This window comes from Acetonema longum DSM 6540 (assembly GCF_000219125.1).
Lineage (GTDB): Bacteria > Bacillota > Negativicutes > Sporomusales > Acetonemataceae > Acetonema > Acetonema longum.
In genome coordinates this window covers 57,672-105,611 of record NZ_AFGF01000056.1, presented here as the reverse complement: position 1 = coordinate 105,611, position 47,940 = coordinate 57,672, and the positions used below count along the sequence as shown (strand labels likewise).

Here is a 47,940-nt window from a genome sequence, read left to right as displayed (position 1 = left end):
GCCCGAAGCCTACATCGGCAATGCGGCGAATCTGTTTGACGCTGACGGTGCCGTTGCGAATGCAGACACCAAGGAGTTTTTGCGCAAGTTTATGCAGGCATTCGCAGAATGGGTCAATAAAGTGGGATGACAGTAAAAATTCAAATGTACTCACGATATGCACTGGCCAGCGGGCAAGGACACAGAAGCTGACACCTGCCGAACGCAGACAAAATAGGGGGACAGGGATATAAAACAATATCCCTGTCCCCCTATTATTGCCGGACTTCTGGAATAGCTACAGAAACAATAGCGTTGATGTACGAAGCCCGCTCTTCCTTCCGGGAGATAGGGTGCCAAGAGGACAGAGCTGCGACACGCTACGCCACCACAGGTAAGCAAGGCAATGTGTTTTTGCTCACAACTCTTCTCCCCTACTGAAAATCTTTTACTCGCCTTGCAATATTTTGGCCACTTTTGGCGCCCTCAACAGTGCAGACGACTGCAGTCCGGATCCCAATAAAGGCCGCACGTAATACTTGAAAGCGTCGGTAACGTGATTGCCATCCTCATTGATATACTCGTCAGGCATAAGTTTTGTTTTACCCGCTATCTCTTCAAGCCTGACCAATCGATAATCGACTGAATAAAATCCAGTACGGTTGATAGTAACAGACCCATCTATGTCTTGCCACATCGCCATTTGAACTGCTCGTTCCCCAACTTCCCGGGCTTCTTGCTGATCGACATCGGAAACACAGCCTAAAAACGACCTCTGCAGGTAACCAAACGTATCACTGCGAACTCTGGGTATCCCTAATTTTCCCTTAACTTCTTGGGTCAGCAAATCCCCAAGGGCTCCCGTTCCAGAAAGAGTTAAATTACCGTGAGAATCTACGTCGATATCCTTGCGTAAAGACGCTAGAATAGGTATGCCGGAATCATCCTTTATTCCTTCTGATACAGCTACAACACACCTCCCCAGCCGATCATAGATCCTCTTAATGTCGCCAAGGAATTTGTCAATATTAAATCTTCGTTCCGGAAGATATATCAGGTGCGGACCATCGTCCGGATATTTCTGAGCAATTGCGGAAGCTGCAGTAAGAAAGCCTGCATTACGTCCCATGACGATTCCCAGGTAAACTCCAGAGAGAGCCCGTGTGTCAAGATTAATACCTGTAAACGCCTGAGCGACAAATCTTGCTGCTGATCCATAACCCGGAGTATGGTCATTAAGCACCAAATCATTGTCAATCGTCTTCGGGACATGAATAGCACGAAGATCATATTTTGCCATTTTTGCCTCTTCATTTACAATACGTACGGTATCTGCCGAATCATTTCCCCCGATATAAAAGAAATACCGTACATCATGAGCCTTGAGCACTCTAAATATTTCATGGCAATATTTGCTGTCAGGCTTTACCCGTGTTGACAATAGCGCAGAAGAAGGCGTCAGTGCGACTTGCTCCAAATTATGCGTCGTCTCCTGAGTAAGGTCAAGAAAATCCTCATTAAGCAGACCCTCCACCCCTTTAATCGCTCCATATACTTTTGTAACCTGAGGAAATTTTCTCGCTTCCAGGACAAGCCCGGCCAGTGTCTGATTGATAACCGCAGTAGGTCCTCCCCCCTGAGCAATAAGGACTTTACCTGCCAATGACATATTTGCTACCTCCCACAACTATAAAATGGATTTTCCCTGAATGCTTCATGGATATAATAATATTATTACCATCTGCTGATCATCCAGAACCAGAGTTTACAGAAATTGTAAGGACGTTCTCCAAACTAAACTTTTGTTAGACTTCATATAAATAGAAATACCCTACAAATACAAAAGCTCCTGCAATTTCAGGACATTTGCAGAGCTTCGGCATCCACCAATTTGTTGCACCCAATCCAGCTTCGTCATTACCAATAAAGCGTATATAGAACATCTATTTCTTCACCTTTGGCAAATTCAACAGGTAATTAAAAGGCCCCTTTCAGTTTGGGATATCTAACTGAAAAGGGCCTCATTATATTTTATACTTGCCGCTGATTACAAAAGCTCCTGCAATATCAGAACATCTTGCAGGAGCTTCAACATCACCGATCAGTATTTGTTTCTCCACTGCAATAGAATCGATGAATGGATAATGACTGCTACAGAACCTATATTATGCACCAAAGCGCCTAAAACAGGATTCAGGATGCCCATGACTGCCAACCCGATTGCGGCGAAATTTAAAATCATAGAGGCCGCCAGGTTTATATGAATCGTCCGCATCACTTGTCTTGAGAGAAGGAGTAAATGAGGAATTTCCTTGATATCATCGCCAACAAGGACAATATCGGCAGCCTCAACGGCAATATCACTGCCCACGCCGCCCATGGCAATGCCGACCTGCGCCGCTTTAAGGGCCGGTGCATCATTAATTCCATCGCCTACCATGCAAACCGGCTCGTCTTGTTCCTGGTATTGCCGGATTACAGTTAGTTTATCTTCAGGAAGGCAGTTGGCCTTTACATACTGAATGCCTGCAGTTCCGGCAATGTGATTTGCCGCCTGCGTAATATCTCCCGTTAACAGCAGTGTATTGATTCCCGTGCTTTGAATCGCTTGGACCGTATTGGCGGCGTCAGGTCGAATGGCATCGGCTAACGCAACGAAACCGATCACTTGTCTGTCATCTTCCATTACATAGATGACAGTGCACCCCTCCGCCTTAGCCAGTTCAACCTCTTTAACGAGCTGATCCGGCAAATTCAGCGAGTGATCAACCAGCAGCGCCTCGTTTCCTGCGAGTATGCTCCGGCTTTTTACCTTGGCCGAGACGCCCCGTCCGGGTATAAGCAAGAAAGTTTCCGGTTCAACCGGCGATTGGCGATAGGTTTGTTTGTAGTGCGCGACAATAGCCTTGCCCAGCGGATGCTCCGAACGCATCTCCGCACTGGCTATCATCTCAAAAAATTCTGTATGACTGATATCAAAACTGCAATTTACTATTTTCACAACAGACGGCTTGCCATATGTAAGTGTACCTGTCTTATCAAAAGCAATACGTTTAACTTTTGCCAGCCGTTCCAATGCATCGCCCCGACTCACTAAAATGCCATATTTCGTTGCGTTGCCGATCCCAGCCATAATGGCAGTAGGTGTCGCCAAGACCAGAGCACAGGGGCAAAACACAACAAGCACTGTAACAGCGCGAATCATCTCACCTGTTACCAGCCATGTGACAGCGGCGGAAACAAGGGCAGCAATAACAATCCATGTAGCCCATTGGTCAGCTGTAGCAACAATTTGGGCCTTGCTAGCATCTGCGGATTCCACAAGACGAACCATTCGCTGTAATGAACTGTCCTCGCCGACTTTTTGCGCCACCATATCAAAAGTTCCAAACTGGTTGACTGTCCCGCTTTGTACTGCATCACCCTCGCTTTTATCGACAGGCAAGGCTTCCCCTGTCATTACAGACTGATCAATAGAGGTTTGTCCTTTGGTAATAATACCGTCAACAGCAATGGTTTCGCCGGCAAGTACTCTCAGAGTATCGCCAATTTTCACTTGTTCAGCCGGGATTATCAGGTCCTCGCCGTCTCGCACGACTCGTGCCTCAGCAGGTGTTAGACGGATCAATTTTTCGATTCCGGCGCGGGCTTTTGCCACTGTCCGCTCTTCCAAATAAGCGCCGACCGTCATGATGAACGCCACTTCGCCGGCGGCAAAAATCTCACCAATAGTAACCGCTGCCGCCAAAGCAATCGAGACAAGAACGTCGGCTTTGATATCAAAATCTTTGATAAGTGCAGCCGCAGCCTCTTTGACAATGGGAATGCCACAAAACAGGATAGCCACCCACGCTGCGTCCATAGGCAATTTACCAATATCAAAAAAACTGATAATGAGAGAGACAAAAGAAATTCCCAAGAAAAGCAAAGTACGCTTATCATCGTTTTCCAGATACGATATCAAAACATCACTCCTTATACGTATAGGGGTATATGTATACCAAGGCGATTATACCCCTATGGGTATGCAATGTCAAATAAAAAAAGCAACCGTTGCGGGTTGCTCTGAATTGTCACAATCTGGGGTTTGTGTTACAAACGCGAAAAATGTTCTACTGCTTTTGCAAAGTTGGAAATCGTCTTCTCGGCATCTCCCTGTTCTATGCCTTCACGAACACAATGATGAAGATGGCCTTCTAAAACAACCTGTCCCACCTTATGAAGCGCCTTTTTCGCCGCATTAACTTGTATCAGCAGTTCCTCACAAGGGATATCTTCATCCACTGCTTTATCAATGGCTCTGAGTTGTCCTATAATTTTATTAATTCGTCTATGCAGATTATCGGCATCCATACATTGGCGCATTTCATTACCTCCTAGATACCCACAGGGGTATATTAACAGAATATCATGCTTTCCATCTTATGTCAATGTCGCTGCGATAACCCGTGTCAGTCAGCGACTAGCCAGTTGATTTAATTTCGCTGCAAGATACATGCCGAGGCCGATAATACTTTCAACATGCAGAATATCCGCAATGGAAGGGTCGTAAAGCACCGTGGCATTGGCCCGGACTTCTTCGTCACCTTCCCACATAACTATACACAGAGGTATTTCAGGAAATGCATGAAAAACAACGGATGCACTGCCCAATGAAGCGGATTGGCCTCCCAGAGCAGCCGCACAGGTCAACAGCTCTTTGGGCTGTTTTCCAAAGGTTTTGAGAAGAACTTCAATTGTATTCTTACGAAATGCAGGATAAAAAAGTGCTCCACCCTTAGGTATTTCTTTTAGCGATACCCATTTTTTATCTGGCGTAGGGGATATGTCTGAAAACGATAGGTAGTTAAGAATTATGATGGATGCCGTAATGTCAGGAATCTGCCCGGCAGTTTTTCCGGTAATGGTTTCATTGCGGCAGTCCAGGATATACTCTGAATTAAAAAACGGCACGGTGAATTGGTTTTTGCTGCTGCAGTAGGATACCGAGCGTCGGGAGACAATCTCTTCAGGCAGCTTTTTCTTTACATCCTGCCACCCTTTATCATAGGCTATGCGATAATTCGTTTCCATTGGCATTCTCCTTTCTTACGTTTGATTCACTAATTCCACGTTGCTTTCCTTTGTTTGCACTATATAGCGCTAAGAGGTCAAGAGGGGCAGCAGATTTTAATAAATAATCCGGTTCTATTTCCGTGCATCGGTTAGCCGCTGCCTGTAAATCGTAAAAGGTTTCCCATTTTGCTTTGACTAATTCCTTCCCTGTTAGTCTAAGCAAGAAAGCGGGATGATAGGTCGCGATAGCCGGTATCCCATATTTGGTTTGAAACCATTTTCCACGGTCCTTTGTTATGCGAGCGTTGGCGTTAAGAAGGTACTTTAAAGCAACACTTCCCAAAGCGATGATAATTCTAGGTTTTACAGCGGCTAATTCGTTATCTAACCATCGCGTTGCACAAAAGCTGCCTTCATCGACGGTAGGCGTTCGGTTTCCCTTGGGGCGGCATTTTATTATGTTTGTCGTATAGACTCTGTCTCTTGTAATCCCAACACTCCATAGTGCTTTATCAAGCAACTTCCCCGAGTTGCCGATTAAAGGCACCCCAAACTGATCTTCTGTCTCGCCGGGGCCTTCTCCGACGATAGCGATGGGACTGGCCATACTGCCATTAAACGCTGTGGGACCCAGGTTCCCTTCATTGCACAAATGACAGAGATTGCATTGATAGAGTTTTTCTATCAATTCGGTGTGCAGATTCACTGTAATCACCTCAAGTGTTTTTTCTTCCGGTTCGCAGTATATATACAACTTTGATTATATCTCTTTTTATGTCCTTTATAATACATTTATGTTAAGATAATTATAAGTTTCTTAAATTTTCATGTGAGATTGGAGGAGCTATTTTTATGATCGCATCTGCAATTGTCCGGAATATCCGTGACATTGTCGGCGCCGAATATGTTCTCGATTCAGATCTGGACCGTTTCGGCTATTCCTACGATGCGTCCTTTGTGCCTCTGTTTCCGGCTAATTTGCCGGATCTGGTGGTACGGCCGCTCACTACCGGGCAGGTATCCCAGGTGATGAAACTGGCGAATGAACACAACATACCCGTTACTCCCCGGGGAGCGGCCAGCGGACGTACCGGCGGCTCTATCCCGCTGCAAGGAGGCATCTCCCTGTCCCTGGAGCGGATGAACAAAGTGATTGAGCTGGACGAAAAAAATATGATGATCACGGTGGAAGCCGGAGTACTGACCGGTGACATATACAACCTGTGTGCCCGGAAAGGGCTCTTCTACCCGCCGGACCCGGCCAGTTACAAGTTCTCGACCATTGGCGGCAATATCGCCGAAGATGCCGGCGGCATGAGAGCCGTAAAATATGGTGTTACCCACAACTTTGTCATGGGTTTGGAGGTCGTGCTGGCCGACGGCACTGTCATCCACACCGGCGGCAAATCGATCAAAAATGTCACCGGCTATAATCTAACGCAGCTTTTCACCGGTTCGGAAGGAACTCTGGGCGTCGTGACCAAGGCAATTCTGCGGCTTATACCCATGCCGAAGTATCGCAATACGCTGCAGTTAATATTCTCTTCCCTGGACGGAGCCTGCGCCACCATCCATCAAATGCTGCAATCCGGCGTCGTACCTGCTTCCGCCGAACTGATGGACCGCACCTGCCTGAACGCCATTTCCCGCAACCGCAAAATGGAATTTCCTGAAAAGGCGGAGGCTTGTATTGTGACCGAGGTGGACGGCGCCGAAGAATATGAAATCAAAAAACAGGCCGAGCAAATTGAAGCCATCGCCCGCAAAAATGATGTCATTGAGCTGCGCGTCGCCAAGACAGCCCAGGAGGCTGATGAAATTTGGGCGATTCGTCGCGCCCTGAGCCCTGCAGTAGGCGCTCTGGCGCCTGATCGGGTCAGTGAAGATATCTCGGTCCCCCGCAACGAGTTTCCGGAGATCGTACGACAAATCCGCCAGATCGCCGGCAAATACAATCTTGCTTTTGCCGTATACGGACACGCGGGAGACGGTAACCTGCACCCTTCCATTCTCTGCGATATGTCCGATCCGGAACAGGCGCCCCGCGTACATGCCGCGGTGGAAGAAATATTTGCCGCCACTTTGGCGCTGGGCGGCACTCTATCCGGTGAACACGGCATCGGCATCACCAAACAGCATTATATAAAAGATGCCCTGAGCGAAGCAGGTGTCAACACTCTGAAAGCGGTTAAACAATCGCTGGACCCTAAAGGGATACTCAACCCAGGGAAAATGTGGTAAGGGAGGAAACCACCTATGACTAAAGATAAAACAGCTTTGCTGAAAGAAATTAACGCCATCGTGAGTCAATGCGACCGCTGCGGTTCCTGTCATCTGGTCTGCCCCCTGTTTGCCGTAAAAGACCGGGAGGTTTGCGGCTCACGCGGCAAAATAAACGCAGCCCGCGCGCTGATTAAAGGCGGTATAGCACCGGAAGCCGCTATTCTGGAGGCAGTCGAATTCTGCCTGCTCTGCGGCGCCTGCACCGACGTATGCGCCAGCAAAGTAAAAACCCCGGACGCCATGATGAAGGTCCGACAGTATCTCGCCGCCTCCTCGCAAAAAAGCCAAGGCTACTCTGACACAGAGAAGCAGGATATGGAGCGGGGTTATCAAACCCTGGTCGAATGCTGTAAAAACCTGCCGTCTGCTAAAGGCGCGCAGGATACTAAAGTTTCCTATTTCTTCGGCTGCACTGCGCGGCTGACCAGTCCTGACAGCGCGATTCAGACCGTAAAACTGTTAGCCTCAACTGCCAACGTCGCTTTGAAAAATAGCGCCTGCTGCGGCCTGCCGGCTCTTATTCGCGGCCGTATCGACGAATATCTGGAGAATACCAAAAAAAACATTGAGCTCTACAAAGAGGCCAACACGATCGTCTGCGACTGCGCCGGCTGCAGCGATGTCCTCAAAAAGGCCGCCTCATATCTGGCTGACGATGCCGAATGGGCGGAACGGGGCAAGGTTTTCAGCCAAAAGGTCGTTTCACTGAGCGAGTATTTGGCGAAAATAGGCTACACGCCTCCGAAGAAGGTCGCGGAAAAGATAACCTATCAGGACCCTTGCCGCTTAGGCAGAAACCAGGGCATCAAAAAAGCGCCCCGGGATCTTCTGAAAGCCGCCGGCGACTATGTGGAGATGCCTGGCTCTGACACTTGCTGCGGCGGTTCCTGCTTCTTCCCGTCAGATTATCCGGAAGCCGCCGATGCCTTGGCCGCTAAAAAGCAAGCCAGCATCGAAAAAACCGGAGCTTCCATTGTGGCCACCGAATGTCATCGCTGTCTCGGCCGGCTCAAAAAAGTCGCAGCCAAAAGCGGCGGCAAATTCCGGGCCGTGCATATCAGTGAATTATTGTAACTGTCGTTATCTAAGGTAAAACCCAGCGCCTGTTATCTGAACCGCACGATGAAAACATACAATGAAAGAGAAAACCTCCAGTTGCAGGATAGAATTACGGCTGGAGGTTTTCTTTTATTTAAAAATAGTGGAAATACTTCATCTTAATGTTATAATGTAGTAAAAACTTTAAAATGGAGGGGATTCTGTGACGGACCATGTTTTTTACCGCAATCTAAAAAAGCAGTACAAAGAGGTTTCCCATGGTGAAGGAATCTATCTGTACGACACCGATGGCAACCGTTATATTGATGCGGCATCGGGAGCAGCCGTATCCAATCTCGGGCACGCCCACCCCAAAGTCATCCGGGCCATGGAAGAACAAGCCCGCAAAGTAGCCTTCAGTCATCTCTCCCGCTGGACTTCGCCGGCTATCCGGGAGCTGGCGTCTCTGACCGCCACCCTGGCTCCGGGTACCCTCAATAAGCTGTATCTGGTTTCCGGCGGTTCGGAAGCCACTGAATCGGCGCTGAAAATGGCGCGGCAATACTACCTGGAGCGGGATGGCGCCGCTTCTCCGAAGCACCGGATCATCTCCCGCTGGAAAAGCTTTCACGGCAATACTATCGGCGCTCTGTCCATGACCGGTGACAAACGCCGCCAGAAATATATGCCGCTGCTCCTGGATTTCCCTCATATTCCCCAGTGTTACTGTTACCGTTGTCCCTTCAGCTGTCAGCCGGAAACCTGCGGCGTCGAATGTGCCCATGCCCTGGAGACGGCCATCAAAGAAGCCGGCCCCGAGAACGTCGCCGCCTTTATCGCTGAGACAGTGGTAGGCGCCGCCTGCGGTGCTTTGGTTCCTCACCGGGATTATTTCAAAATCATCCGACAAATTTGCGATCGCTATGATATTCTGTATATTGACGATGAGGTCATGGCCGGATTTGGCCGGACCGGCCGCATATTCGCTATTGATGAATGGGATGTCATTCCCGATCTCATCTGCGCAGCCAAAGGCATGAGCGCCGGTTACTCGCCTCTGGGCGGCGTTATTGCCAAAGACAAAATTTACGATACTTTTAAAAATGGTTCCGGCAGCTTTGTCCATGGCCATACCTATGGCGGCAATCCCTTGTCAGCCGCTGTCGCCGCCGCCGTGGTAAAGGTTCTCATTGAAGAAGACCTGGCAGCCAATGCCCGCACGGTTGGTGCCTATCTTTTGCAGAATCTCCGGGAAAAGCTGCTGCCCTTCGCCTATGTAGGCGATGTGCGTGGTATCGGGCTCATGCAGGGGGTGGAACTGATTAAGAATAAAGCCACCAAAGAACCATTCCCGGCCGGCGCCGGCATCGCCGAAAAACTGACTATCACTCTGATGAAGCATGGCGTGATCGTTTACCCCGGCACGGGTAATGCCGACGGTGAAAACGGCGATCAGTTCCTGCTGGCGCCGCCGCTCATTCTGACCCACAGTCAGGCTGATGAACTGGCCGACCGGATGGTGGCTGCTTTTGCCGAATTTGAGGCTGTAGCCAAAACCTATCAATAAATAGGAAAAGAGGGGACAGATATGGAAAAGCTGATCATCACCATTGCTCCCACCGGCAATGTGCCAACCAAGGCTATGACGCCCCATGTTCCGGTCACTGCTGCCGAAATCGCCGCCGATATCGTCACCTGCCACCAGGCCGGCGCCGCCGTCGCCCACATTCATGCCCGGGACCATGCCGGCCTTCCTACCGCCGGACTCGAATGTTTCCGGGAGATCTGGCAGGCCCTGGATCAAACCGGCTGTCCGGTCATCCGGCAAATCTCCACCGGCGCCAGGGCCGGCAACTCGGCTGAAGCCAGGGCCGAAGCCCTCTCCCTCGACCCCGAATCCGCCAGCCTTACCACCGGGTCCACTAATTTCCCCAATAAAGCCAATCTTAACGATCCGGATCTGATTCATTTCTTGGCCCAAACCATGCACGAACGCAACATCAAACCTGAAATCGAGATTTTCGACCTGGCCATGATCAACAATGCCGTGGAACTCCAGAAAAAAGGATTACTGGCTTCTCCCCTGCAGTTCAATCTGGTCATGGGAGTCAAGGGCGCTATTCCCGCCACTGCTAAAAATCTGTTCTTCCTGGTTGACAGCCTGCCGCCGGGTTCGGTCTGGACTCTCTCGGCCATTGGTCCTCAGCATCTGCCTCTGTCCATGATCGCCATGGCCCTTGGCGGCCATATCCGGGTGGGGGTGGAAGACAACATCTATTATAGTAAAGGGGTTCTGGCCACCAACATTATGCTGGTCGAGCGAATCGTCGCTTTGGCTAAAGCCATGGGACGGGAACTCGCCTCCCCGGCGGAAGCCCGCCGGATACTTGGCTTAGCCGGCTGAAAACAGGATCATAGACCTGAAAAGGAGATGGCGCACCGGGTTTTATGAAGCCCAATGCGCCATCTCCTTTCAGTGTCCGGCTATTCCTTATAATACACCCCGAACTTATTGCATCCCTCTTCAAAATCAGCCAACGTCTGTGTGGTTTGTTCCAGATCATAGGTCCCGGCGGATATAACCAGCGCATTGACCAGACTCAAAGGAGCCACAAACGAATCAATAAAGGAAGGCGTGGAGCTCTGGGCCAGCAGCAGCACTTCACTGTATTGAGCTAAGGGGGAGGTCAGAGTATCCGTTATGCCAATGGTCGACGCTCCCTTTTCCCGGGCGTACTGCATGCTCTCCACGGTCTGACGGGTATAGCGGGCAAAGGAGAAACCGATCACCAAGTCTTCCGGTCCAACTCCGGCAAGCCCTTCCACAAAAAGATTGCCGCTGACCATCTGACAGTTTTTAAACAGAAGCTGAAGGTAAAAATGCAGAAACTGCCCTAACACCACAGCGCTGCGCAAGCTGACGATATAAATCCGCCGGGCGCCGATAATCTTGTCTACAGCCAGTGCAAAGTCCTTTGTGTTGAGGCTTTCCAGCGTTTGCCGCATATTGTCGCTGTCCATATTAAATACACTCCGGACAATATCGGTCCGGCTGTCTTTTGGGGAAAGTTTCAGGCGATCCACCGTAGTGATGCGGTTACGCACCATATCCTGCAGTGCTTTCTGCAGCTCCGGATAACCGTCATAGTCCAACAGCACGGCAAACCGGATCACGGTGGCTTCACTGACTGACAGCAGCTGACCTAATTTAGACGCGGTCAGAAATACGGCTTGATCATAATGCTGCAGCATATATTCGGAAATTTTTTTATGACTCTTAGACATCTGAGGATACTGTTCCTGAATTCGCTTGGCCAAAGGTTTACGCACGATGACACCCCATCATCTTATCTTTTGTAACAGTATACCATTTTTTCCTGCTTTGCACATGCTTATTAAGCGGCTTACACCTTATAATAGTATCGTCTCCTGAAGGGAAATGATTAAACAAACCGGCCCCATCATAAAACGATGCGGGCCGGTTTGTTGCAAGCCGATATTTGATTTATTGGATCAAGCCCTGAGACTTTAACCACTGTCTCGCGACTTCTTTGGCGTCTTTCTTTTCCAAATCCACCTGCGCATTTAAAGCGGCCATTTCCTCATTGCTAATTTTCCCGGCTAGCAGATTCAGAGCATCGGCGATTTGGGGGTGTCTTTTGAGCAGGTCCTCCCGGACGATCGGCGCGGCATAGTAAGGCGGGAAAAAGTTTTTGTCGTCTTGCAGAACCTTGAGTTTAAACGCCGGAATACGTCCGTCCGTAGCGAAGCCGTCAATTACATCCACTTTTCCGTCCCGGGCGGCGGCATAAGTCAACCCTGGGTCCATGCCGTTCACATTCTTGAAATTCAGGCCATATGCCTCCCGCAATCCTTTATAGCCATCCGGGCGCTCCAGGAATTCGGGGGTGCAGCCCATCACCAGATTGGGAGCTTTGACAATAAGGTCGCTAAACTTTTCAATGCCCATCTCCGCCGCTTTATCCTCACGCATGGTGAGAGTGTACGTATTGTTGAAGCCGAAAGGCTTAAGCCAAGTGATCTGTTTTTGATCCCGGTAGATTTGCGCGACTTTTTCGTAAGCCTTTTGCGGATCATTAATCAGCGGCTGCTGCAGCAGGTTGATCAGGGCTGTTCCTGTGTATTCCGCATAAATCTGGATGTCGCCCCGATCCAGGGCTTGCGCAACAATGCTGGTTCCTCCCAGGAAGGGTTTAGTCTCCACCGCGAGACCGGTCTTGTCCTCGATGATGTATTTCATCATATATACCAGGATATCTTGCTCGGTAAAATTTTTGCCGCCGATGACAATGCGGTCGCTTTTATCACTGCCCAGGGAGCATCCTGCGACAGCAGCAGCCAGAAAGATCACCAGCAATAACCATGAAATTTTTTTCATGAGGTCCCTCCTTTAAACGGTTCTGAGTTATTTTTGCAGACCTTTCGGCTGCACAGACCCTTCGAGTCGTTTCAGCACATAGTCAAAGACCATTGCCAGTAATGCGGCAGGCAGGGCGCCGGCCATAATCAGTTCGGAATTCGCCATGGAAATGCCCCGGAAAATAAGATCTCCCAGTCCGCCGGCGCCGATCAGGGCCGCTAAGGTTGCCACGCCTACCAGCAGGACGCTGGCAGTTCGTATCCCGGCCATGATGACCGGCAAAGCCATCGGGAGTTCAACCATGAACAAAACCTGTTTCGATGTCATCCCCATGCCAATTCCGGCTTCAATCACCGCCGGAGCGACTCCCGCAATACCGGTATAGGTATTGCGCAATACCGGCAGCAGTCCGTATATCGTCAAAGCCACAATGGCCGGGAGTTCTCCGATTCCCATGAGCGGTATCATAAAACCAAGCAGCGCCAAACTGGGTATGGTCTGAAATACCGCTGTTACGCCAATAATCGGTTCGGCCCATCGCCGGTAACGCGTCAGAAGAATCCCCAGCGGTACCGCTATTAAATTCGCTAAAAGCAGCGAAATCATTGTCAATTCAATATGTTGCAACGTTGCAAACACAATATCTTCCCAGCGATTTTGCATGATGACCAGCAAATCTACGATGCTCTCCACCCCCATTTTAATGCTCTCCTAAATGCGCCGACATAACGTTTACCAGGCTGGCGCGGGTAATTGCGCCAAGCAGCCGGCGGTCTTGATCAACAACCGGCAAAAATGCGATGCCGTTTTTGCTGATGAGATGAACAGCTTCAGCCAGGGATTGAGTCGCTTCGAGAACTAAGGGCACCTCTTGCAGCACATCCTGCAAAGTCATGGTTTCGTTCTGGTAATGGCTATGAATATCCCAGATCGAAGCCTTCCCCATCAGTTTGTTGTCTTTATCCACCACCAGCAATGTATCGACTTTGTGCCGATGCATCAACAAGATGGCCTCCGCCAGCCCCCGGGAAGGACGGGAAGCGATCGGCTTGACCATCACCTCGGTAATGGGAGGGTATACTGCCTGCCGGTTTAATCGGTTTTCCCCGATAAAATTTTTCACAAATTCATCCGCCGGATGACGCAGGATTTGTTCCGGCGTGTCAAATTGGACAATGCGCCCTTTGTTCATGATGCAGATACGGTTGGCGATTTTAAGGGCTTCATCAATATCATGGGTAACGAATATAACCGTCTTATGAATTTTTTCCTGCAGTTGCACGAGCTCATCCTGCAACTGTTCCCGGCTGATCGGATCCAGCGCGCTAAAAGGCTCATCCATCAGAATGATCGGCGGGTCGGCCGCCATGGCCCGGATAACCCCAATCCGCTGCTGCTGGCCGCCGCTCAGTTCGGCCGGATATCGGCTGCCGTAAATGTCAGGATCCAAATTGACCATCCGCATGAGCTCGGAAACCCGGTTATAGTATTGGTCAACCGGCCACTTCTTCAATTTCGGCACCAGCGCCACATTGTCGCGGATCGTCATATGCGGGATCAAACCTATATGCTGGATGACATAGCCGATGTCCCGCCGGAGATTGACTGGGTTTTCTTGGCTGATATCCCGCCCTTGAATGTATATTTTGCCACGGGAAGGCTCGATCAGGCGGTTGATCATTTTCAAAGTTGTAGTTTTGCCGCAACCGCTGGGGCCGATGAGAACAACGATTTCCCCTTCGCTAATCTGCAGGTTTATTTCCTGCAAGACCTCTTGTCCGTTATGATATGTTTTGGATATTCCTTTGAATTGAATCATCCCATCCCCCCTAGTTTTTTTATTTTCGTCCCTAATGAGAAGGACGCTGTCAGCAATCACCCAGCCAGAAACCGACAACTTCATTATATGTTTAAAGTTGTTACTTTGTCAATTTTTTTATTGTTTTAATACCCCTGATTTATCCTTTAGTATTTGTTTATAGACGCAAAAAAACCGCTTTAGGCGGTTTTGAGAATATCATCTTTCACTTGTACCTCTTCCGGCTCTCTTATCAGTCTGTTCCGGGGTTGCATATCAAAGTCCCAGGCCATAAATTCTGTTGGCATTATCAAAAAACACTTTGCCGTGCTGTTCTTCCGGAATAATATGGGCGACAAATTCAATATAATTGGAAATATTGGCCAGAGGCCAATCTGTTCCGTAGAGCAGGCGGTCATAATTATCGAGATATTCCAGCCAGAGTTTTAAAAAGTCAATGTACCCGCGCTTTCTGGCGAAAAAATCCGGCATATTTGCGATCCGGCCTTCCAAAAGTCCCGAAAGATCAGCCGCTACATTTTCATTCTTATCCATGATCGCCACAGCATCCACCAACCAGGGATTGCCAATATGGCACATGACAAATTGAACCTGCGGATAGCGTACGGCTGCCTCATCCAGAACCATGGGGTGACTGTATTTTAAAAGGGCCTGACTGGTGGCCGTCAGGCCGGTATGAACAGCTACCGGCTTTTTATACTGCATCGCCAGCTGATAAAAGGGGTCAAGCACCGGATCGTAAATATAAAAGTGATTGTAGCCCGGATATAGTTTTATGCCGACGCAATTCTTTCTTTGCAGGTGCTTTGCCACCAAATCAGCCTGTTGTACAATCTCTCCCGTGTTAAAACAGGTGCTGTCCAAGCCTATGCAGTAGCTAAGATAGTCAGGATAGTTGTGCTGGCTCAATTCCAGACCCCGGTTGCCCATAACGACAGCATGAACAATATTATGCTCGGCATATTGACCTTTCAGATGCTCACTGCTATTTTCATGACCCGCCAATTCTGCAATATGGTTAAAATAGGGTTCCTCCCGGCAGAAATGGATATGGGCGTCAATTATCCCTGGAATCTTCATAATATTAGTCCTTCCTCGCGTGTTTTCTTAATCTGTTAATATTATATGGATTATTTTTTTAGAAAAACAAGACGGATAGTTTTATTTTATCATATCGTAGAACATTTACGTAAGAAGAAATACACGACAAACAAAGTATTATTAGGCAAAGTGCGTACCTTTTGCCATTGAACCGGCACCTTGACCATTCCCTTTATGTAAGACTACAATAATAAATGATACGTAAACCTTGAAATTATTAAAGCAGGTGAAAGCATGCCCTTTTCCTCCTCGCTGCTGGTGACGATGTTCGAATGGATGAGCGTGATAGCCACGACAGCTTTTATCCTGTCCCAGACAAAAGTATTTCAAAGACTGATAAAATATCGGACCAACTACGGCGATAAGCTGAAGCTGATCCTGCTGTTTGCATTGCTGGCTATTTTCAGTACCTATACCGGCATTCCGGTACACGATGCCCTGGCCAATTCACGGGTGATCGGCGCTATGACTGCTGGTTTGCTGGGGGGACCGGCCGTTGGCGGCGCCGCAGGACTGATTGCCGGTATTCATCGCTACTGTTTAGGAGGGTTCAGCGCTTTTGCCTGCGCCATATCCACCACAGCCGAAGGAATATTGGGCGGTCTGTTCCGGTTGTATTACAGAGAACGCCCCATCCCCTGGCCGGTCGCCCTGGCGGCCGGAGTCTGCGGCGAAACCTTGCAGATGTTAATTATCCTGGCGGTTGCCCGGCCTTTTCAGGATGCCTGGGGGCTGATCCAGGCCATTGCAGTGCCGATGATCACCGTTAACCCGGCAGGTATCGCCATCTTTATTGTTATTGTCAACAATGCCATTGAGCAGCACAGCCGGATCGGCGCTGTCCAGGCGCAAAAGGCGCTGCACATTTCCACGCAAACCCTGCCTTATCTGCGTCAGGGCCTGACGCCCTACTCGGCGGAAAACACAGCCGCCATTATTCACGGCTTGAATGAGTATGCCGCCGTAAGCATTACCGACCAGCAAACCATCCTTGCCCACATCGGCGCAGGCAGTGACCACCATATTCCCCGAACCAGCCCGCTCACCCTGGCTACCAAGGAAGTTTTGAAAACGGGCTTGATCCAGACAGCCGCAACCAAGCGTGAAATCGGTTGCAACCATCCCGGGTGCACTTTGGGCAGCGCGGTGATCGTTCCGCTGAAACACGGCCAACAGGTCATTGGTGCACTGAAATTGTATCATACCGCCGAACGCTGCATTTCTCCGCTGGATATGGAACTGGCCTCCGGGCTGGCGCATCTGTTCTCCACTCAGCTGGAACTGGCCGAAATTGACCGCCAGTCCCAACTGGCTGCCCATGCCGAGATGCGGGCCCTGCAGGCCCAGATCAACCCGCATTTCCTGTTTAATACATTAAACACCATCAGTTCCCTCATCCGCACCCGTCCGGAAACTGCCCGGGATATTATCATCAAACTCAGCACATTTTTTCGCCATAGCATGCAAAAATCCAGCCATACCATTCCTCTGTCCGATGAACTGACACAGGTAAACGCCTACCTGTCCATTGAACAGGCGCGTTTTGGCGATAAACTAGCCGTCACTTATAATATCGATCCCCGGACAGAAACCGTGCTGATACCGCCCTTTACCATACAGCCGCTGGTTGAAAACGCCATTAAACACGGTCTGCAGCCGAAGGAATCAGGCGGCGCCATCAGTATCACCTCCCGTTTGGAGGGCGCCGATGCCGTCATTTCGATTGCCGATGACGGCGTCGGCATGGACCCGGCAGAGCAGGAGCTTGCGGAGCAGCCGCGTCATGACGCGGCCCACACCGGTATCGGTTTATATAATGTCCGTGAACGCCTTAAGGGGATCTTTGGCAAAAACTATGGACTGACCATTGACAGTACACCCGGGGCAGGCAGCACCATGCACATCCGGATTCCCTTGTTGGCAAAGAAAGAAGGTGACCTTCATTAAAACTTGCAGAGCCCTCATTGTAGATGATGAATTGCCTGCTCGTGACGAGCTGCGTTTTTTATTATCGCCTTATGCCGATATCGAAATTGTCGGTGAGGCCGACAGCAGCGTCGCCGCGCTGGAACTGGCTGCCGAACTTCGTCCGCAGTTGATGTTTCTTGATATCCAGATGCGCGGCATGGATGGCTACGAAACAGCTAAAGAGCTTCGCCGCTTAGCGCCCAATATGCTGGTTGTCTTTGCCACCGCTTATGATGAATACGCGGTGAAGGCTTTCGAACTGGACGCCGTTGACTATTTGCTGAAACCGTTTGAACCAGGCCGGCTGGCTCATACGGTTGATCGCATCCGTCATATTGCCCGGGAACAAACCTGGCAGTCGGCGGCTGAAAAAGTGGATGCCCTGCTCCAGGCCAAACCTCGGTTGAGAAAATTACCGGTATACAAACAGGGTAAAATCGTTCTGCTTGATTTTCAGGATATTGTATTTGCTCAAAGCGCCGGCGATACCCTCGAAATTGTAACCGAAGCCACTACTTATACCATCAGCAACACACTGGCCGATTTGGAGGACCGCCTCCGGGGCGAGCCATTTTTGCGCATTCACAAAAGCTATATCGTAAATCTGGAAAAAATCTCTGAAATTATTCCCTGGTTCAAAGGAACCTATTGGTTAAAAATGTCCAACCTGGAGAAGAGTCAGATTCCGGTTAGCCGAAAGCTGGTAAAAACGCTGAAAGAGGTTCTTGGCATGCCCTAAGCCATAACTTGTCATTTCATTTCCATTGGCCTTTTCCTATTTCCGGTCAGCGGTGAATTTAAGCCGTTGACCGTTTTTTTATTTCATATTTTGATAAATTCCATTATCTTATGGAGGATATCTAATATTCTAACAAAATAGGAGGAAGCTTGTTATGAATGGTCTTTATCTCGTTATCATTGCGGCGCTTTGGCTAACCCTTGCTTATCGGATTTATGGCTCGTTCATCGCCGCCAAGGTACTCTCCCTTGACCGCAGCCGTACTACCCCGGCGATTTCGCACAATGACGGCCGCGACTATGTTCCCACCAATAAGTGGATTACCTTCGGCCATCATTTTGCCGCTATTGCCGGCGCCGGTCCCTTGGTTGGCCCGGTACTGGCCGCCCAATTCGGCTATTTGCCCGGTACTTTATGGATTCTGATCGGCGCAGTCATGGCCGGGGCTGTCCATGACATGGTCATTTTATTCGCCTCGGTGCGTCATGATGGATTGTCAGTAGCGGAAATTGCCAAGAAAGAAGTAAGCAACCTCTCCGGTTTCTGCACTTCTATTGCCGTGCTGTTTCTGTTGGTGATCACCATGGCCGGCATGGCCGTGGTGGTAGCCAATGCATTGTTTAACAGTCCCTGGGGCACTTTTACGGTTGCTGCTACTATTCCGATTGCCTTGTTTATCGGCGTATACCTGCGCTGGCTGCGCCCCGGCAAAATTCAGGAAGCTTCTGTGATCGGCGTAGTTTTGGTACTGGCCAGCGTGTTTGCCGGTCCCTGGGTGCAAAATTCCTTCCTGGCGCCCTATTTCACTTTTGACATTACCCAGCTCTCCCTCATGCTCGCCTTCTACGGTTTTTGCGCCGCAGCGCTGCCAGTCTGGCTCTTACTGGCGCCGCGGGATTATCTCAGCACCTATATGAAAATCGGCACGATCGCCGCTCTCACCATTGGTATCGTTTTAGTCAGACCGGAGATTCACATGCCGGCCTTCAGCCAGTTTATTCATGGCGGCGGTCCGGTCATCGGCGGCCCGGTTTGGCCCTTTGTGTTTATCACGGTTGCCTGCGGCGCTTTATCCGGGTTTCATTCTTTAATCAGCACCGGTACAACCCCGAAAATGATCACCAATGAAAAAGAAATTCTGCCGATCGGGTTTGGCGCTATGCTGGTGGAAAGCTTTGTATCGTTAATGGCGCTGATCGCGGCCACCAGCCTGCAGCCGGCCGACTATTTCGCGATCAATGCCACTCCCGCCGCATTCGCCAAACTGGGCATGGTGGTGGAGGAATTGCCTTATCTGTCCCAGCTGGTGGGGGAAGACATCGCCGGACGTCCCGGCGGCGCCGTTTCCCTGGCTGTCGGCATGGCTCATATTTTCTCCAAAATACCGGGAATGGAAGCCCTGATGTCCTTCTGGTATCATTTCTGTATCATGTTTGAAGCCTTGTTCATCCTGACGATCATTGATGCCGGCACCCGCGTGGGCCGCTATCTGTTGCAGGAAATGGGCGGCGTGATCTACAAACCGCTCAAAAATACCCACTGGTGGCCTGGCATTATCTTCACCAGCGCCTTGATCTCAGGCGCGTGGGGCTACTTGGTGCTGCAGGGCAGCATCGCCACCATTTGGCCTCTGTTTGGAGTTTGTAATCAACTGCTCGGGACATTGACCCTGGCAATCGGTACAACCCTGCTGTTCCGTATGGGAAAAGGCCGCTATGCCTGGACTACCGTCGCGCCGATGATCTTCCTGGCTGTCACTACCCTCACCGCCGGCTATATGAATATCGTAAACACCTACTTACCGGCGCAAAATTACCTGTTAGCTTCGGTCAGCGGCCTGATCATTGTTCTGGTCATTGTTGTTCTGATCGATTCCATACGCCGCTGGTTTGAGCTGTCCCGTACCGTTGCCGGCGATGTGCCGGATGCAGTGCAAAATTAATCTGATCTGAGCAATATCTGAATAGAGAGGATCTGCCGCATGCGTTTGCAAAAGCGCTTTGCGGCAGATCCTTTCTTGTTGCGGCAATATCATTAAGATCCTGTTCAGCCGGGTTCCTCTTTTGCATTGGACTATGAACCTTGTTCCTGCGCCATGGTTAATGCTGGTTTTGAGTGACAGGCAGTCTCAGAATAAACTTCGTCACTTCGCCCGGAATGCTTTCCACCATAATTTCACCGTGATGCCGCTTAACAATAATTTCGTAAGAAATGCTTAAGCCCAAACCTGTCCCTTGCCCCACCGGTTTAGTGGTAAAGAAGGGGTTAAAAATGCTGTTTAGATTTTCCTCCGGGATGCCAATGCCGTTATCCTCAACGGTACAATACACGAATGCTCCGTCCTGCCAGGTGGACACCCGGATCTTGCCCGGCTCAGGACCCTTTCCCCTGATGGCCTGCAGAGCATTGATCACGAGATTTAAGAGTACCTGGTTGATTTCCCCGCCTACCGCCTGAATGGCCGGAACCGGCTGAAGATCCTTCTCAACAGCGGCATGAGAGGCCATCTGGGCATGGACCACCCGGAGGATACTTTCCAACCCCCGGTTAATATCATAACGTTCAAAAGACCGCTGGCAGTCAACCCGTGAAAAAAGACGCATTTCCCGGACGATGTTATTTATTTGCTGCAGACCGGCGTTGGTATCTTCAAGCAAATCCGGAATATCCCTGAGAATATACTCCAGATCCAAATTTTTCTCCAGTCCTTCCATCTCACGAACCATTTCCTCCGCCGTACCGCCAAGGGTCATCCGCCATGCCCGATACCTGGCGGATAGAGTGCCCAAAGTAATGAAATACTTCTCCAATATCTCCATATTATTCGAGACATACGCCAGGGGAGTATTAATTTCATGAACAATCCCGGCCGCCAATTGTCCAATGCCGGCTAATTGTTCCTGTTGCAGCAGCCGGGCCTGGAGTTGATGGATGATTTGCAGCGCCGCGGCCAGTTTCTGACTACTTCCGGCCAACTCTGCTTCCAGGCTCTTCAGCCTCTTGTGGATTCGCCTGCGCCGGGAAATCTCATAATATAAACAAACGAACAAAACCAGCAGGATTCCAATGAAAAGAAAAGATCCATAGGACAGCATGGGAAGACCTTCCGGATAACGAGGAACGGCTATCATGATCTGTATGCGCCACCAGCAGCATACGGACGGACAGCAGATGCAGCGAGGCTATATTGGCGCCATCCGTAGCCTCCGTTACTCCTGTTCATGCCAACTACCTCTCTCCGTAATAGATTAAGCTTACAGCGAAAGCGATGCCGGCAACAGTTCCTCTGCTGCACTATTTCACCCCAGCTGCAAACTTCTACCCGGGAGGTCATATTCCTTCTTCTGGAAAATATTACATTATAAACTTCTTTGTGATCTCATTCAGTTCCGTCGCCAGAGTAGCCAGTGCTTCGGCATTGGAGTTGACTTCAGCGAGGCTGGCGTTTTGCTCTTCGGCTGCAGCTGCCACGGTTTGGGTGCTGGCGCTGGTTTGTTGCGCCACAGCACTCATACTCTGAACATTGTGCACAACAGTCTGCATGCCTGTCGCCGTTTCTTCCACTGCTCGGTTCATCTGGTCTATTCCTGTCTTTACCTGCTCCAGCTTATCGATAATGGCCTGGAACCCTTGCTGGGTTTTGACGGCAGCGGTTTTCCCCGCCGTGACTTCAGAGTTTGCCCTATTGACGACATCCACGGAAAATTGAATATCAGCAGTCATTTTTCGGATGATTTCCTCGATGTGATTGGTAGCCGAAGCGCTCTGCTCAGCCAATTTACGCACTTCATCGGCTACTACCGCAAACCCCCTCCCGGCATCGCCGGCCCGGGCAGCTTCAATGGCGGCGTTCAGGGCCAGTAGATTGGTCTGGCCGGCAATATTGCGGATGACAGTGACGATCTCCTGGATGTCAGCCGAACCCTTCACCAGGGAGCTGGATACCGTGGTTATATTCCCCATCGACTCTTCTATTGTATTGTTCTGAGCAACCACTTCCTGTATGAGCTGCATGCCCTGGCTGGCATCAGTTACCGCATTCTTGGTCAGTGCATTTACTTCATTGGCGCCGGCGCTCATTTCTTCGGCCCCGGCGGTCACTTCCTGGACCACGGAGGATATCTCGGTGATGTTGTTGGTGGTTTGCACTGAGCCGTCTGCGATCTCTCCCACAGTTTTGGCAACTGTATGCGAGACCCGCAGTTGTTCTTCCACAGCCGAAGTGAGCTCTTCACTGGAAGCGGCCAATACATTGGCGTTGGTTCTTACCTGCCCGACGATTCCCCTCAGGGCCCGCTTCATATTGAGGAGCGCTTGGGCCATGTCGCCGATTTCATCATTGCGTTCAATGCGGTTGTCAGCCTGGGAAAGGTCCAAATTGCTAATGGTGATAAGTTCTTCCCGCAAATGATTGATTCGGCCCGCCAGGTTGCGGCTGAACCAAATCAGGACGCCGATTACGATGAGAATACCTAGCACGTTGGCGCCAATGACTATTGTAAACACTAAAGACTGTCTGGCGCTAAGCCCATTGACGATTTGCTTGAGAGCATTTTCCTGCGCCAGCAATATTGCATTAAACAGCTTGTCAATAGTAACTGTACCTTTTTGAGCTTCTGACAATAAGACGCTAACATTGGAATCGTTGCTCTTTTTAGCGGCGATCACCTGCTTGACAGTGATAAGATAAGATTTAAGAGCAACCTGCAATTTCTCGCCTATTTGCCTGCTTTCCGCTACGGTTACGTGCGCGGTAAAACGCTCGATTGCCTCGGTGGTGGCGCTAAGTTCCTTTACAGCGTTGGCCCCGAAAGCTTCGTCCCCATAACTGACATAACCGCGAAGTTCACTCAATCCTTGATGAAAATTGTCTTGAGCCTTTTGCAGGGCCAGGCTGCGTGGAACCGGCCCGGCAAGCAGCTCTTGATAGGCATTGCTTACACTATAAAACTCATAGATTGTTACTCCCAGTAAAATGGTTAGCAACAACAGGGTAAATCCGAATATAGCGCTAAGCTGCGTCCCAATAGGTATACGTTTCATCTGATCAAAGTCTCCCCTTTTTCTTTTTATATTCAGGTTATTTTTTCAAACCTGGATTCTCACAAATATGATTATCTGCCTGTCGCGCAGTGTCCTGAAAAAGGTATATTATCAGATTAACGTACAAAATCGTAAGAAACATCCTGAATAAGATATACATGGTAAAAATTATTTACCGGGATGATAAACCTATAATAATAGGTATTTCAAATCATTTTGAAAAATATGTCGAAAGAAGGAAGAAAAGTTTTCCTAAATATAGTATAATGATTGTTTAGAGTAGTGACTGTAGGTGAGACGATGACTAGTAAAATGCAAAGTTATCGGATTTTAATCGTCGACGACGATGAGCGTTATCTGGCCTCCCTGCGCCGGGTGACGCACGGCTATTTTGATGTGGTAACAACCAAGGACCCGGTGCAGGCATTAAAAATTATTGAGAACCAGGGCCCCTTCGCGGTAGTAATCGCCGATTATCGAATGCCGGTAATGACCGGGATTGATCTTTTTTCCAGGATCATTGCGATTGACAGAAACATCCAACGCATCCTGTTAACTGGCTACGCTGATTTGCACATGACAATTGATGCGATCAACCGCGGTAAAATTACTGCTTTCCTTACCAAGCCGGTCCCTGCCGTCTCCTTGCGTTCAGTGGTTTTGGAAGCCATTATGGGCTATCGGCAGAATCAGACCGGTACATTCCTCGAGAAAATACTTACGACTGAGTTTGCTGCCAAACTATACGCCCCTTTATCCGTCAAGGAAAGAGAAGTTCTTCATTTATTGGCCAAGGGCTTCTCCAACGCAGAAATATCGAAAGAATTAACGATATCAGTCGGCACGGTAAAGACGCATTTGAATAACCTTTACTGTAAACTGAATGTCAACAGCCGTGCCAAGGCAGTGGCGAAAGGAATAGAATTCGGCCTGATTAAAACTGAGGAAAAGTAGCACCCTGTCTTGGATCTATCAGGACAGGGTGCTACTTTTCCGGTCAAAAGGAAAGCAAGCCGGCTTTCCCGTGAAAACCGGCTTGCTGTTAAATTCCCAGATACGCTTTGCGCACCAGTTCGCTGCCCAAAAGCTCCCTGCCGCTTCCTTCCGTGACCATACGCCCTGTCTGCAGCACATAGGCCCGGTCGGCCAGTTCTAATGCTTCGTGTACATTCTGCTCTACCAGCAGAATGGTTTTTCCATGTTGTTTAATCGTTGCGATGAGGCCGAATATCTGGGAAACCAGCTTAGGCGCCAGTCCCAGAGAGGGTTCGTCCAGCAGAATCAGCCTGGGATCGGACATCAGGCCCCGGGCAATGGCCAGCATCTGCTGCTCGCCGCCGGACAAGGTTCCCGCAATTTGCTGCCTGCGCTCCGCCAGACGGGGAAACATGTCATAGACCTCTGCATAGAGCTTTTCCTGCTTGGCCTTGTTCGGCACAGTAAAAGCTCCCAGCGCCAGATTCTGCTCCACCGTCATGCGGGCGAAGGTCAGACGGCCTTCCGGCACATGGGCAATCCCCTGGCCGACAATACGGTGGGCCGGCCAATTGCTGATGGTTGTTCCCTGAAAGACAATGGAGCCGTCCATGGCGGGCAGCAGACCGGAAATGCCGCGTATCAGGGTGGATTTTCCGGCGCCGTTGGCGCCGACAATGGCCACCACCTCACCGGCCTTCACCGCGAAAGATACTCCCTGGATGGCCGGAATTCCTTTATATCCCAGTTTAAGGTCAACTACCTGCAGCATAATACCTCTCCCCCAAATAGGCTTTTATCACTTCCGGATCATTGGCCACTGCCTCGGGCAGACCTTCCGCGATTTTGCGGCCCCCGTCCAGCACGATGACTTTATCGGAGATGGGCATGATCACTTCCATGACATGTTCCACCACGAACAAGGTGATACCCCGCTTATTGATGCTTTTAATCAATTCTACCGCATCCTGGGTCTCCTTGGGCGTCAGGCCGGCCATCACTTCATCCAATAACAGCAGCTTGGGCCGGGTAGCCAGAGCCCGGGCCAATTCCAGCCTCTTCTTGTCGGCGATGGTCAGGGAAGCAGCCGGCTGACGGCGCAATTCCTTGAGGCCGCTTAATTCCAATACCTCTTCGGCCCGCGCCACCGCCTTCTTCTTGTTTTTATCCCGCAGAAAAGCGCCTACCAGGATATTATCCAGAACCGACAAGGAACTAAGTGGCCGTACGATTTGAAAGGTCCGGGCAATACCAAGCCGGCAGGTGTCTTCCGGCGGGCGGCCGCTGATGTCCTTTCCTTCAAACAGGATACGGCCGCCATCCGGCTTATAAAAGCCGGATACCGTGCCAAAAAAGGTGCTCTTGCCGGCTCCATTGGGGCCGATAATGCCCACGATCCGGCCCTTTTCCACATTCACGCTGACATCGCTGTTGGCAGTGAGACCGCCAAATTTTTTTGTTAAATTTTCCACTTGAAAAAAATTCATGCTTCCCCCCTATCAGAATTCAGGACTTTTTGGCTAGTGGCAACAGCGGGTGATGCGCTATGAGACGCGAAGTCCCTTAAATTCTTCATTGTTTAGAGACGCAGGGCGTCTCTCTTACCTATTTCCCGGTAATAAAGCCCATCAGGCCGCTGGGCTTCATTACCGCAAACACCATGATCAACAATCCGTACATCACCAGATCCAGGGCGCTGCCGCTGCCGCCAAACCAGGCGCGGCTGAATTCAGCCAGGGGAATCATGATAAAAGCGCCCAGCACCGGGCCGAATACAGTGCCAATGCCGCCCAGTATAGCGATTAGGCAGACCTGGATGGACAACATCATCGGCAGCACGCTTTCCGGGTCGATATACAGCAGGTATTGAGCGTAAAAGGTGCCGCCGAAAGCCATAAAAAGAGCGCTGAAAGCCATGGCGAACATTTTATAGCGGGTAATGTTAATCCCCAGGCTGCGGGCGGTATCTTCATCTTTCCGGATTGCCTGGAAATAATATTCAAAATGGCTTTTTTCCATAAAGTAAGTAAAAGCCACCTGCAGAGTCAAAAGTGTCAGTGCCACATAATAATAGGGCATTTTGCCGGCAAACTGAAAATCAATGAAATTGGTGGACAGAATCGGCAGGTGCTTGCCTACCGCGCCGCCAACCCATTCCCAGTTGGTAAAGAGCACAAAGGCAATCTCACCCAGGGCAATGGTGGCAATAACGAAATAGTGGCCTTTGATGCGAAAGCAGGGATACCCCAGCGCCGCCGACACCAATACCGCCAGCACTGCGCCGGTCAGCATCCCGATCCAGGGATTAATGCCAAACTCCAGCGTCATCATGGTAGAGGTATAGGCGCCAATGGCAAAGTACACTGCATGCCCCAAAGAGGCCTGACCGGCGTAACCGCCGATCATATTCCAGGCCCCTCCCAGCAGAGCGTAGAGAAAAACCAGGATCATCAGATGCAGGTAAAAGGACTGATTAATCACCTGGGGGAAGAGAAGCAGGGTGCCAAAAACGGCGGCGGCAATAATATGATATTTATGCTCTTTCATGACTTTCCCACCTCACTTTATGCATTGCCCAGGAGTCCCCTGGGCCTAAACAGCATGACCAGTAAATAGATCATAAACACCACCACGTATTTCAGGGAAGGATCGATCAGTATGCCGGCCAGGGCTTCGGTCAAGCCGATAATCAGGCCGGCGAAGAAGGCTCCGGAAATGCTGCCGAACCCCCCCAGCGCCACCGTCACGAAGGCCAGAAAGCCAAACACGGCGCCGACTTCAGGAAATACATAGTAGAAATTGGCCAGCAGCGAGCCGGCCACTCCCACGCAGGCCGCGCCCAAACCCCAGGCCAGGGCGAACATTTTGTCACCGTCAATTCCCATCAGAGCGGCGGCCTGTTTATTTTCTGCCACCGCCATCAGAGCCCAGCCGGTACGGGTTTTGGTGATAAAGAGATAAACCGTCACAAACATGACAACTGCGCCGGCAGCGGCAATCAACTGTGGTATGGCGACAAAAATTCCGCCTAAATCGATCCGGCCGCTGGCCGCCACATTGCTAATGGTGCGATAGTCAGCACCGAAAATAAACTGAGCCAGGCCGCGGAGAAAGATCATCAGGCCAAAGGTGGCAAAAATCTGCGCCAAAGGCGGCGCGTTCAATACCGGCTTGATCAAGCCTTTGTAGCTGACTACCCCCACCACAAACAGGCAGGCGGTAACCAGAGGCAGTGAGGCCAGAGGCGTAAGCCCCAGCACCAGGCTGAATGCATAAGCCAGAAACATACTGATCATGAAAAAATCACCATGAGCAAAATTGACAATATTCATCACACCATAAATGATGGTCAGACCCAGAGCGATCAGTGCGTAAATGCACCCCCACAACAGGCCGCTCGCTACGGTTTGCAGCAAGACTCCCTCTAACATTTCCCCCAATTTTATCCCCTCCCCATGCAGACAATGGTATTTATCAAAATAACGGAGGGGGCCTATCGCCCCCCATTCAGTCAAGTTATTTGCGTTCGCTCCATTTAGGCATCGGCCAGACAATATCCTCGGAAGCCAGGTTCCAGGGCCACACCGTGACATATTCGCCGTTTTGGATCTGAACGATGATGCCGGACCCCAGAATATTTTGGTGGGTGGCCGGATCAAATTTCACGCCTTTCCAGGGCATGATCAGCTGATTGGCCGGAATATTGGTTTCTTCCAGCGCTTTTTTAATGGCGGCAGGGTCTGTAGATCCGGCGCGGTTGATGGCATCCGCCAGCACCATAACGCCGGTAAAGGCCCGGGCGGTATTGCCATTCATATTGACCCCGTATTTTTGCTTGTAGAGAGCATTCACCTTTTCAACGATCGGTTTGTTCTTGGCCAGGTCCAGGGCCCAGACTTCACGGCTGAAAATGTATTCGCCGTCTTTGCCCAGTGCTTTGAGGAACTCAGTGTCGATAAAACCGGCATCCATAGCCAGAATAGCATCCGGATTGTAATCCAGTTCTTTGTATGCCTTCATATAGAGAATTGCATCGGAAGCATAGGAAGCCTGCAGCAGGATATTGGAGCCGCTGGCTTTCAGTTTCTGCACTTCACTGGTCACATTCGTGCTTTTGGCCGGATAGGCCATGTCGGTGGCCACGGTATAACCATATTGCCCGGCGAAACGGTTCTCAGCCTTGCCTACGTCGCTGCCCCACAGCGTATTTTCATAAATGATACCCAGTTTGGCTTCGCTTAACAGTTTCTTTTCTTTCAGGTCATTCATAAATTGAAAAAAGTTATCGGCAAACATATCGTCATCAGGGGTGGTGCGGAAAAACCATTTAAAATTCCGCTGGACCAAAGACGGCGAGGTAGAAGAATCATTCAAAAAGGGTATGCCATTGCGCTCGGCTACCTGACTGGCCGTAGCCGTCACAGCGCTGTGATAGGACCCCATCAGAGCCACGACTTTTTCCTGAGTAATCAGCCGCTCGGCTTCACTCATGCCTTTTTCCGCCGATCCCTGATGATCACCGGAAACAATGACCAGTTTGGCTCCGCCCAGGTTAGGCAGTCCTGTTCCTTTGGCCAGGGGCAAATCAAGATCAGGATAATCGCCATTGATGATTTCGGCAGCCAACTGAATCCCGTTCATCAGGTCTACGCCGGTTACGGCGGCGGCGCCGGTCATCGGGAAAATAGTGCCGATTTTGACTTCTTTGGCTGCCGCGGGTGATTCTTTGGAAACCGAGCTGCAGCCGGCGGCGATCATGGATAGAGCAATCAAAAAGATGAAAAATGGCAGTACAGTTTTTTTGTTCTGATGCATACGCATACATATCCCCCTCTGTTCATTGTGGAATTCCCATTCCATCCACCAATATCTACGAAACGCAGAACTTTGCCTTTTGTAAAGAGACAAAAGACGACTATTTTCTCTTCCAAGAGAAAATAGTCGTCTTTGACCAAAGTTCTTAGCCATCATTATACTTGATTCATATACTCTTGTCTATCTTAATTCTGACAAGTTAGTCTGTTGTTTATTTCCAGTTCGTTGTAAAATTTGACATCCATACTACTTTTAGGTCAATTGCGCAATTGATAATTTCGATTTTTGTGATAAAATAGAATAGTATATATTGGAATACATTGGTACAGAAACTGGAGGGATAAAACAGTGGATTTAACCTTTATGATCCCATTGTCTGGCGGTCTGACGGCAGGCGTTATTGTGTATTTGACGCTGTACGTTTTCAAAGCCGACGCCGGAGATGAAAAAATGCAGGAGATTGCCGCCGCTATCCGGCAAGGGGCAATGGCTTTCCTACGGCGGCAGTACAGCACCATTGCCATGCTCAGCATTGTAGTGGCTGTCATTCTCGGGCTGATTACCAAAGAAGGATGGCATACTTCCCTCTCCTTCATTCTGGGCGCAGCTTGTTCGGCCTTATCCGGATTTATTGGTATGTACGTTTCCGTAAACGCTAATCTGCGGACTGCCTCAGCAGCAAGAAACTCCTTAAACGCCGCGTTGCAGATGTCTTTCCGCGGCGGTGCGGTGACCGGCCTGGCAGTTACTGCTCTGAGCCTGCTGGGTGTGGCCGGCTTGTTTTATGGCTTTGGCGGATTTACCCATCCCAAGGAAGCACCGCTATTGATTGTTGGTTTCGGTTTCGGCGCCAGCTTTGTGGCGCTTTTCGCCCAGTTAGGCGGCGGTATCTATACCAAAGCCGCTGATGTGGGCGCTGACCTGGTAGGCAAGGTAGAAGCCGGCATTCCTGAGGATGATGCCCGGAACCCGGCTGTTGTGGCCGACCTAGTGGGCGACAATGTGGGCGACTGCGCCGGACGTGGCGCCGACCTGTTTGAATCTACCGCCGCTGAAAATATCGGTGCGATGATCCTGGGGATTGCGCTTTACCCGGCTTTTGGCGTAAACGGCATTCTCTTTCCGCTGGTAGCGCGGGCCTTTGGCCTGCTGGCCTCAGTGGCAGGCATCTTCTTCGTCAAAACCAGGGAAGAGAAAGACCCTATGGGTGCCCTGAACTTTGGCTATGCGATCACCACGATTCTGGCGATCATTTCCATGTATTTCGTAACTGATCAAATGATCAATGTGAATGGCAGCGGCCTGTATTTCTTTGGCTGCGCCCTAGTAGGCGTAGTGACCAGCTACCTGTTTGTGCTGGTTACCCAGTACTATACCGACTGGAGTTACCGTCCGGTAAAAGAAATCGCCCATTCCTGCAAAACCGGGCCGGCTACTACCATTATCACCGGTTTTGCCGTAGGTCTGGAAAGCACAGTGCTGCCGGTTATCATCATTTCGGCGGCAGTGCTTGTGTCCCATTACCTGGGAGTCCTGAGCGGATTGGAAGGCGGCGGCGTTTATGGCACTGCCGTGGCTACCATGGGCATGCTGTCCACCTGCGCCTTTATTCTGGCCATGGATACCTTCGGACCGATCACCGACAATGCCGGCGGCATCGCGGAAATGTCCAGCCAGCCGGAACATGTGCGGAACCGGACAGACCTGCTGGACGGCTGCGGCAATACTACCAAAGCGATTACCAAAGGCTATGCCATTGGCAGCGCGGCTCTGGCAACATTCCTGTTATTCTCGGCTTATCTTGACGAAGTACAGATCCTTGACAAGGCCTTTAACCGGGTGGTGGACATTGGCAAACCGGAAGTATTTATCGGCGGTTTCCTTGGCGCCATGCTGGTTTACCTCTTCACTTCCACAGCCATCAAGGCGGTAGGTAAGACAGCCGAAGTGGTTATTGAAGAAGTCCGCCGTCAGTTCAGAGAGATTAAAGGGATCATGGAAGGAACGGCTAAGCCGGACTATGCCACCTGCGTTGACCTGGTGACCAAAGGCGCCTTAAAAGCCATGGTTCTACCCGGTGTTCTGGTTGTTGCCGTGCCGATTATTGTCGGCGTTATTTTAAAAGCCGAAGCGGCGGCCGCATTCCTGATGGTTGCCACCATGACCGGCGTGCTGATGGCCCTGTTGCTAAACAATGGCGGCGGCGCCTGGGATAACGCCAAGAAATACATCGAATTGGGTTCCTTTGGCGGCAAAGGGTCTGAGGCTCATAAGGCCAGCGTGGTAGGCGATACCGTAGGCGATCCTTTCAAGGACACTGCCGGACCGTCGATTCACGTCCTGATCAAGCTGTTAAGCACGATCACTCTTGTGTTGGCTTCTTTGTTCGTATAAACTAAAAATATTTTAAATCAGACAGCCCTAAACTGGCTTCTCCGCATAAGAGAGCCGTTTAGGGCTTTTACACATTTGTTCCTTTTGCTAAAGTTTTTATCCTCCCCCATTACAGCATCATAGATTTCTGCTAAAATTAATATACATAATCAGAACCTGTCTTCATCCTTATCCACCTTTCCAGAGGAGGGACGCAAATGAAAGACACTGGCTTTCTCCTGATCAACGGATACTTTTTGTTTGGCATGAGCCTCCTGTTTGCTTTAGGCTTATCCGTTTTAGTCATTGCCTTGTATACGGGATACCGCCTCACTCATCCAACCCGTCAAATCGTTGGTGAAACGCCTGAGCAGCATGTTTTAACCTATGAAGACATTACCTTCCCCAGCAAACCGGCCCCTATCCGCTTGAAGGGCTGGTGGCTTCCCGCGCAGCAAAACCGGAAGCGCACACCCTCGGAGAACACGGTTATTTTTGCCCATGGCTACGGCGCATGCCGGCTGTTTTTGCCGGGGTATGCCCTCCTTCTGGCCAAGGCTTTATGCAATAGCGGATTTAACGTATTGATGTTCGATTTTCGCAATTCAGGGGAATCTTCCGCCGCAGTCACCAGTGTGGGATATTACGAAAAAGATGATCTCCTGGCGGCGATTGACTATGTGGTAAGTCGGAAGCAATCAAGCCGTGTCAGTCTTATGGGCTGGTCCATGGGGGCGGCAACCTCCCTCATCGCGGCGCCTGAGGCCGCAGCCGTCGTAGCGGTGGTAGCCGACAGTCCCTTTGCCACCCTTTCCGGGTATCTGCGGTCTAATCTAAGCATTTGGTCCGGTCTGCCGAATTTCCCCTTTACGCCGCTGATTCTTTGGCTGCTGTCAGTCATTCACAGGATTGACCTATCCTCGGTAAATCCCATGCAGGCTGCCAAATCTCTGGGTTCACGCCGTCTGCTCCTCATTCACGCCATCAGCGATCCCGCCATTTCCTATTTGAACAGCAAGCAGATCTATACTGTTGTCAAAGACAGGCTGCAGGCTCAATTATGGCTTACCGACGGAGGCGGCCATCCTGAAAGTTATGTTCTGCATCAAGAGGAGTATGAAAAGAGGGTCATCGAATTTTTAACCCAGTCTATGGTCAAACCATAAGGTTCGCTTTCCAATTACTTACACATTATTGCTTGTTATGAATCTGGATGAACCGCAGATACTATAAAAGGTGCCGATCCAAAACGATAATTAAAGGAGGCTTCCTTATGGACCAAAAAAACAAAATGCAGTCCGGTCAGTCCCAATCTGGATCAAACAATCAGCAGAATGCCAATAACAATGGCAACTCCAAACAGAACCAAAATACAGCCCAATCCAGCACCGCCCAAAGCGCCGCTCAATACGGCACTCTGACTGCAGCCCAAGATGCCAATAACGATTATGCCAGCTCCACTCAGAACCAAAAGAAAGCGCAGTCCAGCACCGCCCAAAGCGCCGCTCAATATGGCACTCTGACTGCAACCAAGGACGCTAATAACGACTATACCAGCTCCAATAATTCTAACGACCAGTAAGTCACTGACTTCTCCCGTTTAAACTCAGAGGCGCCGACAATGCCGGCGCCTCTGGCTTTATGCTATTCTAATTCAGTCGTTTCAACGCTTCCTCACGATCACAACTTATTCACCGTTCTGGTCGATTTTCCCGGTTACTCTGGTTTTGGCCGCCAGTGTCTCTTCCCCGCGTTTTATCGCCTCCCGGACCATAGAGCCCACTTCACCCGTGGTGACGTCACTCCAGTCTCCGTCCTCAACTTTGGCGCCAAAACCAAGATCATGCGCCAATTTATTTTTGCTTTCCTCGGACATAACCTTACCCATAATCGGCCACCTCCAGTATTGTTTTTGGGGGACAACATATATGTATATAGTATGAACGAAACGCATCTATATATTCATTAAATGAATTTGTGATTTCCTTGCAAGGCAATCCGGCTTTCATGTAGAATGAATAATAAGTGTACGGACTTTTGAAATGATTGCGTTGCGTCAGCTATGAATGATTCTATTGCGCGGGACAACAATATGGACAGGGACTGTAATACCCTTGAAAAATTACCTTTGGCACGCATGTGTGATTGGAAAGAGGTGGATATATGAATCAATTGAACCGATTCCGGGCATTCCTGACAGCATTGCCAAGAATGCCGATAAGAACGCAGATAATTTTGTTCCTGCTAATCCTGACCTTGTTCGGAGTCATAGCCGGCTGTCGTCAACAGGCAGTGTCACCCCAACAGCAGGCGCAGACCCCAATAACAGACGTAACCCGGTATTTCCCCACCGAGCCAAATTTGACCTGGGTCTATGCAGGAGAAGGCAACGAATTTGCCGACTTTACCAGAAGAGTGCTGTTTCGCCAGGGCAATCTGGTCCAAATGAGCGAAACGAACGGCGGTACTCAATTGGGGATGATTTTCCAAGCCATGCCGGAAGCAGTTACGCTGACTCATTCACGGGAAGAATGGTATTCCAATAATTCCTTGTTTCAGGAAGCAGCCAATCAAAATCAGATCATATTAAAAGCGCCGCTGGAGGTCGGGGCTTCCTGGAAAAATTCCACTGACCAGCGGGAAGTGGTGGCTGTAGGCGAAACAGTAGAGGTACCGGCCGGATCTTATGTAAATACAATAAAAATCAAAGTAACTTCAGCCCAGTCCCAGAGCGGCAGCTACTGGTTTGAATATTACGCCCCGGATACAGGATTGATATTCCGGGAGTTTTTCGCTGACAACAGCCGTATCTCGTCTAAATTAAAAAACTTTGCCAAATCAGCGGCTCCGGACTATAAAGAAGGATTCCTCATCATGAAGGGAACGCCTCAATCTTTGCAATTGAATTTGGTGAGGGGCGAGCCCTACCCGTTTTACACCTACAGTCCGTCTGATATGGTTACGCAGCGGATCAGCGCTGACGACGGAACCTCCTTTCGCTTTCTCGGGCAATCCGGCGGAGTGCAGCGGGAAGATGTCTATGTGACTTTGTTTTTCTGCCAGCCGGGAGTTACGCCGGAACAAGCCGCCCAAACCATCGATACACTTTTGAGCCAGTCAGGCTGGCGCACAAGAGACCGTAAAAACCAGCCCAAGCAATTTAACTGGTCGATACGGGAGTGGACTTTTGAACACAGGCTAAACAGCAAAAGATACAGCGGCCAGGTATATCTGGCCCAGCATCAGGGGCAGACCTTTTACATCATGACCCATCTGCCGCCTGAATCCAGCTCCAATGCAGCCTATAAAGCCCGGGCCGATGTAATCATTGATGAACTGATTTGGACTGACGACAATACCCGTTTGAATCAGAAGTAGGAGAGTCTATGCAAAACCTATCCAGGGAGCAAATTTGCTTCAATTCCCATATCGGCAGTCAAAAACCGGAGAGCATCATAAACAGGAATACTTCCTGCCCTTTTTGCGACCGGTCCGGTTTGTCGGATATCCTGGCGGAGCAATACCCTATCATCTGGCTGAAAAATAAATACCCTGTCTTGGAAGATACTTTACAGACCGTCCTCATCGAAACCGATGATTGCAATGCCGAATTATCCAATTATCCCAAAGACCTGCTGCACAACCTGATCCGATTTGGCGTATCCAAATGGCTCGAAATGGATGCCAGCGGTGAATTTGCCTCGGTACTGTTCTATAAAAATCATGGTCCCTATTCAGGCGGCACCATCCGCCATCCCCATATGCAAATCGTCGGCTTAAAGCAGGTGGATTACCGCAAAAATCTCCGGGCCGATTATTTTTCCGGCCCGGAGATCGCAGCAGCGCCAGGTGTTGAGTTGAATGTTTCCACTCAACCCAAAATCGGTTTCTTTGAATTTAATGTTTCCCTGACGGATCAGTCCTATATTGATTGCTGGGCCGATTATATCCAAATCACGGTGCATTATATCATGCATCATTTTCACAAGAACTGCAGCAGTTATAATTTGTTCTTTTATCAGCATCAGAGCCGGATTGTGGTAAAAATCATGCCCCGGTTTGTCACCTCTCCCCTGTACATTGGCTACTCGATCCCACAAGTATCCAACAGGCTGGATGAGGTTGTAAGGGAATTTCAGCAGATTTATTTTTTAGGAGACCGTTGAAAAAGGCCCATCTCATTGTCAAGTCTGCCGGAGGGCCGTTGCTCGGCAAGTATCCTTGTCAATTAATGTGTAGAAAGAGGCAGCCCGCACTGCCTCTTTGTTATTTATCTTTTGCTATTGCATCGTTGTGACGGTTATTGTGAAAGAAAACTGTAAGACCAGTTTGTAAGTATTTTGCAATCAACACAGCCATATTGGCAGGAAAATGCTCTGTCGTATGGAAGTTTACAGTGATAGCGAGTCAGCACAGGCAGCAGAATACGATATTTGTCACAGTTTGCTGCAGCCTGCCGGCAGGAGGTGTACCCATGGCAAGAAAATACCTGGTGATATGGACCACCTGTATGTTATTGATGATAACGGCTGTTACCTATGGCCGGGAACAGCCTGCTCCCAACCCGGAAAGTTCAAATGGCAGCGCTCAGTCAGCGGTTCAAACGCCACAACCGCCTGTGTCCACGGAATTTGGCGATGTAAAGATAACCGTGGGTCAATCTAAAGAGGAAGCATTACGCCGTCTGGGGCGGGTTTATCAGGTAACCCAGGTAATGTCGGATAATTCGGAGGAGGAACTGTGGTCGGTTACCACCCGAGAAGGAGATACCTTTCAAACGGTGGGAACCATTACTGTCAAAAATAATAAGATTGTCCGCATCCAAAAAAATCTGGGGAACTTTCAGAATCTGGACCAAACCAAGGTTCTGATCCAGGCCATGCGCAATGCTGCGAAGTCAGGCAACCAGGCTACGCTGATTATCAGCCAAAAAGAAGAGTCCGGCAAGCGGCATGAAACCATTACCCTGCACTTCAGCGACCGAAAATTGGTTATATCGATCATCGAATTTCCCGGAGTCGCCAGCGGGGTCATTATGTACGAGCTGCTAGAGGAGACCAATTCGTCAAACCAGTCTCCGCCTGCTGGGGTTGAACCGCGGTCAAAAAGGAAATAATAGAATTACATTATTGGATAAGCGGGGGATCTCACTTGAAACAAGCAATCATGGAAACAGAAAAAGGTACTATTGTCATTGATCTGTTTGAAAAAGAGGCTCCAGGCACTGTGGCCAATTTCGTCAAATTGATCAGTGAAGGCTTTTATGACGGTCTGACTTTTCACCGGGTTATTCCGGGTTTCGTGGCTCAAGGCGGCTGCCCCAACGGCACCGGTTCAGGCGGGCCGGGATATACCATTCCTTGCGAAACCAAAGGCAATCCCCATAAACATCTGCGCGGTTCTCTGTCCATGGCTCATCGTGGCCCCAATACCGGCGGCAGTCAGTTTTTCATTGTCTATGAACCGCAGCCTCATTTGGATGGCATGCACACCGTATTCGGCCAGGTTAGCCAAGGGATGGATGTGGTGGATAACATCAAACAGGGAGATCGGATGACCAAAGTAACTGTAGCAGAAGAGGACCGTTGAAAGAAGGCCTCGAATTTGAGGCTTTTATACCAGTCACACGAAAAGAGGCTGTCGCAAAACGTTTTTCTAAAAAACATATGCGCAGCCCTTTTTTCAAATAGCATCACATTATTTTACAGCATGTCCTGGCCAAACAAATTTTAAATAAATAAAAATAGAGCTGTCGCGTTAAGACAGCCCGCAAAAACAAAAGACAGCAAACTGGCTGAGTGTTTCTTTTTTATGGGTTTTCTCCTTCTTCTTTTTTCAGATAGGTCCAACCGTCTTGCTGTTCGATCAGGCCGGCTTTCATGAGCTTGCCTAAAGCACGTTTGAAGGCGGCTTTGCTGATCTGGAACTTTTCTTTAATAACTTCAGGTGACGATTCGTCACTGTAAGGCATCTTGCCGCGTCCGGCCAGCAGGGCAAGAATCTTTTCTCCATCCTGATCCATGGCCTTCTCTTTCGCCGGACGCAAGGAGACGTTAATTCTTCCGTCTTCCCGCACAAAGGTGACACGGGCTGTTATTTCTTGACCCACTTTCAGACGTTCTGCCATTTCATCCTTGTGCAAAAGCGCAATATTCCGCTCGGCGGTAAACAGGAAAGCGCCTGCCTCATTGATATTGTATACCGAGCCAGTGACCTGATCCCCTACTTTGACCATCGCCGGTCTGGACGCTTTTTGCAGTTCTTCGTCCACTTCCATGGTGACAGCCGGCCGGCCGGATTTATCGGTATACAGCTTAACCCATACTTTTTCCCCGCGGCGAGGCAGTCCGCGCATGCCGGCATAGGGCATAAACACACCCCGTTCAGCGCCGATATCGACAAAGGCCCCGTCACGGCTGGTATTAATAACCTGAACTCTGGCTACCTGTCCCGGCTTCATCTGAGGCAGCCGCATACTGGCGGCAAGGCGTCCTTTCGGATCCTGATATAAATAGACTTCTACCGGCTCATCAAGGGTGACTTCTCTGATTTGCTGCGCTTTGTGCAGCAGAATATCATCGGAAGTTTTGCCGGTGCCGGCATCAAGAAACGCCCCCAGCTCGTTCATCCGGGCTACTTTCAGAGTGACCACTTGTCCGGGAGCATAAGTTGCTTTTTGTTGCATATTCTCTCCTTGTAGACTCGAAAAACATTGCTTTGCGGCATTCATACCTAATCAGAATCCTTCTACTCGGCCGCGAGCAGTCTGTCTTCCTGCTAGCTCGAGATGCTTCGCATCTCTCAAGCCTCATACTTATAGGCCTTGGCATCGCCCCAAAGACGTTCCAGATTATAGAACACACGATCCTCTTCCACAAAGATATGAGCCACTACATTGCCATAATCCAGCAATACCCATCGAGAATCCCGGGATCCTTCCTTATGCAGGGATTTTATCCCCTGTTCGTCCAGCTTTTCTTCGATGTTGTCAATAATTGCCTGAGCCTGGATCACAGAATTGGCGCTGCAGATGACAAAATAGTCGGTAACTAAAGATACTCCTTTCATATCCAAGATCGTGATGTCCCGTGCCTTTTTTTCGCTGGCGGCAGCCGCAACAGCCCGGGGCAGATGTTCAAGATGCTCCATTATTTCCCTCCTGCAGCAACAGCAAAACCACAAAGGATTCGCAGTTGTCTGGTATCATTTTAGTGTGCGCCAATCCGGTAAAACAATAACTGTGTAATACTAAACTCCCATTTATTACTTATTTCGGTAATAAACTTGTCACTCCTTCTCGCTGGGGTGCCGGTCCGTCAATATTCCCACTGTCTGCTGCCCGGTCATAGGATACGAATAACCGTTCCACCATTTGCTTCGTGAGAACCTGATCAGGCACCCAGTAACTCAGCCCGTCAATCGTGGCAAAACTGCCTGGCAGCATTTCAAATTGTAACCCTGATTCATCAAAGGATGTCAGGCTGTTGGCCAGTTTCGCAATAGTAAACAGACTCATATCGGTTTGTACATATTGACTGATAGCAGATGACAAAGCCGGAGTTTTAAAAATGGTATCCATCTGCAGGAGTTCCTGAGCCAAGGCTTTCAGGAAGCGCTGCTGTCGTTGAACCCGGCCGATATCGCCCAATTCGTCATGACGGTATCGCACATATTGTCCAGCTTTTTGGCCGTCCAAGTGCTGGAAGCCGCGTTTCAAATCAATTTGCAAATCGGCGTAGGAATCGCTGTAGCGCATGTTCTGCTCCACATACAAATCCACACCGCCCAAAATGTCAACCACCTGAATAAATCCCTGCCAATCCGCCACCAAATAGTAGTTGATGGGGATCTGCAAAAATTTTTCTACTGTCTGGACCGCCAGAGGCGGTCCCCCATAGGCGAAGGCGTGGGTAATCTTATCGTAACTTTTCCGTCCTGGAATGACCACTTTGGTATCCCGGGGAATCGACAGTAGATGGATGGTCCCGTCGGTCGGGTTGATGCTGACAACAATCATGGTATCCGAACGTCTTGCTTGGGCAGCGTCGGCAGCCTGCCGCTCCGGCTCGTCCACACCCATCAGCAGGATATTCACCCGCTGGGTTATGGGCTCATCGCTTAAGGTAACTGCTGCTGTCCGGCTTGATTTAAATGTATGAAACACCTGAATATAGGTGTAGAAAATCGCTCCTAGCGCTACAGTAATAAACACCAGTAAAGCCGCCAAAACAAAAAAGACGCGCGTCCAGCGAATTCTGCAACGTACACGTTCTGCGGCCATATAGCTCCCCCTCTCTAAGGGATTCTAAAAATTTATTTCAACGGATTCCAAGCAGTAAGGCGTTGCGTCCCTCTATCGTAGCCGGGTGCACCAGACCGCCTTGCTGTATAATATAGATAATACTCTGATCATAGGCCTTCACCATAGCCGCCCACAAGTCAACCGCCGCCAGACGTCGCAGCTCATGGACTCCGAGAAAATCCCGGCCCGGCTCGATACAATCAGCTAAATAGATCACCATATCCAATACACTCATATCCTTGGCCCCTACCGTATGGCGGGCAATGGCCTGACATACCGCCGGATCGCTGATTTTATAGCGCTCCCGGACCAGTTGGGCTCCCACTGGTGCATGCAGCAGCTCCGGCACCCGACGGAGAACGGTATCCACAACTATACCAAAAGTCTCGGCGCTTTGCAATAGGTGATTGTTGGACATATCCCGGGCGCAGTCATGCAACAAGCCGGCCAGTCTGGCTTGAACCGGATCCGCCCCGAATCGCTTAGCTAGATCCTCAGCGGTCACACTGACGCCGACAGAGTGCTGAAAGCGATGTCCGGAAAGCGTTTTACGCAAATTGTTCTCAATTTCTTCCCATTCTATCATACGATCAGATCCTAACAATGATTCTTGAAACTTTACCCCAAGCACAAGGCATCCCTATAGGGTACCACTAGCATTTTACCATACATAACACAAAAAAACAAAGCCTCCCTTGTTGCTGATGCACTTTCGGGAGGTTTTGAATAGCCTCTAGTATTAGTTTTGCCGTGATTTGCCTCGTTTACTTCGATTTGACGACCCTAGGCGAAAAACACTATGCCTTTCTTGTCGCCAATAAAGTTTGAGAGACTTTGAGTATCAATTTTGCCGTGGTTTTGCCTCGTTTACTACGATTTGACGACCGCCGAAGTCTGTACCGTTCATTGCGGTGATCATTTTTTCCACATCAGCATCTTCCACTTCCACAAAACCAAATCCGCGGGACCGTCCGGTCTCTTTATCGGTAATAATCCGGCTGGAATATACCGTTCCATGCTCGCGGAATGCCTCGGTTAAAGCAGTGTCTGTTGTAGACCAGGGTAAGTTGCCGACATACAATGTTGCTGCCATTCGGGAATTTCACCTCTTCTTCCACTGAAGTAGTACACTCTCATTATTTGCGAATCTGTCAAATTTATTCGATGTCTGACGCAGGAATTCATAACCAAACAGGTGCAATTTTCTGATCCTGGAATCCGTGACCAGTTGCAGCAGCCTTTAATCAAGATAGAGTCGTTCTTTATAGATATATTGTTCCACGGTTTCTGGTACAAGGTACCTGATCGATCCGCCCTGACGCACTCTCTGGCGGATATCGGTGGCTGAGATATCAATCCGGGGGGCGGTCAAAATATGTATTCTGTGTTTTGCCTCCAGAGGAAAAGCATCTATCTTTTCTATCATCCGGCTTTCATATCCTAACCTGGCAACAGCGACAAACTGGCATAGCTGCAGCAGCTGTATCGCATCTTTCCAGGTAAACAAGTCTAAAATGGCATCAAAGCCGGTAATGCAATATAAGTCGGTTTCCGGCCCGTATTCAGCCAGAACTTTCTTCACTGTATCAATAGTATAGGATAACCCGGGACGCTCAATTTCCATCGGTACAACTAAAAAATAAGGATTAGAACAGGTAGCCATCAGAGTCATGATATATCGGTGGACAGCAGGGGTAACCTGCATATCCTGTTTATGGGGCGGCAATCCGTTAGGAATGAATAATACCTGGTCCAACCGGTAAGCCATTCTTACGATTTCTGCTGTAGCCAGATGTCCAATATGAATGGGATCAAACGTCCCGCCCATGACGCCGATTTTTTTCCTGCCATGCTGTTTCATACGCTCACCATCTATCTATTTTCAGGAATCTTTCCAACTCATCTTCAATCTCGAATCCGTGACCGTTCAAAAAGGTTCAGATGCTAGATCAGAGAGACGCTCTGCGCCTCCGTACTGTGAAGAACTCGTGTGACTTTTCACTGATGAGAGATTACCTACTGCTACCAAGCCTTTTTCAACGGTCCGTTTAAAAACCTAACATAAGTCTGGCAATATAAAGACAAGCTGCCGCCGCTGCCATCACACCCATCATAATCAACAAAGCCTGGATAGTGTCAACGAAATCGAACCAGCCTTTTTCGCTTTTCAAGTAATCCCGGTAAGACTGTACATAATGGAACCATTTTACAATTTTCATCGAAAATCACCCCGCTTATTCAATCCCAGGACTGCCAAAAAATTGACGGATAAAACCGGAAATTTTCTTTTGTCCCCGCACTTTAGCCTGCGGCAGGATGAGCCGATCCCCTTCCTGTAGTCCCTCAATAATCTCGATGCTGGCATCATTGGCTAAACCGGTGGTTACTGTGATATTATGCGGCTGTCCGTCCTTTAGTACCTGGACATAACGTTGGTTTCTGCTCTCTTTGACTGCCTTAAGGGGCACCGCTAAAACATTCAGTCTCTCTCCCACCCAGATCGAAATCCGGGCGGTCATCTCCGGCCGCAAGACTCCCTCGCTTCCTTTACCTTCATCCATATCAATAATGACCGGATAATATATATGATGCTGCCGCCAATGGCCCTTACGGGATATACTGGCTACATTTCCGCTGTAAATCTGATCCGGACATGCGTCCGCTGTAAATTTCACTTTTTGTCCAACCAGAATTTTATCGATATCGAACTCGCTGATCTGTGCTTCAATTTGCATTTTTATTCTGGCAGCATCCAACAGAACTACAGGAGCAGAATTCTCGCCTGAACCGGGAGCCATCGGGGTATTCACGGTGTTTACCGGCACAACAATTCCTTTGGCGGCAACGACAGTGGCGATATTGCCTCGTTTGACCACCAGAATCCTATGAGCCGGTTGTTTCTGATCCTCAGCCTGCAGCATGTCGGCTCTCACCGCAATTGCCAGTACAACAAGCAGCAATAGCCATTTTTTATGTTGTAACAACTTCTGGAAAACCGCCTGCACGACACACCTCCACATTGTTTCACGACACGCACCTGTTCTTAATTTCATTGTACGACGATCAGGACCGGTGCGTCAATCTTGGGACTGGCAAAAATAGGGCTGTTTTAAAAAGAAAACCTCTCATCGCACCGCAATAAGAGGAATCAAGCATATCTTTACCGGTAATTATCGGATTTGCCCCTGACCGGAGATCATATATTTGAAGCTGGTTAACGCAGTCAGGCCCATGGGACCCCGGGCATGCAATTTTTGCGTGCTGATGCCGATCTCGGCGCCCAAGCCAAATTCAAAGCCGTCGCTAAAGCGAGTGGAGGCGTTGACGTACACACAGGCTGCATCCACTTCCTGCTGGAAACGCAGAGCATTCCCATAATCGGAAGTCACAATCGCCTCGGAATGCTTGGTGCTGTATTTTGCAATATGCTCCAGGGCCTCTTCCAAACCGGAAACCACTTTTACCGAAAGGATGTAATCCGAGTATTCGGTAGCCCAATCCGCCTGGGTCGCCGGCTTCACCGCCCGGTGATGTCTCTGGGTGACCGGACAGCCCCGCAGTTCCACGCCGGCTTGATGAAACTGTTCCAGCATGGGGGGCAGAAATTGGTCGGCAGCCTTTGCATGAACCAAGAGCGTCTCCATGGCATTGCAGACCGCCGGACGGGAAACCTTGGCGTTGAAGGCAATGGTTTGCGCCATCTGCAGATCAGCGCTGACATCAACAAAAGTATGGCAAACGCCGGTTCCGGTCTCTATTACCGGTACAGTGCTGTTGTGCACGACCGTCTTAATCAGGCCGGCGCCGCCTCTGGGAATGATGACGTCAATATATTCATTGAGCTTGAGCATGGCATTCACAGCTTCCCGATCGGTTGTCGCAATCAGTTGAACCACATCGGCCGGCATATCAGCCTGCCGGGCAGCATCAGCAATGACCTGCACGATGGCGGTATTGGACTGTATGGCTTCCGAGCCGCCCCTCAGTATGGTCGCATTGCCTGATTTTAGGCAGAGCCCGGCCGCGTCCACCGTCACATTGGGTCTGGCTTCATAGATCATGCCCACCACCCCCAAGGGAACCCGCACTTTCTGAATGAGCAAGCCGTTGGGACGCTTGCCGCCGCTTAGCACCTCGCCTATCGGGTCCGGCAAGAACGCCACCTGCCGCAGCCCCTCGGCCATCGCCTTGATACGCGCTTCATCCAGCTTCAGCCGGTCCAGCAGGGGACCGGGAATGTTTCTCCCTTTTGCTGCCTCCATATCGAGGACATTGGCCGCCAAAATAGCGGCTGTATTACTTAAAAGCGCATCTGCTATAGCCTGAAGCGCCTGATTTTTGGCAGCCGCAGATACTGTAGCCAGTTTACGGGCGGCTATTTTAGCCCGCTCGCCCTTTTGTTTCAGTTCTGCCTGAAAATCCACGGTCCCTCTCCCCTTTCCCTTTAGGCCAGTAATACCATATTGTCTCTGTGTACAACCTCATCATAGGATTTATGACCAAGAATGCCGGCAATGTCATTGGTGTGAGCGCCCATGATTTTACGGGTATCGGAGGAATTGTAATTGGCCAGGCCTCTGGCAATTTCACGGCCTTCCAGGGTGATGATCCGTACGGTATTGCCATGATCGAAATCACCCTCCACCTCAATGATGCCGGCAGCCAGTAAACTGGAGCCACCGTCCAAAATGGCTTTCTCGCAACCTTTGTCCACCTTGACCGAGCCATGGAGCCGGGCGCCGAAAGCCAGCCAGCGCTTTCGGATCTGCAGGCGGTTTTCCTTGGATAAAAAGACCGTACCTACAGACTCACCGGCAAGAATGTCTTTCACCACCCCGTCTCTGGAACCGGAGGCAATGACCATCACTACACCGGAATTCACGGCGATCTTTCCGGCTTGAATTTTTGTGTTCATGCCTCCGGTTCCCCTGATGGATCCCGCTCCGCCGGCCAATGCTTCAATTTCAGGCGTAATTTCGCTGATTTCGGGAATAAGGCGGGCATCCGAATTATTTTGGGGATTGTCGGTATAAACCCCTTCCACGTCCGAAAGAATAATCAGCACATCGGCTTCCACAATACTGGCGACCATGGCTGAAAGCGTGTCATTATCACCGATCTTCAGCTCGTCAATAGCCACCACATCGTTCTCATTAATAATTGGAATCACGCCCATACGCAAGAGGGTGAGCAGGGTATTGCGAGAGTTGACATAGCGCTGCCGTTTCACCGAATCTTCCCGGGTCAACAGTACCTGAGCCACAATCTGACCATATTCGCCGAACATTTTCTCATAAGTATGCATGAGGATTCCCTGGCCTACCGCCGCAGCAGCCTGTTTTTCCGGAATGGTCTTGGGCCGCTCTTTCAGGCCCAGTCTATCCATGCCAACCCCCACCGCCCCGGAAGTAACCAGGATAATTTCTTTGCCTTGATTAGCCAGGTCGGATAGTTCTCTCACCAGTTTTTCGATTCGCAAAAGGTTCAGTTTGCCGGTAACATGGGATAATGTGCTGGTACCCACTTTAACCACAATACGTCCGGCAGCTGATAATGTATCACGGGTTAACATGCCTTATCGCCCTCCATGAGAGATGCAAAGCATCTTAAGTACTATGGCAATTCCAGCTTGGACCTTTCCGGATCTGGATTCTGCTTGTATAACAGGCCGTTATGGCCGATCACCTGCACCAGTTGCGCGCCGGTTTCAATTGCCAGTTCCTGAATGGCTTCCTTAACTTCCTGCGGGCTGTTGTTCAAGACCCGCACTTTTATCAGTTCCCGTGCCAGCAGCGCCGCCTCGGTCCCTGCCACCACAGTGGCTGTGACGCCGGCCTTGCCGATCTGCACGATAGGGTCCTGAGTCATCCCCAGGGATTTTAAATAACGCTTTTGCTTTGTTGTCAGCATAAAAGCAGTCCTTTCTCCTCTAGTCCTGGAAGGTGAATTCCATGTCCCGTATCCGTACGGTATCGCCTTCCTTAATCCCGCGTTCCCGCAGAGCTGCGTCAATCTCCAGCTTGCGCCAGATCTTTTGGAAGCGCCTCAGACCTTCGTCATCGCTGAAGTTGGTCATGGCTACCAAACGTTCCAGGTCTTTTCCCTCTACCACATAGGCGCCGTCATCGTCCCGGCGGATGATGTATGCAGGTTCCTGAGCATCAGTATATACTTTAACTTCGCTGGCGGGCTCCGGTTCGGGAACATATTCGGCGATTAGCTGCAAAGCCCGCCACATGAGATCGTCCAGTCCTTCGCCGGTAGCGGCGGAAATAGGATACACTTCACGGCCCTGTTGTTTCAGCAGATCCGTGATCCGCTGAAAGTTTTCCCGGGCTTCCGGCAGGTCCATCTTGTTGGCGGCTATAATTTGCGGCCGTCGGGCCAACCTTTCGTTATATAAGCTCAATTCTTCATTGATTTTATGATAATCGGCGAGAGGGTCCCGCCCCTCCATGCCGGATATATCCAAAACATGGATCAAAACCTTGGTTCGCTCAATATGACGCAGAAAGTCATGTCCCAAGCCTTTTCCCTCGTGCGCCCCCTCGATCAGTCCCGGTATGTCAGCTAAAACGAAGCTCTTGCCTTCTGTCAGGCTGACCACCCCCAGCACCGGGGTCAAAGTGGTAAAGTGATAAGCAGCGACCTCCGGCTTGGCTGCGGATACTCTGGCCAGGATGCTGGATTTGCCCACACTGGGATAGCCAATCAAGCCTACATCCGCCAACAGTTTGAGCTCCAAAACAATATTTTTTGCTTCGCCTGGTTCGCCCTTTTCGGCAAAAGTGGGGGCCCTATGTACACTGTTCACAAACCGGGCATTGCCCCGGCCGCCCCGGCCGCCTTGGGCCACAATGTATTCCTGGCCCAGTTCGGTTAAATCAGCCAGGAGGGCATCGCTTTCTTCCTCTTTAACCAAGGTGCCGGGCGGCACTTTAATCTTCAGGTCCAACGCGCTGCGACCGATCATATTGCTGGTATCGCCTTTACCGCCGTCATCCGCTTTGAATTTCCGCTTATGGCGAAAATCAATCAAGGTATTCATATTAGAATCCACTACTAAAATGACGTTACCGCCCCGGCCGCCATCGCCGCCGTCAGGGCCGCCCCGTGGCACGTATTTTTCCCGCCGGAAGCTGGACATGCCATTGCCACCGTCACCGGCTTTCACAAAAATTTTAGCTTTATCAATAAACATTCGGTTCACCTTGTCTCTCTAAAAAGAGACTCCTGTATTTTATTGTATAATATAAGTATGCCCGCTTAGCCTGCAATTACAAAAAGTTAGTTTTATTTTTCTTCCACTCTATTTCCACTCCCCGCCGGAGGATGCAGCGCCTGTATGTTGCAATTTTCCGGTCTGTAATCAGACATCACACTGGAAGCGAGGTCGGGGCTCTTAGCTAGGTCTTCCAAATACTGTTTGGCTTTCTCGGCCTTCCCCAGTTGAAGCAAAGCATGCACCACCTGGATATGATTAATGAATTCATGACGCTGCAACCGCAGCAAACGGGTCAATTCCGGGCAAACCTCATTCTTTGTCACCTAGCATCTCTCCCCTCATGACAGGAAAATTCCACTCAGGAACGATAAAATCCTGTTTTATAGCGTAAAAAGCTGACAACCGCACATACTTTTGAAGTCCAAGATGCCGCCTACGAAAAAGCCTGCGGTTGTGTCACCGCAGGCTAAGTTTCCGGCTACTTATGCAGGATATACACTGATTTGACGGTCTTCGCGGCCTCTGCGCTCGACGGTTACTTTTCCGTCAATTTTCGCAAACAAAGTGTGATCTTTGCCCATACCGACGTTTTCACCAGGGTAAAAACGGGTACCTCTTTGGCGGACCAGAATGTTACCGGCCACAACTGCCTCGCCGGCATGTTTCTTCACGCCAAGGCGTTTGGATTCGCTATCCCGGCCGTTACGGGAGCTGCCAACACCTTTTTTATGAGCAAACAACTGTAAATCAAACTTAAACATTTGGTTCACCTCCCAAATCCAATTTTGCTTCGATCATCCGGATATTTTTAGGATAGTTCCTGACAATTTCCAATAAGCCAAGC

At 49.9% G+C, this 47,940-nt stretch carries 48 protein-coding genes (1 of these 48 cut by a window edge); 15 read left to right on the top strand and 33 right to left on the bottom strand.

From position 1 onward, the window contains the following. Window positions 1-427: 427 nt before the first annotated feature. The 5 genes from ALO_RS07850 to ALO_RS07830 all read right to left on the bottom strand — a co-directional run bounded on the left by ALO_RS07850 (window position 428) and on the right by ALO_RS07830 (window position 5,740). Window positions 428-1,648, bottom strand: coding sequence for a 6-phosphofructokinase (locus tag ALO_RS07850; RefSeq protein ID WP_004573242.1), 1,221 nt, complete (start codon window positions 1,646-1,648; stop codon window positions 428-430). Between the two features lie 432 nt (window positions 1,649-2,080). Then, complete coding sequence (locus tag ALO_RS07845) at window positions 2,081-3,943, bottom strand: heavy metal translocating P-type ATPase (protein WP_004573241.1); 1,863 nt, start codon at window positions 3,941-3,943, stop codon at window positions 2,081-2,083. A gap of 128 nt (window positions 3,944-4,071) precedes the next feature. Beyond that, window positions 4,072-4,344: a metal-sensing transcriptional repressor gene (locus ALO_RS07840; protein ID WP_004573240.1), complete on the bottom strand. Its 273-nt coding sequence runs from the start codon at window positions 4,342-4,344 to the stop codon at window positions 4,072-4,074. Window positions 4,345-4,434: 90 nt separating this feature from the next. Next, window positions 4,435-5,052: a DUF3786 domain-containing protein gene (locus ALO_RS07835; RefSeq protein WP_004573239.1), complete on the bottom strand. Its 618-nt coding sequence runs from the start codon at window positions 5,050-5,052 to the stop codon at window positions 4,435-4,437. Then, window positions 5,024-5,740, bottom strand: a complete 717-nt coding sequence (locus ALO_RS07830) for a uracil-DNA glycosylase (RefSeq protein WP_238528233.1) — start codon at window positions 5,738-5,740, stop codon at window positions 5,024-5,026. Before ALO_RS07830 ends, ALO_RS07835 begins: the two co-directional genes overlap by 29 nt. 146 nt (window positions 5,741-5,886) lie before the next feature. Here ALO_RS07830 and ALO_RS07825 point away from each other — a divergent pair, with 146 nt between their 5' ends. From ALO_RS07825 to ALO_RS07810, 4 genes are all read left to right on the top strand, one after another. Next, window positions 5,887-7,275, top strand: a complete 1,389-nt coding sequence (locus tag ALO_RS07825) for an FAD-binding oxidoreductase (RefSeq protein ID WP_004573237.1) — start codon at window positions 5,887-5,889, stop codon at window positions 7,273-7,275. 15 nt (window positions 7,276-7,290) lie between these two features. Continuing rightward, window positions 7,291-8,391, top strand: a complete 1,101-nt coding sequence (locus ALO_RS07820; RefSeq protein WP_004573236.1) for a (Fe-S)-binding protein — start codon at window positions 7,291-7,293, stop codon at window positions 8,389-8,391. Window positions 8,392-8,578: 187 nt separating this feature from the next. Then, window positions 8,579-9,922 carry an aspartate aminotransferase family protein gene (locus ALO_RS07815; protein WP_004573235.1) on the top strand — a complete coding sequence of 448 codons (1,344 nt, stop codon included), beginning with the start codon at window positions 8,579-8,581 and terminating at the stop codon, window positions 9,920-9,922. Window positions 9,923-9,943: 21 nt separating this feature from the next. After that, window positions 9,944-10,759, top strand: coding sequence for a beta-keto acid cleavage family enzyme (locus ALO_RS07810; protein ID WP_004573234.1), 816 nt, complete (start codon window positions 9,944-9,946; stop codon window positions 10,757-10,759). Between the two features lie 80 nt (window positions 10,760-10,839). Here ALO_RS07810 and ALO_RS07805 read toward each other — a convergent pair whose 3' ends face one another. The 5 genes from ALO_RS07805 to ALO_RS07785 form a co-directional block, all read right to left on the bottom strand. After that, window positions 10,840-11,685, bottom strand: a complete 846-nt coding sequence (locus ALO_RS07805) for a MurR/RpiR family transcriptional regulator (protein ID WP_004573233.1) — start codon at window positions 11,683-11,685, stop codon at window positions 10,840-10,842. 175 nt (window positions 11,686-11,860) lie between these two features. Continuing rightward, window positions 11,861-12,754: a glycine betaine ABC transporter substrate-binding protein gene (locus ALO_RS07800; protein ID WP_004573232.1), complete on the bottom strand. Its 894-nt coding sequence runs from the start codon at window positions 12,752-12,754 to the stop codon at window positions 11,861-11,863. 27 nt (window positions 12,755-12,781) lie between these two features. Next, window positions 12,782-13,435 carry an ABC transporter permease gene (locus tag ALO_RS07795; RefSeq protein WP_004573231.1) on the bottom strand — a complete coding sequence of 218 codons (654 nt, stop codon included), beginning with the start codon at window positions 13,433-13,435 and terminating at the stop codon, window positions 12,782-12,784. 1 nt (window position 13,436) lies between these two features. Beyond that, window positions 13,437-14,555 carry an ABC transporter ATP-binding protein gene (locus tag ALO_RS07790; RefSeq protein WP_004573230.1) on the bottom strand — a complete coding sequence of 373 codons (1,119 nt, stop codon included), beginning with the start codon at window positions 14,553-14,555 and terminating at the stop codon, window positions 13,437-13,439. A 255-nt stretch (window positions 14,556-14,810) separates the two neighbouring features. Beyond that, a complete protein-coding gene (locus tag ALO_RS07785) occupies window positions 14,811-15,635 on the bottom strand; it encodes an amidohydrolase family protein (protein WP_004573229.1) in 825 nt (274 codons plus the stop codon). Window positions 15,636-15,890: 255 nt separating this feature from the next. Between ALO_RS07785 and ALO_RS07780 the strand changes: the two genes are divergently transcribed. From ALO_RS07780 to ALO_RS07770, 3 genes are all read left to right on the top strand, one after another. Next, window positions 15,891-17,603: a sensor histidine kinase gene (locus ALO_RS07780; RefSeq protein ID WP_004573228.1), complete on the top strand. Its 1,713-nt coding sequence runs from the start codon at window positions 15,891-15,893 to the stop codon at window positions 17,601-17,603. Continuing rightward, entirely contained in the window at window positions 17,590-18,363 is a 774-nt protein-coding gene (locus ALO_RS07775; RefSeq protein ID WP_004573227.1) for a LytR/AlgR family response regulator transcription factor, read from the top strand. Before ALO_RS07780 ends, ALO_RS07775 begins: the two co-directional genes overlap by 14 nt. A 154-nt stretch (window positions 18,364-18,517) precedes the next feature. Then, a complete protein-coding gene (locus ALO_RS07770; protein WP_004573226.1) occupies window positions 18,518-20,305 on the top strand; it encodes a carbon starvation CstA family protein in 1,788 nt (595 codons plus the stop codon). Between the two features lie 157 nt (window positions 20,306-20,462). Here the strand turns inward: ALO_RS07770 and ALO_RS07765 are convergent, their stop codons facing one another. Both ALO_RS07765 and ALO_RS07760 read right to left on the bottom strand, forming a co-directional pair. After that, window positions 20,463-21,494: a sensor histidine kinase gene (locus ALO_RS07765; protein WP_083821053.1), complete on the bottom strand. Its 1,032-nt coding sequence runs from the start codon at window positions 21,492-21,494 to the stop codon at window positions 20,463-20,465. Between the two features lie 223 nt (window positions 21,495-21,717). After that, window positions 21,718-23,406 carry a methyl-accepting chemotaxis protein gene (locus ALO_RS07760; protein WP_004573224.1) on the bottom strand — a complete coding sequence of 563 codons (1,689 nt, stop codon included), beginning with the start codon at window positions 23,404-23,406 and terminating at the stop codon, window positions 21,718-21,720. A 300-nt stretch (window positions 23,407-23,706) separates the two neighbouring features. Between ALO_RS07760 and ALO_RS20770 the strand changes: the two genes are divergently transcribed. Further along, window positions 23,707-24,360: a LuxR C-terminal-related transcriptional regulator gene (locus tag ALO_RS20770; RefSeq protein WP_050806987.1), complete on the top strand. Its 654-nt coding sequence runs from the start codon at window positions 23,707-23,709 to the stop codon at window positions 24,358-24,360. A gap of 88 nt (window positions 24,361-24,448) precedes the next feature. On the opposite strand, the gene ALO_RS07750 is transcribed toward ALO_RS20770, so the two are convergent. From ALO_RS07750 to ALO_RS07730, 5 genes are all read right to left on the bottom strand, one after another. Continuing rightward, the gene (locus ALO_RS07750) at window positions 24,449-25,153 is read right to left on the bottom strand and encodes an ABC transporter ATP-binding protein (protein ID WP_004573222.1); all 705 of its coding nucleotides are present in this window, start codon (window positions 25,151-25,153) and stop codon (window positions 24,449-24,451) included. Further along, window positions 25,137-25,868 (bottom strand): ABC transporter ATP-binding protein, encoded by a 732-nt coding sequence (locus ALO_RS07745; RefSeq protein ID WP_004573221.1) that lies wholly within the window; start codon window positions 25,866-25,868, stop codon window positions 25,137-25,139. Before ALO_RS07745 ends, ALO_RS07750 begins: the two co-directional genes overlap by 17 nt. Window positions 25,869-25,986: 118 nt before the next feature. Next, window positions 25,987-26,928 (bottom strand): branched-chain amino acid ABC transporter permease, encoded by a 942-nt coding sequence (locus tag ALO_RS07740; RefSeq protein ID WP_004573220.1) that lies wholly within the window; start codon window positions 26,926-26,928, stop codon window positions 25,987-25,989. A 17-nt stretch (window positions 26,929-26,945) separates the two neighbouring features. Continuing rightward, window positions 26,946-27,812, bottom strand: a complete 867-nt coding sequence (locus ALO_RS07735) for a branched-chain amino acid ABC transporter permease (protein WP_040292963.1) — start codon at window positions 27,810-27,812, stop codon at window positions 26,946-26,948. Between the two features lie 85 nt (window positions 27,813-27,897). Then, entirely contained in the window at window positions 27,898-29,202 is a 1,305-nt protein-coding gene (locus tag ALO_RS07730; protein WP_202945757.1) for an ABC transporter substrate-binding protein, read from the bottom strand. Window positions 29,203-29,559: 357 nt separating this feature from the next. On the opposite strand from ALO_RS07730, the gene ALO_RS07725 reads away from it, so the two are divergent. The 3 genes from ALO_RS07725 (at window position 29,560) to ALO_RS07715 (ending at window position 33,151) form a co-directional block, all read left to right on the top strand. Continuing rightward, window positions 29,560-31,590, top strand: a complete 2,031-nt coding sequence (locus ALO_RS07725) for a sodium-translocating pyrophosphatase (protein WP_040292961.1) — start codon at window positions 29,560-29,562, stop codon at window positions 31,588-31,590. A gap of 197 nt (window positions 31,591-31,787) precedes the next feature. Beyond that, window positions 31,788-32,735, top strand: a complete 948-nt coding sequence (locus ALO_RS07720) for an alpha/beta hydrolase (RefSeq protein WP_004573215.1) — start codon at window positions 31,788-31,790, stop codon at window positions 32,733-32,735. 107 nt (window positions 32,736-32,842) lie between these two features. After that, complete coding sequence (locus ALO_RS07715; RefSeq protein WP_004573214.1) at window positions 32,843-33,151, top strand: hypothetical protein; 309 nt, start codon at window positions 32,843-32,845, stop codon at window positions 33,149-33,151. A gap of 105 nt (window positions 33,152-33,256) precedes the next feature. Here ALO_RS07715 and ALO_RS07710 read toward each other — a convergent pair whose 3' ends face one another. Then, window positions 33,257-33,457 (bottom strand): hypothetical protein, encoded by a 201-nt coding sequence (locus ALO_RS07710; RefSeq protein ID WP_004573213.1) that lies wholly within the window; start codon window positions 33,455-33,457, stop codon window positions 33,257-33,259. A 275-nt stretch (window positions 33,458-33,732) separates the two neighbouring features. Here ALO_RS07710 and ALO_RS07705 point away from each other — a divergent pair, with 275 nt between their 5' ends. The 4 genes from ALO_RS07705 (at window position 33,733) to ALO_RS07690 (ending at window position 37,158) form a co-directional block, all read left to right on the top strand. Beyond that, window positions 33,733-34,947: a hypothetical protein gene (locus tag ALO_RS07705; protein WP_004573212.1), complete on the top strand. Its 1,215-nt coding sequence runs from the start codon at window positions 33,733-33,735 to the stop codon at window positions 34,945-34,947. A gap of 8 nt (window positions 34,948-34,955) precedes the next feature. After that, the gene (locus ALO_RS07700) at window positions 34,956-35,735 is read left to right on the top strand and encodes a DUF4931 domain-containing protein (RefSeq protein ID WP_004573211.1); all 780 of its coding nucleotides are present in this window, start codon (window positions 34,956-34,958) and stop codon (window positions 35,733-35,735) included. Between the two features lie 308 nt (window positions 35,736-36,043). Beyond that, window positions 36,044-36,685: a hypothetical protein gene (locus ALO_RS07695; protein WP_004573210.1), complete on the top strand. Its 642-nt coding sequence runs from the start codon at window positions 36,044-36,046 to the stop codon at window positions 36,683-36,685. Window positions 36,686-36,720: 35 nt separating this feature from the next. Beyond that, the gene (locus ALO_RS07690) at window positions 36,721-37,158 is read left to right on the top strand and encodes a peptidylprolyl isomerase (RefSeq protein WP_004573209.1); all 438 of its coding nucleotides are present in this window, start codon (window positions 36,721-36,723) and stop codon (window positions 37,156-37,158) included. Window positions 37,159-37,378: 220 nt separating this feature from the next. Here ALO_RS07690 and ALO_RS07685 read toward each other — a convergent pair whose 3' ends face one another. The 15 genes from ALO_RS07685 to ALO_RS07620 form a co-directional block, all read right to left on the bottom strand. Continuing rightward, complete coding sequence (locus tag ALO_RS07685) at window positions 37,379-38,254, bottom strand: CvfB family protein (RefSeq protein WP_004573208.1); 876 nt, start codon at window positions 38,252-38,254, stop codon at window positions 37,379-37,381. A 116-nt stretch (window positions 38,255-38,370) separates the two neighbouring features. Continuing rightward, window positions 38,371-38,718, bottom strand: a complete 348-nt coding sequence (gene rsfS / locus ALO_RS07680; RefSeq protein ID WP_004573207.1) for a ribosome silencing factor — start codon at window positions 38,716-38,718, stop codon at window positions 38,371-38,373. 118 nt (window positions 38,719-38,836) lie between these two features. Beyond that, window positions 38,837-39,850 (bottom strand): LCP family protein, encoded by a 1,014-nt coding sequence (locus tag ALO_RS07675; protein ID WP_004573206.1) that lies wholly within the window; start codon window positions 39,848-39,850, stop codon window positions 38,837-38,839. A gap of 37 nt (window positions 39,851-39,887) precedes the next feature. Then, the gene (gene yqeK / locus ALO_RS07670; RefSeq protein WP_004573205.1) at window positions 39,888-40,457 is read right to left on the bottom strand and encodes a bis(5'-nucleosyl)-tetraphosphatase (symmetrical) YqeK; all 570 of its coding nucleotides are present in this window, start codon (window positions 40,455-40,457) and stop codon (window positions 39,888-39,890) included. A gap of 255 nt (window positions 40,458-40,712) precedes the next feature. Then, complete coding sequence (locus ALO_RS07665) at window positions 40,713-40,964, bottom strand: RNA recognition motif domain-containing protein (protein ID WP_004573204.1); 252 nt, start codon at window positions 40,962-40,964, stop codon at window positions 40,713-40,715. Between the two features lie 147 nt (window positions 40,965-41,111). After that, window positions 41,112-41,732: a nicotinate-nucleotide adenylyltransferase gene (gene nadD, locus ALO_RS07660; protein WP_004573203.1), complete on the bottom strand. Its 621-nt coding sequence runs from the start codon at window positions 41,730-41,732 to the stop codon at window positions 41,112-41,114. Between the two features lie 187 nt (window positions 41,733-41,919). Next, a complete protein-coding gene (locus ALO_RS22380; RefSeq protein WP_004573201.1) occupies window positions 41,920-42,090 on the bottom strand; it encodes a hypothetical protein in 171 nt (56 codons plus the stop codon). Between the two features lie 15 nt (window positions 42,091-42,105). After that, window positions 42,106-42,855: an efflux RND transporter periplasmic adaptor subunit gene (locus ALO_RS07655; RefSeq protein WP_238528231.1), complete on the bottom strand. Its 750-nt coding sequence runs from the start codon at window positions 42,853-42,855 to the stop codon at window positions 42,106-42,108. Window positions 42,856-43,041: 186 nt separating this feature from the next. After that, entirely contained in the window at window positions 43,042-44,295 is a 1,254-nt protein-coding gene (locus ALO_RS07650; protein WP_004573199.1) for a glutamate-5-semialdehyde dehydrogenase, read from the bottom strand. A 20-nt stretch (window positions 44,296-44,315) separates the two neighbouring features. Further along, window positions 44,316-45,443, bottom strand: a complete 1,128-nt coding sequence (gene proB / locus ALO_RS07645; protein ID WP_004573198.1) for a glutamate 5-kinase — start codon at window positions 45,441-45,443, stop codon at window positions 44,316-44,318. A gap of 41 nt (window positions 45,444-45,484) precedes the next feature. After that, on the bottom strand, window positions 45,485-45,781 hold the full coding sequence (locus tag ALO_RS07640; protein WP_004094531.1) for a YhbY family RNA-binding protein: 297 nt from the start codon (window positions 45,779-45,781) through the stop codon (window positions 45,485-45,487). A 19-nt stretch (window positions 45,782-45,800) separates the two neighbouring features. Then, window positions 45,801-47,072, bottom strand: a complete 1,272-nt coding sequence (gene obgE, locus ALO_RS07635) for a GTPase ObgE (RefSeq protein ID WP_004094529.1) — start codon at window positions 47,070-47,072, stop codon at window positions 45,801-45,803. Between the two features lie 92 nt (window positions 47,073-47,164). Beyond that, a complete protein-coding gene (locus tag ALO_RS07630) occupies window positions 47,165-47,419 on the bottom strand; it encodes a Spo0B domain-containing protein (RefSeq protein WP_004094526.1) in 255 nt (84 codons plus the stop codon). A 159-nt stretch (window positions 47,420-47,578) separates the two neighbouring features. Continuing rightward, the gene (gene rpmA, locus ALO_RS07625; RefSeq protein WP_004094524.1) at window positions 47,579-47,857 is read right to left on the bottom strand and encodes a 50S ribosomal protein L27; all 279 of its coding nucleotides are present in this window, start codon (window positions 47,855-47,857) and stop codon (window positions 47,579-47,581) included. After that, a protein-coding gene (locus tag ALO_RS07620; protein ID WP_004094521.1) for a ribosomal-processing cysteine protease Prp crosses the window boundary here: on the bottom strand, window positions 47,850-47,940 show its final stretch. The gene runs 254 nt beyond the window's last position; only the last 91 of its 345 coding nucleotides appear in the window; the start codon falls outside the window, past its right edge; it ends in the stop codon at window positions 47,850-47,852. The genes rpmA and ALO_RS07620 overlap by 8 nt, the downstream gene beginning before the upstream one ends.

Excerpts from the sequence above, each read along its gene's own strand:
- ALO_RS07850 (WP_004573242.1), bottom strand. The coding sequence starts at position 1,648 with ATGTCATTGGCAGGTAAAGTCCTTATTGCTCAGGGGGGAGGACCTACT.
- ALO_RS07840 (WP_004573240.1), bottom strand. The coding sequence starts at position 4,344 with ATGCGCCAATGTATGGATGCCGATAATCTGCATAGACGAATTAATAAA.
- ALO_RS07835 (WP_004573239.1), bottom strand. The coding sequence starts at position 5,052 with ATGGAAACGAATTATCGCATAGCCTATGATAAAGGGTGGCAGGATGTA.
- ALO_RS07825 (WP_004573237.1), top strand. The coding sequence starts at position 5,887 with ATGATCGCATCTGCAATTGTCCGGAATATCCGTGACATTGTCGGCGCC.
- ALO_RS07820 (WP_004573236.1), top strand. The coding sequence starts at position 7,291 with ATGACTAAAGATAAAACAGCTTTGCTGAAAGAAATTAACGCCATCGTG.
- ALO_RS07810 (WP_004573234.1), top strand. The coding sequence starts at position 9,944 with ATGGAAAAGCTGATCATCACCATTGCTCCCACCGGCAATGTGCCAACC.
- ALO_RS07800 (WP_004573232.1), bottom strand. The coding sequence starts at position 12,754 with ATGAAAAAAATTTCATGGTTATTGCTGGTGATCTTTCTGGCTGCTGCT.
- ALO_RS07795 (WP_004573231.1), bottom strand. The coding sequence starts at position 13,435 with ATGGGGGTGGAGAGCATCGTAGATTTGCTGGTCATCATGCAAAATCGC.
- ALO_RS07790 (WP_004573230.1), bottom strand. The coding sequence starts at position 14,555 with ATGATTCAATTCAAAGGAATATCCAAAACATATCATAACGGACAAGAG.
- ALO_RS07785 (WP_004573229.1), bottom strand. The coding sequence starts at position 15,635 with ATGAAGATTCCAGGGATAATTGACGCCCATATCCATTTCTGCCGGGAG.
- ALO_RS07780 (WP_004573228.1), top strand. The coding sequence starts at position 15,891 with ATGCCCTTTTCCTCCTCGCTGCTGGTGACGATGTTCGAATGGATGAGC.
- ALO_RS07770 (WP_004573226.1), top strand. The coding sequence starts at position 18,518 with ATGAATGGTCTTTATCTCGTTATCATTGCGGCGCTTTGGCTAACCCTT.
- ALO_RS07765 (WP_083821053.1), bottom strand. The coding sequence starts at position 21,494 with ATGATAGCCGTTCCTCGTTATCCGGAAGGTCTTCCCATGCTGTCCTAT.
- ALO_RS07760 (WP_004573224.1), bottom strand. The coding sequence starts at position 23,406 with ATGAAACGTATACCTATTGGGACGCAGCTTAGCGCTATATTCGGATTT.
- ALO_RS20770 (WP_050806987.1), top strand. The coding sequence starts at position 23,707 with ATGACTAGTAAAATGCAAAGTTATCGGATTTTAATCGTCGACGACGAT.
- ALO_RS07750 (WP_004573222.1), bottom strand. The coding sequence starts at position 25,153 with ATGCTGCAGGTAGTTGACCTTAAACTGGGATATAAAGGAATTCCGGCC.
- ALO_RS07745 (WP_004573221.1), bottom strand. The coding sequence starts at position 25,868 with ATGAATTTTTTTCAAGTGGAAAATTTAACAAAAAAATTTGGCGGTCTC.
- ALO_RS07740 (WP_004573220.1), bottom strand. The coding sequence starts at position 26,928 with ATGAAAGAGCATAAATATCATATTATTGCCGCCGCCGTTTTTGGCACC.
- ALO_RS07735 (WP_040292963.1), bottom strand. The coding sequence starts at position 27,812 with ATGTTAGAGGGAGTCTTGCTGCAAACCGTAGCGAGCGGCCTGTTGTGG.
- ALO_RS07730 (WP_202945757.1), bottom strand. The coding sequence starts at position 29,202 with ATGCGTATGCATCAGAACAAAAAAACTGTACTGCCATTTTTCATCTTT.
- ALO_RS07725 (WP_040292961.1), top strand. The coding sequence starts at position 29,560 with ATGATCCCATTGTCTGGCGGTCTGACGGCAGGCGTTATTGTGTATTTG.
- ALO_RS07720 (WP_004573215.1), top strand. The coding sequence starts at position 31,788 with ATGAAAGACACTGGCTTTCTCCTGATCAACGGATACTTTTTGTTTGGC.
- ALO_RS07715 (WP_004573214.1), top strand. The coding sequence starts at position 32,843 with ATGGACCAAAAAAACAAAATGCAGTCCGGTCAGTCCCAATCTGGATCA.
- ALO_RS07710 (WP_004573213.1), bottom strand. The coding sequence starts at position 33,457 with ATGGGTAAGGTTATGTCCGAGGAAAGCAAAAATAAATTGGCGCATGAT.
- ALO_RS07705 (WP_004573212.1), top strand. The coding sequence starts at position 33,733 with ATGAATCAATTGAACCGATTCCGGGCATTCCTGACAGCATTGCCAAGA.
- ALO_RS07700 (WP_004573211.1), top strand. The coding sequence starts at position 34,956 with ATGCAAAACCTATCCAGGGAGCAAATTTGCTTCAATTCCCATATCGGC.
- ALO_RS07695 (WP_004573210.1), top strand. The coding sequence starts at position 36,044 with ATGGCAAGAAAATACCTGGTGATATGGACCACCTGTATGTTATTGATG.
- ALO_RS07685 (WP_004573208.1), bottom strand. The coding sequence starts at position 38,254 with ATGCAACAAAAAGCAACTTATGCTCCCGGACAAGTGGTCACTCTGAAA.
- rsfS (WP_004573207.1), bottom strand. The coding sequence starts at position 38,718 with ATGGAGCATCTTGAACATCTGCCCCGGGCTGTTGCGGCTGCCGCCAGC.
- ALO_RS07675 (WP_004573206.1), bottom strand. The coding sequence starts at position 39,850 with ATGGCCGCAGAACGTGTACGTTGCAGAATTCGCTGGACGCGCGTCTTT.
- yqeK (WP_004573205.1), bottom strand. The coding sequence starts at position 40,457 with ATGATAGAATGGGAAGAAATTGAGAACAATTTGCGTAAAACGCTTTCC.
- ALO_RS07665 (WP_004573204.1), bottom strand. The coding sequence starts at position 40,964 with ATGGCAGCAACATTGTATGTCGGCAACTTACCCTGGTCTACAACAGAC.
- nadD (WP_004573203.1), bottom strand. The coding sequence starts at position 41,732 with ATGAAACAGCATGGCAGGAAAAAAATCGGCGTCATGGGCGGGACGTTT.
- ALO_RS22380 (WP_004573201.1), bottom strand. The coding sequence starts at position 42,090 with ATGAAAATTGTAAAATGGTTCCATTATGTACAGTCTTACCGGGATTAC.
- proB (WP_004573198.1), bottom strand. The coding sequence starts at position 45,443 with ATGTTAACCCGTGATACATTATCAGCTGCCGGACGTATTGTGGTTAAA.
- ALO_RS07640 (WP_004094531.1), bottom strand. The coding sequence starts at position 45,781 with ATGCTGACAACAAAGCAAAAGCGTTATTTAAAATCCCTGGGGATGACT.
- obgE (WP_004094529.1), bottom strand. The coding sequence starts at position 47,072 with ATGTTTATTGATAAAGCTAAAATTTTTGTGAAAGCCGGTGACGGTGGC.
- rpmA (WP_004094524.1), bottom strand. The coding sequence starts at position 47,857 with ATGTTTAAGTTTGATTTACAGTTGTTTGCTCATAAAAAAGGTGTTGGC.